This window comes from Ochrobactrum teleogrylli, assembly GCF_006376685.1.
Classification (GTDB): Bacteria; Pseudomonadota; Alphaproteobacteria; order Rhizobiales; family Rhizobiaceae; genus Brucella; species Brucella teleogrylli.
Genome location: NZ_VEWL01000002.1, coordinates 1 through 55254, shown reverse-complemented (window position 1 = coordinate 55254; position 55254 = coordinate 1). Strand labels below are relative to the sequence as shown.

Genomic DNA, 55254 nt, shown 5'->3' with positions numbered 1-55254 from the left:
GCAGCCATTCAGGGAACGGAATAAGCATTTTAATCAAGAAAAAGCCCGGTCGCGAGACCGGGCTTTTTTCGTTTAAGCATTTCCAGCGAAACTGCGAGGCGGTTTCGTGCAGGATAATGCGTGTAAGCAGAATTCTTACCAGCTGCCGACATTCTCGGCGGAAGCCCATGGCTCCTGCGGTGCGAGGCGTTCGCCCTTCTGGATCAGTTCGATGGATATGCCGTCTGGCGACTTGATGAAAGCCATGTGGCCATCGCGCGGTGGGCGGTTGATGGTGATTCCGGCATCCTGTAGCTTCTGACAGGTGGCGTATATATCGTCCACTTCATAGGCGAGATGACCGAAATTGCGCCCGCCCGTATAGGTTTCCTGATCCCAGTTATAGGTCAGTTCGATGGTCGGTGCGCGCTCTGCGTTGGCGCGTTCAGCATCGCCCGGAGCGGCAAGAAAGATCAGCGTGTAGCGCCCTTTTTCGTTTTCGATGCGACGGGTTTCTTCAAGGCCGAATTTATTCACGTAGAAATCGAGTGATTCGTCGATGTCGCGGATTCGAACCATCGTGTGCAAATAGCGCATTTTATTCTCCTGAAGCATTTCCAGCATGTGGCGAAGCGTTTGGGGCTCGCGAAGGGATATAGCAAATAGCAGGCGCTTTTCCACTTTCCTCTTTGGGTTTTGATTTCTGGTAAGGTGCAGTCACGCGCAATGTCGGCAAAAAACATCAATTGGGGAATTGCCCTCGGGCGTCGTTGCCATATGTCCCGAAATGAAGCCGGTTTCGGGGCTTTGCGGCAGGTGCGGTAACCATGGAAGCACAAAGTCTGTGATGATCGTGGGGGAGAACAAAAGTTTAGGCTTGCCGCCTCCGGTTAAGGAAGTGTTATTCTTTGGACAAGAATCAGCTTTGAATCGCAACGGAAGAATAGAGGAGGGGCGAACGCATGGCGGACAAGTCTGTGTCGAATGACCAGTTTCACAGCCAGCACGCCTCGGAAGAGCTGGGCGATATCATTGAAATATCGGGCCATATCAAATGGTTCGACGTGGCCAAGGGCTACGGTTTCATTGTGCCGGATCAGCCGGGCCTGAACGATATCCTGCTTCATGTGACGTCGCTTCGTCGCGATGGCTTCCAGACGGCGCTGGAAGGCGCACGTATCGTCTGCGAAGTTCGCAATGGCGATCGCGGCCTGCAATGTTTCCGTGTTCTCTCGATGGACACATCCACAGCGGTTCATCCGGCGCAGATGCCGCCGCAGCGCACCCATGTGACGGTTACCCCGTCGAGCGGCCTTGAGCGTGTCATCGTCAAGTGGTTCAACCGTACCAAGGGCTTCGGCTTTCTCACCCGCGGTGAGGGCACCGAGGATATTTTCATCCATATGGAAACGCTGCGCCGTTTCGGCATGATGGAACTGCGTCCCGGTCAGGTTGTGCTTATTCGCTTCGGCACGGGCGACAAGGGCCTGATGGCTGCTGAAATTCACCCGGATATCGGCACGGCTATCCCGGTTTCGCACTGATTTCTCATCAAACCGAGCATGTCATCCCACAGTGAAAATCCTTTGGGAGCGGCTATGTGTGGAGACAATCCACATCGCCCTGTGAACTGCCCTTGACGTTCTCGGTCAAAAGGCGGTGAGGGGCGGGTCTTCGTCTCTTGTCCCCATTATGCCGCGTTGATAATCTCCCCGCCCGAATTGCAGGTTTTTGGCGTGGTTGGGAATGGCTCGATTATTTTTTGTTATCGCATTTTTATTTGCAGCTTTTGGCGCGCAGGCACAGGAAAAGCAGCCGATGCGGCTGCCGGTGGATGCCGCGCCGCTGACCTTCATTACGGCCAAGGGCAATAAACTCCCCTTCGCACTGGAAGTGGCGGATTCTGACGATGCGCGTGTGCGCGGGCTGATGTGGCGCACCGATTTTCCCAAGGACCGCGCGATGATCTTCATCTTCGGTGAGATGCGCCGCGTCATGATGTGGATGCAGAACACCCCGCTGCCGCTCGACATGGTTTTCCTTGACGAGAAGGGCCGTGTCACGGCTATCCATGAAAATGCGGTGCCCTATTCGGAAGATATCATTTCATCCGAGGTTCCGGCAGCCTTTGTGGTGGAGCTTCTGGCCGGTACGGTAAAGCGCACGGGCATCAAGAAGGGCGACAGAGCCGTCCATCGCGTGATATGCGGCGCGTGTCGATCCTGAAATCACGCCGAACACTGCCGACGGAACAATCATAAGGAATAAACAGTTGAGTGCCCTCGATATCGAATATTTCGACCATGACGGCTTGCGTCTTGCATATCGTCAGGATGGAGAAGGCGATCCGATCCTGCTGATCCACGGCTTTGCGTCATCGAGCCTTGTCAATTGGGTTTCGCCCGGCTGGTTCCGGACTCTGACCGAGGCAGGCTATCGCGTTATCGCCATCGACGATCGCGGACATGGGTTTTCGGCCAAAAGCCACAACGCGGATGATTATACGCCGACCAAGATGGCAGGCGATGCAGCAGCGCTGCTCGATCATCTGGGCATCGAAAAGGCGCATGTGATGGGCTATTCGATGGGCGCGCGGATCACCGCTTTTCTGGCTATCGAGCATCCCGAGCGGGTTCACAGCGCAATCTTTGGCGGATTGGGCATCGGCATGGTCACCGGCGCTGGCGACTGGGAGCCGATCGGCGAGGCGCTTCTGGCCGAAGATCCGACGACGATCACCCATCCGCGCGGGCAGATGTTCCGCAAATTCGCCGACCAGACCAAGAGCGACCGCATCGCGCTGGCCGCCTGTGTGATCACCTCGAAAGAACTGGTTCCGGCGGAAGCCATTGCGCGCATCATGCAGCCGGTGCTGGTTGCCGTCGGCACGACCGACGACATTGCCGGTAATCCGCAGGAACTGGCGGATCTGTTGCCGAACGGTCAGGCGCTCGATATTCCGGGGCGCGACCACATGCTGGCTGTCGGCGACAAGGTCTACAAGAAGGCGGTTCTGGAGTTTCTCGCGGAAAATCCGCTCTGATCTTCGTTTTGAGGCCTGTGTCAATTTCTGCGGTGTCAAGGCAAAGCATTTTCAGTTATGCTGCGCGCCGAACTCGTATTGCGGCGCGGAGCCATGCCGGAAAATTCGGCTTTCGTCTGGCCTGCGCGGTGCAAAACCGGAGTATATCTATGTCTGTTCGCTCAACTGCTAAAGTGAATGCCAGCCTTGGGCAAGTTGATCCAATCTGGCACTCGGTCCGCGCTGAAGCGGAGGAAGCCGCCAAGTCCGATCCCGTGCTTGGAGCCTTTCTTTACGCGACTATCCTTAATCAGCCGAGCCTTGAAGATGCGGTCATGCACCGCATCGCGGAACGCCTCGGTCATGCCGATTTGAGCGCCGATATTCTGCGCCAGACATTCGATGTGATGCTGGACGCCAATCCGGAATGGTCGCAGACTGTTCGGGTGGATATTCAGGCCGTTTACGACCGTGACCCGGCCTATAGCCGTTTCATGGACCCGATCCTCTACCTGAAAGGCTTTCATGCGATCCAGACCCACCGTCTGGCGCATTGGCTCTATCATCAGGGCCGCCGGGATTTTGCCTTTTATCTCCAGAGCCGATCGTCTTCGATCTTCCAGACCGACATTCACCCGGCAGCGCAATTGGGCAGCGGGCTTTTCCTCGATCACGCGACCGGGCTGGTCGTCGGCGAGACCGCGGTGATCGAAGACAATGTTTCGATCCTGCATGGCGTCACGCTCGGCGGCACCGGCAAGTCGAGCGGTGATCGTCATCCCAAGATTCGCCATGGCGTGTTGATCGGAGCGGGCGCGAAGATTCTCGGCAATATCGAAGTGGGGCATTGCTCGAAGGTCGCGGCGGGTTCTGTCGTCGTCAAGCCTGTGCCGAATAATGTCACGGTTGCCGGTGTTCCTGCCAAGATCATCGGTGATACGGGCTGCGCTGAACCGTCCCGCGTCATGGACCAGTTGCTGGGCGACGGCGTGCTGGGTGACGGCATTTAATCGCGCAAACGCCGAATGCACAGAATCCGGGCCGCTTGCTGGTTTTTCTCCGCGAGCGGCCTATATTTTGTCGAAAGCGGTGGTTAGGCGCTAAAACCCCGAGGGACTACTCCCCCAGGGGTTTACATCACAAAAGCCCGGGTGCAATAAACCGGCTTGAATTCAATATCAGGAGAAGCCGGTTGAAACCCGAAGAACTAAAAAAACTGGACGCCTATTTCAAACGGACCTTCAACAATCAGGGCCTTCAGGTGAAGGCGCGCCCGCGCAAGAACGACTCGGCCGAGCTTTATATTGACGACGAGTTTTTGGGCCTGATCTACAAGGATGAGGACGAAGGCGAACTGTCCTACAATTTCTCGATGGCTATTCTCGACGTCGATCTCTAGGGCGCGGCTTGGGAAAAATCGCGAGATTTTTCGAGAGTTGTCCATGATGATCCGTCACAGCCCGACGATCTGACGCCCTTTCCGCTTTGCGGAGAGGGCGTTTTGTTTAGTCATTCCCCAACAAATGCCCGGTTGCGAACTGTCGCATGGCTTCATCGAGTGTTTTCCACTCGGCCAGCATATCGCGGGGAAAACGATAGAGAATCTGCAGCCCATTTCCGAACTGGATATCGCGCTCGCAGGCGTTGAAGTTTTCTGCCGAAGCATCGCTCATGCAACGGGCGACGAAAGCCGGATTACCGCTTGCGGTATCGGAAAGCACCAGTTCTTCACCAGTATAACCGCTGCCTTCCAGAAACTGGTGGATCGTCAGTCCTCCCGGTAGAGATTCACCCTCCGGCTCAATCAGCGCAGCATAGATCGGCAGATAGCGTCCGCTCATGTCGCGGGACATGGTGCGCTCTTCAATCGACATGAATAGCAATTGGCGCTTCGGCGTGAGCAGATTGAAGATTGCCCGGTCTGCTTCCGTATAGCCGGTCAGTCCGGGCCAGCGCGCGTAGAGATCGAGGCGCGTTGTCAGACCGTCCCGCCGCTGATTGGAAAAGCGGATCATATTGGCTGGCATGGACAGGACATTGTTGCCGATCAGCACTTTATAGAGATGCGTGCTGTCGGAATGGCCGCCGCGCGCAATCGTTGGGCCAAGCAGGCCACCACCAATATTGATCGCAACGGAAAGCACCACAAGCGCGACAACCGCCAGCAGGATGCGGACGAAGAGCCGGTTGCCCTCTTTTGTCGTGGTAGTTTCGATTGCGCTGTCCATTGGCGGGAATGCCATGCTGATGATATTGCAGCGATTATTGGTCTTTTATGGTTAACGGAGGGTGAAGCCGCGCTTGTCCCTCATCCAAAAAAAGCTTAGCTCTTTTCATGAAGACATTCTGATGGAGGAGCCCACATGCCGATATATGCTTATAACGGACACAAGCCGCAATTCGCAGACCGCGCCAGCAACTGGATTGCACCGGATGCGACACTGATCGGCAAGGTCGTCGTGGGCGAAAATGTGGGCTTCTGGTTCGGCGCCGTCCTGCGCGGCGACAATGAAGTGATTGCCATCGGCGACGACACCAATGTGCAGGAACTTTGCGTCATGCATACCGATATCGGCTATCCGCTGACGATTGGCGCGGGCTGCACCATCGGCCATCGGGCGATCCTGCATGGCTGCACCATCGGTGAGAACACCCTGATCGGGATGGGGGCCATTGTGCTCAATGGCGCGAAGATCGGCAAGAACTGCCTTATCGGAGCCGGGGCTCTGGTGACGGAAGGCAAGGAAATTCCGGATAACTCGCTGGTTGTCGGCTCGCCAGCGCGCGTTTTGCGTGAACTGGATGAAGCGGCGGTGGAGAAGCTTAAACTTTCCGCCAAGCATTATGTGGAGAAGGGGCATTCCTTCATGCGCGGCATGGAACCGGCCTGACGGTTCGGTATTAAAAAAGGACGGAGCCAGAGGGAGACTGGCGACCCGTCCCTTGAACTTCATCGATGTCTGATCAGTTCTTGATGCTGCCGACGAGAATGTCGCGGTCATCCTTGATCGAAACCCAACTGCCGCTGTTCGCGGTCGACTGACGCTTCAGGTAGGTGTAGTCGGTCTTGTTCCAGGCCAGAACTCGCTCATCGAGATTGTCGAGAATGAAATCGCCGCGGTCGGTGCGAAGCGTCAGGACGGCATGGCCATCGCCATTCGGCTGGCGAACGACGGTGAACAGAAGCGTGTTGGCAGGAATGCCAAGCGCCATCAGTTCGCGCTGCTTTTCCAGCATGTAGTCGTCGCAGTCGCCGGCGGTTACCGGATATTCCCAATATTCTTCGCGACCCCAGACTTCCATGTCGGTGGCTGGCTTGATTCGCGTGTTCACGCTGTCATTGACGGCAATAATCTGCTGCCACAGCTTCGGCGTCAGCTTGAGAGCATTGGTGTTGCGGCTGACGATCTTGCACTCAGCCGGGTAGCGCTCGCAAAATTCATAATGCCCGATTGGCTGCGAGGTGCGTTCGCCGGTGCTCATCCATGGCGATTTTGATGCCGGGTTCGCTGCTTGCGCCAGTCCGACGCCGAGCAGCAGAAGGATCGCTGCGATGATGGTTTGCTTGGTCATTCTTTTATCTCCCTGTTGGAGATCAAAATGACCGGGACAATTTGAAGGCGCGCAAATTTGAGCGCGAAAATGCGAGTCAAATTCGATTAAAACTGCGCGGAATATTGAAAGTTTTTGTAAAGAAAGCGGCCAATTCGGCCCGAAAACGCGGGTTTTCGCGATATTTTACTGTTTATACCCGCGCGGGCGGTTTGCCAATCCGTAACCTTGACGCGCGTTCATCTTTTCAGCCGTTCAAAGTTTAGCTGAAAAGACTGTCGAGCGCCGTGCTGGTCTGGATTGTGGCGAACTCGATGGCGAAACCGTCTGCGAAATGGCGCACGACCCGTCCGCGGATCGGCCCCAGCAGGACGCCGCTCTTGATCGCCGGTTTGACATCGCATTCGATAGCCGCCCCCGAAAGCGACAAGTCGGCGATGCGGCAGAGCAATTGGGTGCCATCCGGAAAGGTTACATTCTGGTGCGACTTGCGCGGAACGACACGCTCATGGCGGCGATCTTCCGGCAGCGAAAGTTCATGCCGGTTGGCAAGCCATGTCAGCTGCGCCGAAAGCTTGTCCTTTTTGGTCGCGGTATTGGTGAGGAGAAGATGAAAGCCTTCCGCCGAAATCTGGTAGGCCGTACCTTCGATGCGACCGACATGATCGATATAGGCAATGATACGCTCGCCATTACGCGGCGTGGCGATACCGGTCATCAAGGCAGTGCCGGGCGACATGCGCTTCAGGACACAAGGATACTCGTTGCGATTTTCGAGCATATAGCGACCGTTGAGATCAACGTTCACGGCATTGAAATTATCCTGTCGCCCGCTGTTTGCAGGTGATGCCGCCGCGAATCCCCTCATTGAAGCTGGCCCATCTCAGTCTTTCGCCAATAAGCTGTTATTTATATTATACTTAAAGCAGTTCGGCGCAAAAGAGAAACGCGATTTCAAGCTTTGCCGCCATTGATGACGCGCAGATGCGGCGCCTTGCGCATGGGTGGTGTTGCCAATCGGGTTTCCGTCCACTGACGGGTGCGATTCGATGCATTGACCGTAAAGATCGCCGCCTTTACCGCTTCGTCGGCAAGCGCCACATCCGGTGCAATCGGCTCGATGTGATTGAGATGGCCGAGCACCAGAGGGTCGGCACCCGCCCAGGTCACATTGTCCAGAACGGCGATGCTGCCCATCAGGCCCAAGCGACCGTTGCTGGCTTCTAAGGGCGCGAGCAGCATTTCAAAGCTGAGACTGCGGCCCGAAAGGCTGATTCCATCATGCAGGCTAAGTGCGGGGATCTGCATTGCGCTGACATTCTGCGCCAGTTCGCTGAGGGCAGGGCGGTCGCGCTCCGGCCACAGGGATAAAAGGCGCACACCTTTCAACTCGCGACCGAACAGGGTGCAGATTCGTGTACCGCCAAGACGAAAGACAAGTTCGCCATTTTCATCGGCTTCTACGAAAAAAAGATCGGACAAATGCCGTCCAAGCCGACGCGGTTCGATATCGGTCCGCTGCGGCGCTTGAAAGCCGTGCTCCAGATCGTCATTGCGATCAAAGGCCAGTCGCTGCCATTCGCTGAATATCGCGATCGTGCTGCGGTGTTTCATCGTGCGCCGTTCGTTTGATTCTGGGTGAATTGGGACTGTTGATCGATTTCGAAGCGCCGTGGCTCCGTCTCACGACCATTAAAATAGTATTAACGGCGCGGATGCCAGCTTAACCCTTTCTTCATCCACGGCGCTCAGCTGTTAAGGTTAACGGCAAGTAACTGTTGCAATGGCAAGAGCACAGGCGTTTGATGAACACATCAGATGAAGCCGTTGTCTTGATTTGTGTTTTTCTGAGATCCAGTCGTTAATTTTGCGAATCTCGCTGGTTCGCATCAGGGCCGGTGGTTGACCTCCACTGGCCTTTATTTTTAACGATTTCTATCTTATCAAATGCTGGTTTCGCCACGCGAACGGTCCGACCGGGCCGATTTTCGTTTCCGGGCCTCTTTGGCCCCATCGCGGTTTCGCAATCTGGAAAGCAGTGTTCATGGTCCTTCCGCAACCGGAAATGCAGGATAATCGCGGTCGTTCCGGCGGAAGTGAGCCGATCTTCAATATTCCAGGCGTGGTGATCGCGCTGATCGGCATCTGCGTGGCGGTCTATGTTTATGAGAACTACCTGATCAGCGAGCAGCAGAACTATGAGTTCATGCTGAACTTCTCGCTGATCCCGGCGCGGTTCTCGATGGCTGGCGGTTTTTCTGACCCGGCAGGCCTGTTCACTTTGATCAGCTATTCCTTCATGCATGGCGGTATCGAGCATATCGTGGTCAATATGATCTGGCTCGCCGCCTTCGGCTCTCCGCTCGCCGGGCGAATCGGAACCGCGCGCATGATCATTTTCTGGATTTTCACGGCGATCATCGCCGGATTGACCCATTACGCGATTTATCCGGATAGCGTGACGCCGCTGGTTGGAGCATCGGGCGCGATTTCCGGCATGATGGGTGCTTCGGCGCGCTATGGGTTCAGGCGCGTGAATGCTGGACGACGCGCGGAATTTGCCGGTCCTGTGCTGCCGGTCGGCTTAACGCTGACGCTGAAACCGGTCATCACCTTCGTTGGCGTCTGGTTCGTGATCAATATCATCACCGGCATTTACACGACCGGCGGGGCTGATCTGTCGGGCATCGCCTGGGAAGCACATATTGGCGGTTTTATCGCCGGTTTCTTCGGGATTTCGCTGCTGGATCGTCCGCGCAGCTATGACGCGGTTCTAAGGCGTTAGAAGAGTTACCTCCCAGTTTTATGGTACTTGCTAATCGGGCAATCAAAGCGCACCATCATGGAACGCGGCGGGAGGAGCTGCGTTCTGTTTTCAGGTGTTTGAGCGCCTGAAACAGCGAATGCTAAATCTTTGGAGGGACTTGGCATGACAGTAAGATCGATTCTCGAACATAAGGGCAGAGACGTTGTCGTCATCGCACCTGCCGACACGCTTTCCCACGCCGTCGCCATGTTGAACCAACACAAGATCGGCGCTCTGGTGGTTTGCGACGAGGCCGGTCATATCAAAGGCATTCTTTCCGAACGCGACGTGGTCCGGGCGCTGTCCCTCAAGGAAAGCGGCGCGATGGCCATGCCGGTTGCCGAGGTCATGACCGCAAAAGTGCAGGTCTGCCGGGAACATCACACGATCAATCAGGTCATGGAAATCATGACGCGTAGCCGTTTCAGACATATGCCGGTTGAAGAACACGGCAAGCTTGTCGGAATCATCTCCATCGGTGACGTCGTGAAACGGCGAATCGAAGATGTGGAACGCGAAGCCGAAGAAATTCGCACCTATATTGCGACCGCTTGAATCAGTTCGTTCGCAAACTCCATGCGCCGGTCGGGATTGCCGATACGGCGCATGAAAACCGAATCAACGATTGCGCAGATAACGCTCCGCCGCATAAAGCGAAATCGCTGCGGCGTTTGAGACGTTCAGCGATTTGATTTCGCCGGGCATGTCGAGGCGGGCAAGCGCGATCACTGTTTCCCGCGTCTTCTGGCGCAGACCTTTGCCTTCCGCGCCGAGAACCAGTGCGATTCGTCCACCGGCAAGCGTTGCTTCCACTTCCTGCGGGCCTTCCGAATCAAGGCCGATGGTCTGGAAACCCAGAGCGTGTAGCTCTTCAATCGCTTCGGCGAGGTTTCTGACCTCAATATGCGGAATCATTTCCAGGGCGCCGGAGGCAGCCTTGGCCAGAACGCCAGTTTCCTGCGGACTGTGGCGGCTGGTTGTGATCAGCGCACCCGCGCCAAAAGCCACAGCAGAGCGCATGATGGCGCCGACATTATGCGGATCGGTTACCTGATCGAGCACCAGCAAAAGCGGGCTTTCCCGCAATTCAGAGAGTTTCTTGGCGCGCAGCGGCTCGGCTTCGATCATCACGCCCTGATGCACGGCGTCGGAACCAGTTTCCTTGTCGATATCCTTCGGGTCGACAATCTCGACCGGGAAGGGGAGCGAATCGGCTTCTCCGATTTCAAGCCGCGCAAAACCATTGCGCGTCGCGCGCATACGCAGAATCCTGCGGGCAGGGTTTTCAACGGCTGCGCGCACCGTATGCAGCCCGTAAAGGCGCACGGTGCCATCCGCGACGGCGCTGGCTGAAATCGACGGGCGCTGGGGCCTGTGCGGCGCCTTGCCTTCTGCGAGGGCCTTCTGGTCGCGATGCTGGCGGCGCAGGCGCGCATAATGTGTATCTTTAGGGGTAGGGGGCGTGTTTTGATCGGTCATGGCGCGCTTATAACTCTTATAGGAGAGGGAAGATAGCTGTTTGCCCTGTAAATGCTATCAGGCTGTTATGGCTGCCTATTAAGAGGCGAAAGCCCGCATATCCCGATTTTTCCGTATGTCGGAATGCATGGGCGAGCCCGGTCTTCCGGAATGCTTTGGCCAAACTGTGGATAGGTATGCATTCTTTTCGCTTTTACCCTGTTGACAGGGGAAGCGCTTATCGTCATAAGGCCCCCCGTGGAGCGACGGCGCGGCCAACAGCCAACCGACTGCTCCACGAAAATGCCTAGTTACTCGACTCTGCTGATAGTGATATTAGGAGGAATGCCCGAGCGGTTAAAGGGGACGGACTGTAAATCCGTTGGCTAAGCCTACGTTGGTTCAAATCCAACTTCCTCCACCACTGTCGGATCAGAGTTTAGAGTATGCGGGTATAGCTCAATGGTAGAGCAGCAGCCTTCCAAGCTGAATACACGGGTTCGATTCCCGTTACCCGCTCCAGTTTTCAAGAGCGGATAGGCGTGTAAGGAATCATCGACGGGCGGTTCGCCGTTCCGTTTTGGCATAAATGCTGGCCCCGAAGCCGATCGGCTTTTGCGCTGGCGCTTGAGCGGTTCTAGAACGAAGAGAACAACGGCGATGGCTAAGAGCAAATTCGAACGTACGAAGCCCCACGTTAACATCGGCACCATCGGTCACGTTGACCATGGCAAGACCTCGCTGACTGCAGCGATCACGAAGTTCTTCGGTGAATTCAAGGCGTATGACCAGATCGACGCTGCACCGGAAGAACGCGCCCGCGGTATCACGATCTCGACGGCTCACGTTGAGTACGAAACTGCCAACCGTCACTACGCACACGTCGATTGCCCAGGCCACGCTGACTATGTGAAGAACATGATCACCGGCGCTGCACAGATGGACGGCGCGATCCTGGTTGTTTCGGCAGCTGACGGCCCGATGCCGCAGACCCGTGAGCACATCCTGCTCGCTCGTCAGGTTGGCGTTCCGGCAATCGTTGTGTTCCTGAACAAGTGCGACCAGGTTGACGACGCAGAACTGCTCGAACTGGTTGAACTGGAAGTGCGCGAACTTCTCTCGAAGTACGACTTCCCGGGCGACGAAGTTCCGATCATCAAGGGCTCGGCTCTTGCAGCTCTCGAAGATTCCTCGAAGGAACTCGGCGAAGACGCAATCCGCAACCTGATGGACGCTGTCGACAACTACATCCCGACCCCGGAACGTCCGGTTGACCAGCCGTTCCTGATGCCGATCGAAGACGTGTTCTCGATCTCGGGTCGCGGTACGGTTGTGACGGGTCGCGTTGAGCGCGGTATCGTCAAGGTCGGCGAAGAAGTTGAAATCGTCGGCATTAAGGCAACCTCGAAGACGACGGTTACCGGCGTTGAAATGTTCCGCAAGCTGCTCGATCAGGGCCAGGCTGGCGACAACATCGGCGCACTGGTTCGCGGCGTTGGCCGTGACGACGTTGAACGCGGTCAGGTTCTCTGCAAGCCGGGTTCGGTCAAGCCGCACACCAAGTTCAAGGCAGAAGCTTACATTCTGACCAAGGACGAAGGTGGCCGTCATACGCCGTTCTTCACCAACTACCGCCCGCAGTTCTACTTCCGTACGACTGACGTGACCGGTATTGTGACCCTGCCGGAAGGCACGGAAATGGTTATGCCTGGCGACAACGTTACCGTTGACGTTTCGCTGATCGTCCCGATCGCCATGGAAGAGAAGCTCCGCTTCGCTATCCGTGAAGGTGGCCGCACCGTCGGTGCAGGCATCGTCGCTTCGATCATCGAGTAATGAATTATCATTGATCGGCGGTTCGCCGCCGGTCATTATGACGCCCAACGTCACTTAGGGGTATAGCTCAGTTGGTAGAGCGACGGTCTCCAAAACCGTAGGTCGCGGGTTCGAGCCCTGCTGCCCCTGCCATTTTTGAAACGGGTGTATGCGGCTTGACTGCATGCGCCCGTTTTCTATATAAGGAAAAGTCTGGCGGCGTTTGCGCTGCCTTAACTTTTTCAGTTTTGTTCGTGTCGAGCGCTTTATGAGCGGTCCATGACATTGCTGGAAAACGATAATTCCCTGTCGGATATGTTGGCCGGGCGGGGAAGGCCGTAATCACACGATTGAATGGTGTGATAGAGCGGTGTGTGCAAGGGTCGGGTTTCCGACAAGCCTGTATGGTATTCTTTTAACCTTTGGGCTTGTGTTTTGTGGGAATCGATTCTATGTAACGTCAACAGACACGCGGTGCGTGGGGCTGATAATTCAGCTTTGCGCGCCGTATACGCGTGGGTTCCGGCTTCTGATTCGCTGATTGATATGATTGGCAGTTCAAAGTTTGGAGGTCGCGCTCGATCAATGACAGAGCGGCAGATGGCATCCAAAACGAATCCGATCACCTTTCTTCAGCAGGTCCGCGCCGAAACGGCAAAGGTAACCTGGCCGACCCGGCGTGAAACGGTCATCTCCACTATTATGGTGGTGATTATGGCGTTTCTGGCTGCTGCGTTCTTTTTCCTTGCCGACCAGCTTATGGCCTATGGCGTAGAATTTATTCTCGGCCTTGGTCGATAAGTCAGGATTGGGGAGTTTTTAGATGACGGCGCGCTGGTACATCGTTCACGCCTATTCAAATTTCGAAAAGAAGGTAGCTGAGGATATCGAAGCCAAAGCTGCGCAGAAGGGTCTGTCCAATCTGATTGAACAGATCGTTGTGCCGACCGAAAAGATCGTTGAAGTGCGCCGCGGCCGCAAGGTCGATGCCGAGCGCAAGTTTTTCCCGGGTTACGTGCTCGTGCGTGCCACGCTTACCGACGCTGTCTTTTCGCTGATCAAGAATACGCCGCGCGTCACCGGTTTCCTCGGTGACTCCAAACCGGTCCCGGTTTCCCAGAAGGAAGTCGATCAGATTCTGAACCAGGTTCAGGATGGCGTTGATCGTCCGAAGACTTCGGTCTCCTTCGAAATCGGTGAGCAGGTTCGCGTTTCCGATGGTCCGTTTGCATCGTTCAACGGTATCGTTCAGGAAGTCGACGAAGAGCGCGCGCGTCTCAAGGTCGAAGTTTCCATCTTTGGGCGCGCGACGCCTGTGGATCTGGAATACGGTCAGGTCGATAAGCTCTGATCGTTTGCCCATAAGGGCATTTCACTCCGGAGCGAGATCCTGAATTGAGCCTGAGGGCATAAGCGGGATCAAAATTCCAACCGGAGTGGAAGTGGTGGAAGGGAAGGTGGCTTAGCCGGTCGTCGATCTCCGCACCACCGAACTGCCCGCCAGTCCGACATTTGTCTGGTTGGCGTCAGTCGAAAGCCGGGTTTCCCGGCGTCAATCGAGAAGCCGGTTTTCCGGCATTGTAAAAAAGGCAGAAAGTAATGGCTAAGAAAATTGCAGGCCAGCTCAAGCTGCAGGTAGCAGCCGGTGCGGCCAATCCGTCGCCTCCGATCGGCCCGGCTCTGGGTCAGCGCGGCATCAACATCATGGAATTCTGCAAGGCGTTCAACGCTGCCTCGCAGGAAATGGAAAAGGGTTCGCCGATTCCAGTCGTGATTACCTATTACCAGGACAAGTCTTTCACTTTTGTGATGAAGACCCCTCCGGTGACCTACTTCCTCAAGAAGGCCGCTAACCTGAAGTCCGGTTCGAAGACCCCGGGCAAGGCAAGCGCCGGCACGATCTCCCGCGACAAGGTTCGCACGATCGCTGAAGCGAAGATGAAAGATCTGAACGCCGCTGACATTGAAGCAGCGATGCGCATGATCGAAGGTTCTGCCCGTTCGATGGGCCTGGAAGTGGTGGGCTGAGACGATGGCGAAGATTTCCAAGCGCATTAACAAGATCCGCGAAGGCGTCGATCGTAACAAGCTGTACGATCTGTCGGCTGCTATCGGTCTCGTCAAGGAACGTGCTGTCGCAAAGTTCGATGAAACCATCGAAATCGCGATGAACCTCGGCGTTGATCCGCGTCACGCTGACCAGATGGTTCGCGGCGTTGTCAACCTGCCGAACGGCACCGGTCGTACGGTTCGCGTTGCTGTTTTCGCACGTGGCGACAAGGCTGAAGAAGCCAAGAAGGCTGGCGCCGACATCGTCGGTGCGGAAGAATTGTTCGAAATCGTCAATGGCGGCAAGATCGATTTCGATCGCTGCATTGCAACCCCGGACATGATGCCGCTCGTCGGTCGTCTCGGTAAGGTGCTCGGCCCGCGTGGCATGATGCCGAACCCGAAGGTTGGCACCGTCACCACTGACGTTGCTGCTGCTGTTGCTGCTTCCAAGGGCGGCGCAGTCGAATTCCGCGTCGAAAAGGCTGGTATCATCCATGCCGGTATCGGCAAGGTTTCGTTCGACTCGCAGAAGCTCGAAGAAAACATCAAGGCTTTCGCTGACGCCGTCATCAAGGCAAAGCCGTCGGCTGCCAAGGGCGAATACGTCAAGCGCGTTTCGCTTTCCTCGACCATGGGCGTTGGCGTCAAGGTCGATCCGGCAACCGTCAAGGTCGTCGCTTAATCTATCTGGGCTCCGGGTCGCCGGAGCCTAAGCCTTTCCTTCGGGGGAGGTGAAACGGTGGCACGCCGGGGATGCGAAGGCAGACCGAAGTGCAAGAATTCCGGATCGCAAGATCCGGATAGCCGGACGAAAGTCCGGTTATCCTGTCCGAGATTGCAGGCGGATCATCATCTTCGGGTGATAATCCTTAAACATACGGCCTGCATGAGACGTGGAATAACCCTGTTTCGCACGAATGTGCATGCAAGGTTTGAACCGTAGTTGCCTTTGAGTGATGCCTGGTTTCCAGGATAGCTGAAGGGGACAGGATCCTCGAGCGCCGGACCAACTGTGAAGTTCGTTCGGCAAAGGCAACCGGCAGGGCCATGTGGTCCTGCCTACTGGAGAGAGACAGTGGATAGAGCGGAAAAACGCGAATTTGTCTCGTGGCTGAACGGCGCTTTTAAAGAGTCCGGTTCGGTCGTCGTGGCCCACTATACCGGTCTCACCGTTGCGCAGATGAGCGATCTTCGCTCGAAGATGCGTGATGCAGGTGGGTCCGTTAAAGTCGCGAAAAACCGCCTTGCCAAAATCGCTCTTCAGGGCACGGAATCGGAAGGCATTTCTGATCTGTTTACAGGTCAGACGGTTGTTGCTTATGCAAACGACCCGATTGCTGCTCCGAAAGTAGCCGTCGAATTCGCCAAGGCTAACGACAAGCTCGTTATCCTCGGTGGTGCAATGGGTGCAACGACGCTTAACGCCGATGGCGTCAAGTCGCTTGCTTCGCTCCCATCGCTCGACGAACTGCGCGCAAAGCTGGTTGGAATGATCCAGACCCCGGCTCAGCGTCTTGCAGTACTTACCAGCGCACCAGCGGGCCAGATCGCTCGCGTTATTGGCGCGCACGCCCGGAAGAACGAGGCGGCGTAAGGCCGTTTTTCGCTGTCAATTGTTCAAACCTTGAAACTAAGGAAATACCAAAATGGCTGATCTCGCAAAGATCGTTGACGACCTGTCGGCACTGACCGTTCTCGAAGCTGCAGAGCTTTCGAAGCTTCTCGAAGAGAAGTGGGGCGTTTCGGCTGCTGCTCCTGTAGCAGTTGCTGCTGCTGGTGGCGCTGCTCCGGCTGCTGCTGCTGAAGAAAAGACCGAATTCGACGTCGTTCTCGCTGACGGCGGCGCTAACAAGATCAACGTGATCAAGGAAGTGCGCGCAATCACCGGTCTCGGCCTCAAGGAAGCCAAGGACCTGGTCGAAGGCGCTCCGAAGGCTGTCAAGGAAGGCGCTTCGAAGGACGAAGCTGAGAAGATCAAGGCACAGCTCGAAGCTGCTGGCGCCAAGGTCGAACTCAAGTAAGTTCGGACTATTCTGGCGGATGGTTTCCATCCGCCAGTTTCCGCCCGTGAAACGGTGGATCGACTGACTGGAAACCCTTTTTCTGAACGCCAGAACGGCTTTCAGAAAACGGGTTTTAGCCCATTAGAGCGCCACGCGTCGGTACGACGCGTAAAGGCCGCTCTAATTTGAGAGTTTGCGCATGATCCTTTCTTCAAATCTATCCGATTTGAAGGGTTATGCGCTTGAAGGACCGCCGAAAGGCGGCGCACGATAAAGGCCGCAAGGCGTGAGCAAGCCGCAAGGCTATAGAACGAGGAGCGACGATGGCTCAGACCCATTCATTCAATGGTCGCAAGCGCGTACGCAAATTTTTCGGCAAGATCCCAGAGGTCGCCGAGATGCCGAACCTTATCGAGGTTCAGAAGGCATCTTACGACCAGTTCCTAATGGTTGAAGAACCATCCGGTGGGCGTCCTGACGAGGGTTTGCAGGCGGTTTTCAAGTCTGTTTTCCCTATCCAGGATTTCTCCGGCGCTTCCATGCTCGAATTCGTCCGCTACGAATTCGATCCACCGAAGTTCGACGTTGACGAATGCCGTCAGCGCGACCTGACCTATTCCGCGCCGCTCAAGGTGACGCTGCGTCTTATCGTATTCGATATTGACGAAGATACCGGCGCGAAGTCCATCAAGGACATCAAGGAGCAGGACGTGTACATGGGCGATATGCCGCTCATGACGGACAACGGCACCTTCATCGTCAACGGCACGGAGCGCGTGATCGTTTCGCAGATGCACCGTTCGCCGGGCGTCTTCTTCGATCATGACAAGGGCAAGACCCATTCTTCGGGCAAGCTCCTGTTCGCTGCTCGCGTCATTCCTTACCGTGGTTCCTGGCTCGACATCGAGTTCGATTCCAAGGACATCGTCTACGCGCGTATCGACCGTCGCCGCAAGCTGCCGGCAACGACGCTGCTCATGGCGCTCGGCATGGACGGCGAAGAGATTCTGTCGACCTTCTACAAGACCGTCACCTATTCGCGTGATGGCGACAACTGGCGCATTCCGTATTCGGCCGAACGCTTCAAGGGCATGAAGATCATTTCTGATCTCATCGACGCGGATACGGGCGAAGTTGTTCTGGAAGCCGGCAAGAAGCTCACGGCCCGTTCGGCCAAGCAGCTCGCTGAAAAGGGTCTGAAGGCCATCAAGGCCACCGAAGACGACCTGTTCGGCGCTTATCTGGCGGAAGACGTCGTCAATTACGCAACCGGCGAGATCTATCTCGAAGCTGGTGACGAAATCGACGAGAAGGTCCTCAAGACGCTGCTCGACACCGGTGAAACCGAGATCAACATCCTGGACATCGATCATATCAACATCGGCGGTTACATCCGTAACACGCTGGCTGTCGATAAGAACGAAAGCCGTCAGGATGCACTGTTCGACATCTATCGCGTGATGCGTCCGGGCGAACCGCCTACGATGGATTCCGCCGAAGCGATGTTCAACTCGCTGTTCTTCGATGCAGAACGTTACGACCTTTCGGCCGTCGGTCGCGTCAAGATGAACATGCGTCTGGACCTTGATGCGGAAGACACCGTGCGCGTGCTGCGCAAGGAAGACATCCTGGCCGTGGTCAAGATGCTGGTCGAACTGCGTGACGGTCGTGGCGAAATCGACGACATCGACAATCTCGGCAACCGCCGCGTGCGTTCGGTCGGCGAGCTGATGGAAAATCAGTACCGCGTCGGTCTGCTCCGCATGGAGCGCGCGATCAAGGAACGTATGTCCTCGATCGAAATCGACACGGTCATGCCGCAGGATCTCATCAACGCGAAGCCCGCAGCGGCTGCCGTTCGTGAATTCTTCGGTTCGTCGCAGCTGTCGCAGTTCATGGATCAGACCAATCCGCTTTCGGAAATCACCCACAAGCGCCGTCTTTCGGCTCTTGGACCGGGCGGTTTGACCCGTGAGCGCGCTGGCTTCGAAGTCCGCGACGTGCATCCGACCCACTATGGCCGTATCTGCCCGATTGAAACGCCGGAAGGCCCGAATATTGGTCTGATCAACTCGCTTGCAACCTTTGCCCGCGTCAACAAGTACGGCTTCATCGAGAGCCCGTACCGTAAGGTGATCGACGGCAAGGTAACGAACGACGTTGTCTATCTGTCGGCCATGGAAGAAGCCAAGCACTCGGTTGCCCAGGCAAACGTGGAGCTGGACGAGCAGGGCGGTTTTGTTGACGAATTCGTCATCTGCCGTCATGCCGGCGAAGTGATGATGGCCCCACGTGAAAACGTGGACCTGATGGACGTTTCGCCGAAGCAGCTCGTTTCGGTTGCAGCAGCGCTCATTCCGTTCCTTGAAAACGACGACGCCAACCGTGCTCTCATGGGCTCGAACATGCAGCGTCAGGCTGTGCCGCTCGTTCGCGCTGAAGCGCCGTTCGTCGGTACGGGCATGGAACCGATTGTGGCTCGCGACTCTGGTGCAGCAATTGCAGCGCGTCGTGGCGGTATTGTCGATCAGGTCGATGCGACCCGTATCGTTATCCGCGCTACGGAAGATCTCGATCCGTCCAAGTCGGGCGTCGATATCTATCGTCTGCAGAAGTTCCAGCGTTCGAACCAGTCGACCTGTATCAACCAGCGTCCGCTCGTTCGCGTCGGCGATCCGATCGGCAAGGGCGACATCATCGCTGACGGTCCGTCGACCGATCTCGGCGATCTGGCTCTCGGCCGCAACGTGCTCGTCGCGTTCATGCCGTGGAACGGTTACAACTACGAAGATTCGATCCTTCTCTCGGAAAAGATCGTTTCGGACGACGTGTTCACCTCGATCCATATCGAGGAATTCGAAGTTGCCGCCCGTGACACCAAGCTTGGACCTGAGGAAATCACCCGCGATATTCCGAACGTTTCGGAAGAAGCGCTGAAGAACCTCGACGAAGCCGGTATCGTCTACATCGGTGCTGAAGTGCATCCTGGCGACATTCTTGTCGGCAAGATCACGCCGAAGGGCGAAAGCCCGATGACGCCGGAAGAAAAGCTTCTGCGCGCCATCTTCGGTGAAAAGGCGTCCGACGTTCGTGACACCTCCATGCGTATGCCGCCCGGAACCTACGGTACGGTTGTGGAAGTTCGCGTTTTCAATCGCCACGGCGTTGAAAAGGACGAACGCGCCATGGCTATCGAGCGCGAGGAAATCGAGCGTCTCGCCAAGGACCGTGACGACGAACAGGCTATCCTGGACCGTAACGTCTATGGCCGTCTGGCCGACATGATCGATGGCAAGGTTGCCGCTGCCGGCCCGAAGGGCTTCAAGAAGGGCACGACGATCAGCCGCGAGCTCATGACCGAGTATCCGCGTTCGCAGTGGTGGCAGTTTGCCGTTGAAGACGAAAAGCTTCAGGGCGAGTTGGAAGCTCTGCGTGGCCAGTACGACGAATCCAAGAAGCTGCTCGAAGCACGCTTCATGGACAAGGTCGAAAAGGTACAGCGCGGCGACGAGATGCCTCCAGGCGTCATGAAGATGGTCAAGGTCTTTGTCGCTGTTAAGCGCAAGATCCAGCCAGGCGACAAGATGGCTGGCCGTCACGGCAACAAGGGTGTGGTTTCGCGCATTCTGCCAGTCGAGGACATGCCGTTCCTCGAAGATGGTACGCATGCCGACATCGTGTTGAACCCGCTTGGCGTTCCGAGCCGTATGAATGTGGGCCAGATTCTGGAAACCCACCTCGGCTGGGCATGCGCTGGCATGGGCAAGAAGATCGGTGAGCTTCTCGACGTTTACCGCAAGACGGCCAATATTGAGCCGCTGCGCGAGACGCTGGAGCACATCTATCCGGACAACGACCGCAACGAACCGATCCGGTCTTATGACAACGATTCCGTTGTCATGCTGGCCAATCAGGTGAAGCGCGGCGTGTCGATCGCAACGCCGGTTTTCGACGGTGCCGTCGAAGCCGACATCAATGCGATGCTGACGGATGCCGGTCTTGCGACCTCGGGTCAGTCGACGCTTTACGATGGACGTACGGGTGAGCCGTTCGACCGTCAGGTGACCATGGGCTACATCTATATGTTGAAGCTCCACCACCTGGTCGACGACAAGATCCACGCACGTTCGATCGGACCTTACTCGCTCGTTACGCAGCAGCCTCTGGGCGGCAAGGCCCAGTTCGGTGGCCAGCGCTTCGGCGAAATGGAGGTCTGGGCACTGGAAGCATATGGTGCGGCTTACACGCTGCAGGAAATGCTGACGGTCAAGTCGGACGACGTGGCAGGCCGTACCAAGGTCTACGAAGCCATCGTGCGCGGAGACGACACGTTCGAAGCGGGCATTCCAGAGAGCTTCAACGTTCTCGTCAAGGAAATGCGCTCGCTCGGCCTCAATGTCGAACTCGACGACACGCGTGATGCTGAACAGCCGGCCCTGCCGGACGCTGCAGAGTAAAAATATCGAGGCGCGCCATGGTCTTGCCGTGGCGCGCCCGTATACTCGTTTCATCGGAGTGGTTTTCTGAGCCGCTGGAGGGAACGAGACTACGGCAAGCCAGTTCAAAAACTGAGTAGTACCGCGATTTCTTTTCCAGATGGCAGGGATTTTCAGCCTGTCATCGACGACACACAGGGCGGCGGATCGCCCTTAAGGAGAACGGCATGAACCAAGAGGTCATGAATCTTTTCAATCCTCAGGCTCCAGCGCAAACGTTCGATTCCATCAGAATCTCGATCGCCAGCCCTGAGAAGATTCTGTCCTGGTCATACGGCGAGATCAAGAAGCCGGAGACGATCAACTACCGCACGTTCAAGCCAGAACGCGATGGTCTCTTCTGCGCGCGCATCTTCGGCCCGATCAAGGACTATGAATGCTTGTGCGGCAAGTACAAGCGTATGAAATACAAAGGCATCATCTGCGAAAAATGCGGTGTGGAAGTCACGCTCTCTCGCGTTCGTCGCGAGCGTATGGGCCATATCGAACTCGCAGCTCCGGTTGCTCACATCTGGTTTTTGAAGTCGCTGCCGAGCCGTATCGGCACGCTGCTGGACATGACGCTCAAGGATATCGAGCGCGTGCTGTATTTCGAAAATTACATCGTGACCGAACCGGGCCTGACCTCGCTGAAGGAGCATCAGCTTCTTTCGGAAGAGGAATACATGATCGCCGTCGATGAATTCGGCGAAGATCAGTTCACGGCTCTTATCGGAGCAGAAGCTATCTACGAGCTTTTGGCTTCGATGGAACTTGAAAAGATTGCCGCCGATCTGCGCGTCGATCTGGCCGAGACCACCTCGGACCTGAAGCAGAAGAAGCTGATGAAGCGTCTGAAGATCGTCGAAAACTTTCTGGAGTCGGGAAACCGTCCGGAATGGATGATCATGAAGATCGTGCCGGTCATCCCGCCGGATCTGCGTCCGCTCGTGCCGCTGGACGGCGGTCGTTTCGCGACGTCGGATCTGAACGATCTGTACCGCCGCGTCATCAACCGTAACAACCGTCTCAAGCGCCTGATCGAACTGCGCGCACCGGGCATCATCATCCGTAACGAAAAGCGCATGCTGCAGGAAGCTGTGGACGCGCTGTTCGACAACGGTCGTCGTGGCCGCGTGATTACGGGCGCCAACAAGCGTCCGCTGAAGTCGCTGTCCGACATGCTCAAGGGCAAGCAGGGTCGCTTCCGTCAGAACCTGCTCGGCAAGCGCGTCGACTATTCTGGCCGTTCGGTTATCGTGACCGGTCCAGAACTGAAGCTGCACCAGTGCGGTCTGCCGAAGAAGATGGCGCTCGAACTGTTCAAGCCGTTCATCTATGCTCGTCTTGACGCCAAGGGCTATTCGTCCACCGTCAAGCAGGCGAAGAAGCTGGTTGAAAAGGAACGTCCGGAAGTCTGGGATATCCTTGACGAAGTGATCCGTGAGCATCCGGTTCTTTTGAACCGCGCTCCGACGCTGCACCGTCTCGGCATCCAGGCCTTCGAACCCACCCTGATCGAAGGCAAGGCAATCCAGCTGCATCCGCTCGTTTGTACGGCTTTCAACGCCGACTTCGACGGTGACCAGATGGCTGTTCACGTGCCGCTGTCGCTGGAAGCCCAGCTTGAAGCACGCGTGCTGATGATGTCGACCAACAACATCCTGCACCCGGCCAACGGCGCGCCGATCATCGTTCCTTCGCAGGACATGGTTCTCGGCCTCTATTATCTGTCCATCGTGGCAGACAAGGAGCCGGGCGAGGGCATGATGTTTGCCGATATGGGCGAACTTCAGCACGCGCTGGAAACCAAGGTCGTCACGCTGCACACCAAGATCAAGGGTCGTTTCAAAACGGTCGATGCCGAAGGCAAGCCTGTGTCGAAGATTTACGACACGACGCCTGGCCGCATGATCACGGGTGAACTGCTGCCGAAGAACGCCAATGTGCCGTTCGATATCTGCAATCAGGAGATGACCAAGAAGAACATCTCCAAGATGATCGACCACGTCTACCGCCATTGCGGTCAGAAAGAGACGGTTATCTTCTGCGATCGCATCATGCAGCTCGGCTTTGCCCATGCCTGCCGTGCGGGTATCTCGTTCGGTAAGGATGACATGGTCATTCCGGACACCAAGGCGAAGATCGTTGCGGACACCGAAGCGCTCACGACCGAATACGAACAGCAGTACAATGACGGCCTGATCACTCAGGGCGAAAAGTACAACAAGGTCGTCGACGCCTGGGGCAAGGCTACCGACAAGATCACCGAAGAGATGATGGCGCGCCTGAAGGCCGTCGAATTCGATCCGGTGACCGGTCGCCAGAAGCAGATGAACTCGGTCTACATGATGTCGCATTCGGGTGCCCGTGGTTCGGTCAACCAGATGCGTCAGCTTGGCGGTATGCGCGGCCTGATGGCCAAGCCGTCGGGTGAAATCATCGAAACCCCGATCATCTCGAACTTCAAGGAAGGCCTGACCGTTAACGAGTACTTCAACTCGACCCACGGTGCCCGTAAGGGTCTGGCAGACACCGCGTTGAAGACGGCTAACTCGGGCTACCTGACCCGTCGTCTCGTTGACGTTGCACAGGATGCGATCATTTCGGAAGTCGATTGCGGCGCCGAAATCGGTCTCACCATGCAGCCGATCGTCGATGCCGGCCAGATCGTGGCTTCGATTGGTCAGCGCGTTCTGGGCCGTACGGCTCTCGATCCGATCCTGCATCCGGCAACTGGCGAAGTCATCGTCGAAGCTGGCCGCATGATCGAGGAAAAGGACGTCGAGATCATCGAGAAGGCTGGTATCCAGTCGATCCGCATCCGTTCGGCGCTGACCTGCGAAACCCGCAACGGCGTTTGCGCCAAGTGCTACGGTCGCGATCTCGCACGCGGTACTCCGGTCAACCAGGGCGAAGCTGTCGGCGTTATCGCCGCTCAGTCGATTGGCGAGCCGGGCACCCAGCTCACCATGCGTACCTTCCACTTGGGCGGCACGGCACAGGTTGTCGACTCGTCCTACCTGGAAGCTTCGTATGAAGGCACCGTCAAGCTGCGTAACCGCAATGTGGTTCGCAACTCCGATGGCAACCTCGTGGTGATGGGCCGTAACATGGCTGTGCTGATCCTCGACAACACGGGCAAGGAACGTGCGGTCCATCGCGTGACCTACGGTTCGCGTCTGTTCGTTGACGAGGCCGACACGGTCAAGCGCGGTCAGCGTATTGCCGAGTGGGATCCGTACACCCGTCCGATCATGACCGAAGTTGAAGGCTACGTTGAGTTCGAAGATCTCGTCGATGGTCTTTCGGTTTCGGAATCGGCTGACGAGTCGACCGGTATCACGAAGCGCGTCGTTATCGACTGGCGTTCGACCCCGCGCGGTTCGGATCTCAAGCCTGCCATGGTCATCAAGGACAAGGCCGGCAAGATCCTCAAGCTGTCGAAGGGTGGTGATGCCCGCTTCATGCTCTCGGTGGAATCGATCCTTTCGGTCGAACCGGGCGCGCATGTGAAGGCTGGTGACGTTATCGCCCGTCTGCCGATGGAAAGCGCCAAGACCAAGGACATCACCGGTGGTCTGCCGCGCGTTGCCGAACTGTTCGAAGCACGTCGTCCGAAGGACCATGCCGTCATCGCAGAGATCGATGGTACTGTTCGTTTCGGTCGCGACTACAAGAACAAGCGTCGCATCATCATCGAGCCGAACGACGACACGGTCGAGCCGGTCGAGTACCTCATTCCGAAGGGCAAGCCGTTCCATCTTCAGGACGGTGACGTCATCGAAAAGGGTGAGTACATCCTCGACGGCAACCCGGCACCGCATGACATTCTGGCGATCAAGGGCGTCGAAGCTCTGGCTTCGTACCTCGTGAACGAAATCCAGGAAGTCTATCGTTTGCAGGGCGTTTTGATCAACGACAAGCACATCGAAGTGATTGTCCGTCAGATGCTGCAGAAGGTCGAGATCACCGAATCCGGCGATACCGGTTACATCACCGGCGATCACGTGGATCGTATCGAACTCGACGAGATCAACGAACGTCTGGTCGAAGAAGGCAAGAAGCCGGGTTACGGCAATCCTGTCCTCCTCGGCATCACCAAGGCTTCGTTGCAGACTCCGTCCTTCATCTCGGCTGCGTCGTTCCAGGAAACGACCCGCGTGCTTACCGAAGCTGCGGTTGCCGGCAAGATGGACACGCTGCAGGGGCTCAAGGAAAACGTCATCGTCGGCCGTCTTATCCCGGCCGGTACTGGCGGCATGACCAACCAGATCCGTCGTATCGCGACAGCTCGCGACGAGCTGATCATCGACGAGCGCCGCAAGTCTTCCGGTTCGTCGGAAGCCAATGCGATGCTGGTGGACATGACCAACAACGCTGCCGAGTAATCGGTAGATACAAAACTGAAAAGGCCGCCCTTCGAGGCGGCCTTTTTGTTTGTCCCTTTGAGCAGGAGAGGGGGCGCTATGAAAGCAAAAGAAAAAGGCGCATCCGGTTTTCGGAATGCGCCTTGTTCACGGAAGCATTTTCCGCGGAGTGCTTCGCACCCGTACCGGAAACGCTTTCGCTAAATCTTACTCTTCTTCTTCGTCGTCGCCGTCAAATTCGATCAGCGCGACTTCACCGCTCAGAGCGGTTGCCCATGCACTTTTGTGCGGCTCTTCAGCAGGCTCTTCGGTGAGGGTGCCCATCTCAAGAAGTTCGGCTTCATGATAACCTTCCTCAGCGAGAATGCCGAGAACGGTCTGAACCAGATCTTCGTCTTCGTCCGCCTTCAAGAGCAGATGCACTTCGACGGGGGATTCTTCACCCTCGTTCCAGACGTCGGCGATGACCAGGTGGACGGTTGGCGAATCGTCGCCGGCGGATGCAGTGGTGGAAGACATTGAGAATCTCTTAATATTGGGTTGCGTTTCGACTCGGATGTGTTTCAATAACGGCTCACGGGCGCCAACACCATGGTGCCACGTGAAAATGACGGTTTTGATCGCGAAATAAGTGCGATTTCGCGCCGATTACAGCGCAATAACCTGTCCGGCCAAGGCCGAAACGCCGGTTTCCTGCCCTTTGGCGAAGAAACTTGGCCCAACTCCCTTGACGAAACGTCGCTAAAGACGTATCAGCAGCCCATCTGAGCCGATGTGAGACAGGCTTGTTCGGGACGACGCGTCCTGAAGTTCGTCTCAAACAGGGTTCGTTTTACGATCGAAATGCAATTTGCCGTTCGCATGAAGCGTCAGCTTCCTCTGCTTTTGTTCGGGGTGGTCACCGGTTGTCGTGACTTGTCCCGAATTCGTGCATCAGCATGGCGGTGAAACGGCCCATATGGGCGTGGATACGAGATTTTTTATAGAGGAAGGTTGTATGCCAACCGTAAACCAGCTTATCCGCAAGCCGCGCATTGCGCCGGTAAAGCGCAATAAGGTTCCTGCACTGCAGGCAAACCCTCAAAAGCGCGGCGTTTGCACCCGCGTGTACACGACGACCCCGAAGAAGCCGAACTCGGCTCTCCGTAAGGTTGCCAAGGTTCGTCTGACGAACGGCTTCGAAGTTATCGGTTATATCCCTGGTGAAGGGCATAACCTGCAGGAGCACTCGGTCGTCATGATCCGCGGCGGTCGTGTAAAGGACTTGCCAGGTGTGCGTTACCACATCATCCGCGGCGTTCTCGATACCCAGGGTGTCAAGAACCGCAAGCAGCGCCGTTCGAAGTACGGTGCAAAGCGTCCGAAGTAAGATTTTCCGGGGATACCGGCCGCCAGAAGGCGAGCTGAGCCCGATGTAATTGAAAGAAGAGACGAAATGTCCAGACGCCATAAGGCTGAGAAGCGTGAGATTAATCCGGATCCAAAGTTCGGCGATCTCGTTATCACGAAGTTCATGAATGCAGTCATGCTGCATGGCAAGAAGTCGGTTGCTGAAAGCATCGTTTACGGTGCGCTCGATTCAATCGAAGCCAAGGCGAAGTCCGAGCCGGTCGCGCTGTTCCATCAGGCGCTCGACAACGTAGCTCCGCACATCGAAGTCCGTTCGCGCCGCGTTGGTGGTGCAACCTATCAGGTTCCGGTCGATGTGCGTCCAGAACGCCGCCAGGCGCTTGCCATCCGTTGGCTCATTAATGCTGCTCGTGGCCGTAACGAGACGACAATGATTGATCGTCTGTCCGGTGAGCTGCTTGATGCTGCTAACAACCGTGGTTCTGCTGTGAAGAAGCGTGAAGACACGCATCGCATGGCTGAAGCCAACCGCGCCTTCTCGCATTACCGCTGGTAATCGTCGAAACCTATTCAAAGAGCGACTATCATGGCCCGCGAATACAAAATCGAAGACTACCGCAATTTCGGTATCATGGCTCACATCGACGCCGGTAAGACGACGATGACCGAGCGCATCCTGTTCTATACCGGTAAGAACCATAAGATCGGCGAAACCCACGATGGTGCGTCGACCATGGACTGGATGGAGCAGGAACAGGAACGCGGTATCACCATCACGTCCGCTGCTACGACCACGTTCTGGCAGGGCCGGGATGGCAAGAAGCGCCGCTTCAACATCATCGACACTCCGGGCCACGTCGACTTCACGATTGAAGTTGAACGTTCGCTCCGCGTTCTCGACGGCGCGATCGCGCTGCTCGACGCCAACGCTGGCGTTGAGCCTCAGACGGAAACCGTGTGGCGTCAGGCTGAAAAGTACCACGTCCCCCGTATGGTCTTCGTCAACAAGATGGACAAGATCGGTGCTGACTTCTACCGTTGCGTAGAAATGGTTGGCTCGCGTCTTGGCGCTGTTGCACTTCCGGTTCAGCTGCCGATCGGCGCTGAAAACGAGTTCACCGGCGTTATCGACCTGATCGAAATGAAGGCCCTGACCTGGGATGGCACCATCGGCGCAGCTGCCGAAGTTGGCGAAATCCCTGCAGACCTCAAGGACAAGGCTGAAGAATACCGCGAAAAGCTCATCGAGCTGGCCGTGGAAATCGACGAAGCCGCGATGGAAGCATATCTGGAAGGCACCATGCCGACCAATGATGAGCTGCGCGCGCTGATCCGCAAGGGCACGATCGACGTCAAGTTCCATCCGATCCTCTGCGGTACCGCATTCAAGAACCGTGGCGTTCAGCCGCTTCTTGACGCTGTTGTCGAGTTCCTGCCGGCTCCGACCGACGTTCCTGCCATCAAGGGCATTGACGTCAAGACGGAAACCGAAACGACCCGCGAATCTTCGGATGAAGCTCCGCTGTCGATGCTTGCGTTCAAGATCATGAACGACCCGTTCGTCGGTTCGCTCACCTTCGCACGCATCTACTCGGGCAAGCTGACCAAGGGCGTTTCGCTGGAAAACACCGTCAAGGGCAAGCGTGAGCGTATCGGCCGTATGCTGCAGATGCACTCGAACAGCCGTGAAGACATCGAAGAAGCCTTTGCTGGCGACATCGTTGCTCTGGCTGGCCTCAAGGAAACCACCACTGGCGATACGCTCTGCGATCCGCTGAAGCCGGTTATCCTTGAACGCATGGAATTCCCGGATCCGGTTATCGAAATCGCGATCGAGCCGAAGACCAAGGCCGACCAGGAAAAGATGGGCATCGCGCTCAATCGTCTGGCAGCTGAAGATCCTTCGTTCCGCGTAAAGTCGGATGAAGAATCCGGTCAGACCATCATCGCCGGCATGGGCGAACTTCACCTCGACATTCTCGTCGATCGCATGAAGCGCGAATTCAAGGTTGAAGCCAACGTCGGTGCTCCGCAGGTTGCTTACCGTGAATCGATCACCCGTCAGGCTGAAATCGATTACACCCACAAGAAGCAGTCGGGTGGTTCGGGTCAGTTCGCTCGCGTGAAGATCATCTTCGAACCGCATGATGGCGACGATTTCATCTTCGAATCGAAGATCGTCGGCGGATCGGTTCCGAAGGAATACATTCCGGGTGTCCAGAAGGGTATCGAAAGCGTCATGGGTGCGGGTCCGCTCGCCGGCTTCCCGATGCTCGGCGTGAAGGCCACCCTGATCGACGGCGCGTACCATGACGTTGACTCGTCTGTTCTCGCCTTCGAAATCGCGTCCCGTGCAGCGTTCCGTGAAGGTGCGCAGAAGGCTGGCGCTCAACTCCTCGAGCCGATCATGAAGGTCGAGGTTGTTACGCCGGAAGATTACGTTGGTGACGTTATCGGCGATCTGAACTCGCGTCGCGGTCAGATTTCCGGCACCGAAGCCCGCGGCATCGCCACGGTCGTCAATGCAAACGTTCCGCTGGCCAACATGTTTGGCTACGTGAATTCGCTGCGTTCGATGTCCCAGGGCCGTGCACAGTACACGATGCAGTTCGACCATTATGAGCCGGTTCCGACGGCGGTCGCACAGGAAATCCAAAAGAAGTTTGCGTAATCGGAGCGCATGTCTCCCGGAAGTGGATACCGGTTCCGGGAGAAAGACATGCGTAATCTGAAGGTTACGCTCCCAATCAAAAGAATGCCTGAGCAGGCTAAATTTACGGAGAGCTCAAATGGCAAAGAGTAAGTTTGAACGTACGAAGCCCCACGTTAACATCGGCACCATCGGTCACGTTGACCATGGCAAGACCTCGCTGACTGCAGCGATCACGAAGTTCTTCGGTGAATTCAAGGCGTATGACCAGATCGACGCTGCACCGGAAGAACGCGCCCGCGGTATCACGATCTCGACGGCTCACGTTGAGTACGAAACTGCCAACCGTCACTACGCACACGTCGATTGCCCAGGCCACGCTGACTATGTGAAGAACATGATCACCGGCGCTGCACAGATGGACGGCGCGATCCTGGTTGTTTCGGCAGCTGACGGCCCGATGCCGCAGACCCGTGAGCACATCCTGCTCGCTCGTCAGGTTGGCGTTCCGGCAATCGTTGTGTTCCTGAACAAGTGCGACCAGGTTGACGACGCAGAACTGCTCGAACTGGTTGAACTGGAAGTGCGCGAACTTCTCTCGAAGTACGACTTCCCGGGCGACGAAGTTCCGATCATCAAGGGCTCGGCTCTTGCAGCTCTCGAAGATTCCTCGAAGGAACTCGGCGAAGACGCAATCCGCAACCTGATGGACGCTGTCGACAACTACATCCCGACCCCGGAACGTCCGGTTGACCAGCCGTTCCTGATGCCGATCGAAGACGTGTTCTCGATCTCGGGTCGCGGTACGGTTGTGACGGGTCGCGTTGAGCGCGGTATCGTCAAGGTCGGCGAAGAAGTTGAAATCGTCGGCATTAAGGCAACCTCGAAGACGACGGTTACCGGCGTTGAAATGTTCCGCAAGCTGCTCGATCAGGGCCAGGCTGGTGACAACATCGGCGCACTGGTTCGCGGCGTTGGCCGTGACGACGTTGAACGCGGTCAGGTTCTCTGCAAGCCGGGTTCGGTTAAGCCGCACACCAAGTTCAAGGCAGAAGCTTACATTCTGACCAAGGACGAAGGTGGCCGTCATACGCCGTTCTTCACCAACTACCGCCCGCAGTTCTACTTCCGTACGACTGACGTGACCGGTATTGTGACCCTGCCGGAAGGCACGGAAATGGTTATGCCTGGCGACAACGTTACCGTTGACGTTTCGCTGATCGTCCCGATCGCCATGGAAGAGAAGCTCCGCTTCGCTATCCGTGAAGGTGGCCGCACCGTCGGTGCAGGCATCGTCGCTTCGATCATCGAGTAATTAAGGTTTGTGCAGGAGCGTCTCTCCGGAGACGCTCCGCGTAACAAGGAACAGATGAAATGAACGGTCAAAATATCCGCATTCGCCTTAAGGCGTTTGATCATCGGATCCTTGACGCTTCGACGCGGGAAATCGTGTCGACTGCCAAGCGTACCGGTGCAAATGTGCGCGGACCGATCCCGCTTCCAACACGGATCGAGAAGTTCACGGTAAACCGGTCGCCGCACATCGACAAGAAGAGCCGCGAGCAGTTCGAGATGCGCACGCACAAGCGTCTTCTCGATATCGTTGACCCGACCCCGCAGACTGTTGACGCGCTGATGAAGCTCGATCTGTCCGCCGGTGTCGATGTCGAGATCAAGCTTTAATCGGCTTGAGGACGGAAGGAACGAACCCGATGCGTTCAGGTGTTATTGCACAGAAGCTGGGCATGACCCGCGTCTATAACGACGCCGGCGAGCATGTGCCGGTGACGGTTCTCCGCATGGAGAATTGCCACGTGGTAGCTCAGCGTACAGTTGAAAAGAATGGTTACACGGCTGTTCAGCTTGGCGTTGGTATCGCCAAGGTAAAGAACACGTCCAAGGCTATGCGCGGTCATTTCGCGAAGGCCGAGGTCGAGCCCAAGGCGAAGCTTGCGGAATTCCGCGTTTCTCCGGACAACCTCCTCGAAGTCGGCGCGGAAATCACCGCCGAGCACTTCGTCGCCGGCCAGAAGGTCGACGTGACGGGTACTTCGATCGGTAAAGGTTTTGCCGGTGTTATGAAGCGTCACAATTTTGCTGGTCATCGCGCCTCCCACGGTAACTCCATTACCCACCGCGCTCACGGCTCGACCGGTCAGCGTCAGGACCCGGGTAAGGTGTTCAAGGGCAAGAAGATGGCTGGTCATATGGGCCAGACCCGCGTGACCACGCAGAATATTGAAGTTGTCTCGACGGACACTGATCGTGGCCTCATTCTGGTCCGCGGTGCGGTTCCGGGCTCCAAGGGCGCCTGGATCATCGTCCGCGACGCAGTCAAGGTCTCGCTGCCCGAGAACGCGCCGAAGCCGGCCGCTCTGCGTGCAGGTGCCGCCAAGGCTGAAGCCGCCGCGACTGAGGGAGCCGAATAATGGATCTCACGATTACAACTCTTGAAGGCAAGGATGCCGGCAAGGTCAAGCTGAACGAAGATATCTTCGGCCTCGACCCGCGTGACGACATTCTTCAGCGCGTTGTGCGCTGGCAGCTGGCTCGCCGCCAGCAGGGCTCCCATCAGGCTCAGGGCCGTGGCGACGTAAGCCGCACCGGCGCGAAGATGTACAAGCAGAAGGGTACGGGTCGCGCTCGTCACCATTCGGCTCGCGCTCCGCAGTTCCGCGGTGGTGGTCAGGCTCACGGACCAGTTGTCCGTAGCCATGAACACGACCTGCCGAAGAAGGTTCGCGCTCTTGGCCTGCGTCATGCTCTTTCCGCCAAGGCAAAGGCATCCGACCTGATCATCATCGATGATCTGGCGGCTTCCGAAGCCAAGACGAAGCAGCTTGTTTCTCAGTTCGCCAAGCTCGGTCTTGAAAATGCACTGCTCATCGGCGGCGCAGAGATCGACGTGAACTTCCAGCGTGCGGCTTCGAACATCCCGAACATCGACGTTCTGCCAGTGCAGGGCATCAATGTTTACGACATTCTTCGCCGTGGCAAGCTCGTGCTTTCCAAGGCGGCTGTCGAAGCCCTCGAGGAGCGTTTCAAATGACTGATCTTCGCCATTACGACGTGATCGTCAGCCCGGTTATCACTGAGAAGTCTACTCTGGTTTCTGAACACAACCAGGTCGTCTTCAACGTAGCCCGCAAGGCAACGAAGCCGGAAATCAAGGCTGCAGTCGAAGCGCTGTTCGGCGTCAAGGTTACCGCAGTCAACACTGCAGTGCGCAAGGGTAAGGTCAAGCGGTTCCGCGGCATTATCGGGCGCCAGAGCGACGTCAAGAAAGCGATCGTTACTTTGGCTGAAGGCCAGAGCATCGACGTTTCGACCGGTCTCTGAGAGGCCTTGGAGTAAGAAACAATGGCACTCAAGCATTTTAATCCGACCACGCCGAGCCAGCGTCAGCTGGTCATCGTGGATCGCTCGGAACTCTACAAGGGCAAGCCGGTCAAGTCCCTGACCGAAGGTCTGTCCAAGAAGGGTGGCCGTAACAACACCGGTCGTATCACTGTTCGCTTTCAGGGCGGTGGTCACAAGCGTTCATACCGCTTCATCGACTTCAAGCGTCGCAAGCTTGACGTCGTGGGCACCGTCGAACGCCTGGAATACGATCCGAACCGCACCGCGTTCATCGCGCTGATCCGTTACGAAGACGGCGAACTCGCATACATCCTGGCTCCGCAGCGTCTTGCTGTTGGCGACAAGGTGATTGCTGGTAACTCCGTCGACGTTAAGCCGGGCAACGCAATGCCGCTCGCTTCGATGCCAGTTGGCACGATCGTCCACAACGTCGAACTGAAGCCTGGTAAGGGCGGTCAGATCGCACGTTCGGCTGGCACCTACGCCCAGCTCGTCGGTCGCGACCAGGGCATGGCGATCCTGCGCCTCAACTCTGGTGAACAGCGTCTGGTTTCCGGCGCCTGCTTCGCTTCGGTTGGTGCAGTTTCGAACCCGGATCACGGCAATATCAACGACGGCAAGGCCGGTCGTTCGGTATGGCGTGGCAAGCGTCCGCACGTTCGCGGTGTTGCAATGAACCCGGTCGATCATCCGCATGGTGGTGGTGAAGGTCGTACCTCGGGTGGTCGTCACCCTGTTACTCCGTGGGGCAAGCCTACGAAGGGCAAGAAGACGCGCTCGAACAAGGCGACTGACAAGTTCATCATGCGTTCGCGCCATCAGCGCAAGAAGTAAGAGAGGTAGTCTAAAGTGGCTCGTTCAGTTTGGAAAGGTCCGTTTGTCGACGGCTATCTTCTCAACAAGGCTGAGAAGGTACGCGAAGGCGGTCGTAACGAAGTTATCAAGATGTGGAGCCGCCGCTCCACCATCCTGCCGCAGTTTGTCGGTCTGACTTTCGGCGTCTATAACGGCAACAAGCATGTGCCGGTGTCGATTTCGGAAGAAATGGTCGGACACAAGTTCGGTGAATTCGCGCCTACGCGTACCTACTACGGTCACGGCGCGGACAAGAAGGCAAAGAGGAAGTAACGATGGGCAAGGCCAAGGCTCCCCGCCAGCTTAAGGATAACGAGGCGAAAGCCGTCGCCCGTACGCTCCGCGTCAGCCCGCAGAAGCTTAACCTTGTCGCGAGCATGATTCGCGGCAAGAAAGTGAATGCGGCACTTGCCGATCTGACGTTCTCGCGCAAGCGGATCGCCGATACGGTTAAGAAGACGCTAGAGTCGGCGATTGCAAACGCTGAAAATAATCACGACCTCGACGTCGATGCTCTGATCGTCGCCGAAGCCTATGTGGGCAAGTCGATCGTCATGAAGCGCTTCCACGTCCGTGGCCGTGGCCGCGCGAGCCGTATCGAGAAGCCGTTTTCGCATCTCACCATTGTTGTCCGCGAAGTCGCGGAAAAAGGGGAGGCCGCATAATGGGTCAGAAGATTAATCCGATCGGTCTTCGTCTCGGCATCAACCGCACCTGGGATTCGCGTTGGTACGCAAATACCGGTGAGTACGGCAAGCTGCTGCATGAAGATGTGAAGATCCGCGAGTTCCTCACCGAGGAACTCAAGCAGGCTGCGATTTCGAAGATCGTAATTGAGCGTCCGCACAAGAAGTGCCGCGTGACGATCCACTCGGCTCGTCCGGGCATCATCATCGGCAAGAAGGGTGCAGACATCGAAAAGCTCCGCAAGAAGCTTTCCGAGATGACCAATGCCGATACTTCGCTCAACATCGTTGAAGTTCGCAAGCCGGAAATCGACGCTACGCTGATCGCTCAGTCGATCGCTCAGCAGCTCGAACGCCGTGTGGCATTCCGTCGCGCCATGAAGCGTGCTGTTCAGTCGGCAATGCGTCTTGGAGCCGAAGGTATCCGTATCAACTGCTCGGGTCGTCTGGGTGGCGCGGAAATCGCTCGCATGGAATGGTACCGTGAAGGTCGCGTTCCGCTTCATACTCTGCGCGCCGATATTGACTACGGCACAGCAGAAGCGAAGACCGCTTATGGTATCTGCGGCGTGAAGGTCTGGGTCTTCAAGGGCGAGATCCTTGAACACGATCCGATGGCTTCCGAACGTCGTGCGGTCGAGGGTGACAATCAGGGTTCCTCGTCGAACCGCCGCCGCGAAAACGCTTAAAAAGCGGGCCGCGGGCGAGAAATTTGGAGTAGAGAACAATGATGCAGCCTAAGCGCACCAAGTTCCGCAAGCAGTTCAAGGGCCGTATCCACGGCAACTCGAAAGGCGGCACGGATCTGAATTTCGGTGCTTTCGGTCTGAAGGCTCTCGAGCCGGAACGCGTCACCGCACGTCAGATCGAAGCGGCTCGCCGCGCGATCACCCGTCACATGAAACGTGCCGGTCGCGTGTGGATCCGCATCTTCCCTGACCTGCCGGTAACTTCGAAGCCTACCGAAGTCCGTATGGGTAAAGGTAAGGGTTCGGTTGACTTCTGGGCATGCCGTGTGGCACCAGGTCGCGTGATGTTTGAGCTTGACGGCGTACCCGAAGATGTGGCACGCGAAGCCCTCAGACTCGGCGCAGCAAAGTTGCCGATCAAGACGCGCTTTATCCAGCGCATTGCTGAATAAGGAGAGGCAACGATGAAAGCCGCAGACGTTCGGGCGAAAAGCACCGATCAGATGAACGACGAGTTGGCCGCACTGAAGAAAGAACAGTTCAATCTGCGCTTTCAGAAGGCTACCGGCCAGCTCGAAAAGACCGCGCGCGTGAAGCAGGTTCGCCGCGACATCGCGCGTATTAAGACTATTGCCCGCCAGAAGGCGGCCGAAAGCAAGGCATAAGGAAAAAATATCATGCCTAAACGCGTTCTGCAGGGCGTTGTCGTCAGCGATAAGAACGACAAGACTGTTGTGGTTAAGGTTGAGCGTCGCTATTCGCATCCGCTCCTCCAGAAGACCGTGCGTCAGTCGAAGAAGTACAAGGCGCATGACGAAAACAACCAGTTCAAGGTTGGTGATTCCGTTTCCATTCAGGAATCGGCTCCGATCTCGAAGGACAAACGCTGGGTCGTTCTGACGAACGAAGCAGCGGGCTAAATTACAAACACGCAGCTTAGGTAGGGCAGGAGCCCTTAACCAGCTGAAGGAAAAGAAGGCGGCCAGTCATGATTCAGATGCAAACAAACCTCGACGTGGCGGATAACTCCGGCGCACGTCGTGTCATGTGCATCAAGGTGCTGGGCGGCTCGAAGCGGCGTTATGCTTCCGTTGGCGACATCATTGTGGTGTCGATCAAGGAAGCTATTCCGCGCGGCCGCGTCAAGAAGGGTGACGTGATGAAGGCGGTTGTTGTACGCACCGCCAAGGACATCCGTCGTCCGGACGGCAGCGTAATTCGTTTTGATAACAACGCAGCTGTTCTCATCGATAACAAGAAAGAGCCTATCGGCACGCGTATCTTCGGACCGGTTCCGCGCGAACTTCGCGCAAAGAACCACATGAAGATCATCTCGCTGGCTCCGGAAGTTCTGTAAGGAAGCACAACGATGCAAAAGATTCGCAAAGGCGACAGCGTTGTCGTGCTGTCCGGTAAGGACAAGGGCCGTAAGGGCGAGGTTCTTAAGGTTATGCCTAAGGACGAGCAGGCGCTCGTTCGTGGCATTAATATTGTGAAGCGTCATCAGCGCCAGACCCAGACCCAGGAAGCCGGCATTATCTCCAAGGAAGCGCCGATCCACCTGTCCAACCTGGCAATTGCTGATCCCAAGGATGGCAAGCCGACCCGCGTCGGTTTCCGCGTTGAGGACGGCAAGAAGGTTCGTGTCGCAAAACGTTCTGGAGCGCTGATCGATGGCTGAAGCTAAGGCACTTCCACGCTTCAAGAAGCTTTATCAGGATAATATCCGTAAAGCGCTCCTTGAAGAGTTCAAATACGACAACGAGATGCAGATTCCACGCATCACCAAGGTTGTCCTCAATATGGGCGTTGGCGAAGCCACCGGCGATTCGAAGAAGCCTTCGGTTGCCGCTGAAGACCTCAGCCAGATTGCTGGCCAGAAGGCCGTCATCACACGCGCCCGTAACTCGATCGCAACCTTCAAGTTGCGTGAAGGCATGCCGATTGGCACGAAGGTCACCCTTCGCCAGGACCGCATGTATGAATTCCTTGATCGTCTGGTGACGATCGCTCTTCCTCGCGTTCGCGACTTCCGCGGCCTGAACCCGAAGAGCTTCGACGGACGTGGCAACTACGCCATGGGCATCAAGGAGCACATCGTGTTCCCCGAAATCAACTACGATAAGGTTGATCAGATCTGGGGCATGGACATCATCGTTTGCACGACCGCCAAGACGGATGATGAAGCGCGCTCTCTTCTGCGTGCATTCAACTTCCCGTTTCGGCAGTAACGGCAAGCGTAGCGAGGTATAGATAACATGGCCAAGACTAGCGCAGTCGAAAAAAACAAGCGCCGCGAAAAGTTGGTTAAGCGTCATGCTGAAAAGCGTGCACGTCTGAAGGCGATCGTAATGGATCAGGGCCTTCCGCTGGAGGAGCGCTTCCGCGCCACTATCCGGCTTGCCGAACTGCCGCGCAATTCGTCGAAGGTTCGTATTCGCAATCGTTGCGAAGTATCGGGCCGTCCGCGTGGTTATTACCGTAAACTGAAGATGTCGCGTATTGCGCTGCGTCAGTTGGGTTCGCTCGGACAGATTCCGGGCGTCGTCAAGTCGAGCTGGTAAGGAGTAGCATATGTCTGTGTCAGATCCTCTCGGCGATATGCTGACCCGTATCCGCAACGCAGTAGGCCGCAAGAAGACCAAGGTTACGACCCCGGCTTCGAAGCTGCGCGCTCGCGTTCTCGATGTTCTTCAGTCTGAAGGTTACATCCGCGGATACTCGCAGAGCGAATTCGTGAACGGCAAGGCCGAGATCGAAATCGAGCTGAAGTATTATGAAGGTGTTCCGGTTATCCGTGAGATCAGCCGCGTATCGAAGCCTGGCCGTCGCGTTTACGTGTCGGTTAAGTCGATCCCGCAGGTTGCAAACGGCCTCGGCATCTCGATCCTCTCCACGCCGAAGGGCGTAATGGCGGATCATGAAGCCCGTGAACAAAACGTTGGTGGTGAGCTGCTCTGCCGCATCTTCTGATGCGGTTGACAGCGAACAGATAAAAGACAGGTATTAAAATGTCTCGTATCGGTAAAAAACCCGTGCCGGTCCCGGCAGGCGTGACCGCCAGTGTTGATGGGCAGATCGTCAAGGCCAAGGGCGCGAAGGGTGAACTCTCCTTCGTCGTGCACGATGAAGTTCTGGTCAAGATGGAAGACGGCGCTATCAGCGTCGATCCGCGCGACCAGTCGAAGGAAGCTCGTTCGAAGTGGGGCATGTCCCGCACGATGATCTCCAACATTTTTGTTGGCGTGAAGGACGGCTTTGAGAAGAAGCTCGAAATCAGCGGCGTCGGTTACCGCGCTGCCATGCAGGGCAAGAACCTGCAGCTTTCTCTCGGCTTCAGCCATGAAGTGGTCTATGACGTGCCTGCTGGCATCACTGTTGCCGTGCCGAAGCCGACGGAAATCGTCGTCACCGGTATCGACAAGCAGCAGGTCGGTCAGGTCGCGGCTGAGATCCGCGAATATCGCGGCCCCGAGCCTTACAAGGGCAAGGGCGTCAAGTATGCTGGCGAGAAGATCGTCCGCAAAGAAGGCAAGAAGAAGTAAGGGAAGCGCGTCATGGCATCGCCAAAAGAAACTTTGCAGCGTCGCGCTGCTCGCGTGCGCCGTCAGCTCAAGTCTGCCGCCAACGGCCGACCACGCCTCAGCGTACACCGCTCTTCGAAGAACATCTACGCCCAGATCATCGACGACGTCCGCGGCGTTACGCTCGCGGCCGCTTCGACCCTCGATGGCGACCTCAAGGGCAAGCTCAAGACCGGCGCAGACCAGGCAGCAGCGGCTGCCGTTGGCAAGCTGGTTGCTGAGCGCGCCGTTAAGGCTGGCGTTAAGGACGTAGTGTTCGACCGTGGTGCATTTATTTTCCACGGCCGCGTGAAGGCTCTCGCCGAAGCTGCCCGCGAAAGCGGCCTCAGCTTCTAATAGAAGTTTGTGCTTCCGGAAAAGAAAAAAGGAAATCAGGATATGGCACAGAGAGAACGTAACCGCGAAGACCGCGGTCGCGAGGAGCGCGACAGCGAGTTCGTTGACAAGCTCGTTCACATCAATCGCGTAGCCAAGGTCGTCAAGGGCGGCCGTCGCTTCGGTTTTGCTGCTCTCGTCGTCGTTGGCGATCAGAAGGGCCGCGTAGGCTTCGGTCATGGCAAGGCACGTGAAGTGCCGGAAGCTATCCGTAAGGCTACCGAAGCTGCCAAGCGCGACATGATCTTCGTTCCGCTGCGTTCGGGTCGTACTCTGCATCATGACGTCGAAGGCCGTCACGGTGCTGGCAAGGTTCTGCTCCGTGCAGCTCCTGCCGGTAAGGGTATCATCGCCGGTGGTCCGATGCGTGCAGTGTTCGAAACGCTCGGCGTTCAGGACGTTGTCGCCAAGTCGCTCGGTTCGTCGAACCCATACAACATGGTTCGCGCGACGTTTGATGCTCTCAAGCATCAGATGCATCCGAAGGATATCGCGGCACAGCGCGGCATCAAGTACTCGACCCTTCAGGCTCGCCGCCATGATGTGGTTGGTTCGGAAGAATAGCCGATAGTTTGTGTTAGTCCGGGGTCTGACAGTTTCTGCAAGAATTTGCATTCGACACTGAAACAGGCCACCGGATACGCCATAGACAAAGGATTTGAGTGATGGCTGAGAAGAAGGGTAAGACGGTTACGGTCGAACAGATCGGAAGCCCTATCCGTCGTCCAGCCGAACAGCGTGCAACGCTGATCGGCCTCGGACTTAACAAAATGCACCGCCGCCGCACGCTGGAGGATACTCCTTCGGTTCGTGGTATGATCGCCAAGGTTCAGCATCTCGTCCGCATCGTGGACGAGGCCTGATAACGCAGGGGATAGAGACATGAAACTCAACGATCTGCGTGACAAGCCAGGTTCCGTCAAGGCGCGCAAGCGCGTTGGCCGTGGTATCGGCTCGGGCACAGGCAAAACCGCTGGCCGCGGCGTCAAGGGTCAGAAGTCCCGTTCGGGCGTCTCGATCAATGGCTTCGAAGGCGGCCAGATGCCAATCTACCGTCGTCTGCCGAAGCGCGGCTTCACCAACATCTTTGCAAAGAGCTTCAACGTTGTGTCGCTCGGCCGTGTTCAGGCCGCTATCGACGCCGGCAAGCTGGACGCCAAGGCTGTTGTGAACCTCGAAGCGCTGAAGGCTGCTGGTGTGATTCGTCGCGCCAAGGACGGCGTTCGCATTCTTTCGGATGGCGAACTGAAGGCAAAGGTAACCTTTGAGGTTGCTGGCGCTTCCAAGTCGGCAGTCGAGAAGATCGAAAAGGCTGGCGGTAGCATTAAGCTTCCTGAAGCGGCAGCTGCCGAATAAGGCTTCTGCATCAAAATTATAAGCGGCGGCCCAGAGCAATTCCGGGAAAGATGCAGTGCATTTTTCCATTTGGAACTGCGATAAAAACTGGGCCGCCGCTTGCACATTTATGCCAATGCGCATATCTGGGTTGGGTCTTCTTGTCCGGAAGGACGCGGGTTGATTAAACGCGTGTCGATGGGAGTAGGGGACCGGAGACTTTTCACCGGAGAAATTTAATGGCATCGGCTGCTGAACAGCTAGTTTCCAATCTCAATTTCTCGGCTTTCTCGAAAGCTGATGAACTCAAGAAGCGCATCTGGTTCACACTGGGCGCTTTGCTCGTATATCGGTTCGGCACCTATATTCCGCTTCCGGGAATCAATCCTGACGCTCTTGCGCAGGCTTTCCAGCAGCATAGTCAGGGTGTACTCGGACTTTTCAACATGTTCGCCGGTGGCGCTGTTGGTCGTATGGCCATTTTCGCGCTCGGCATCATGCCTTACATCTCGGCCTCCATCATCGTGCAGCTCATGACGTCGGTTGTTCCGTCGCTTGAAGCGCTGAAGAAGGAAGGCGAGGCGGGTCGCAAGATCATCAATCAGTATACGCGTTACGGCACCGTGCTTCTGGCGCTTGTGCAGGCCTATGCCATTTCGGTGGGCTTGCAGTCGGGTAACGGCATTGTCATGAATCCGGGGCCGTTCTTCATCGTTTCATCGGTGATTACGCTCGTTGGTGGCACCATGTTCCTGATGTGGCTCGGTGAGCAGATCACGGCACGCGGTATCGGCAACGGTATCTCGCTCATCATCTTCTCCGGTATCGTCGCGAACCTTCCGCATGCCATTTCCGGCACGCTGGAACTGGGCCGTACCGGCGCTCTGTCGACGGGCCTCATTCTGGGCGTCATCGTGCTCGCAATCGCCTTGATTGCGGTCATCGTGTTCGTCGAGCGCGCTCAGCGCCGTCTTCTGATCCAGTATCCGAAGCGTCAGGTTGGCAACCGTATGTTCCAGGGCGACACGTCGCATCTGCCGCTGAAGCTCAATACTGCAGGCGTCATTCCGCCGATCTTCGCATCGTCGCTGCTGCTTCTGCCTGCGACCGTTGCTGGCTTTGCCAACACGACGGAAATGCCTGCCTGGGCTACCACGGTTCTCAACGCATTGGGCCATGGACAGCCGCTTTACATGCTGTTCTACGCTGGCTTGATGGCGTTCTTCTGCTTCTTCTACACGGCCATCGTGTTCAATCCCAAGGACACGGCTGACCAGCTCAAGAAGCATTCCGGCTTTATCCCGGGCATTCGCCCCGGTGAGCGGACTGCCGAATATATAGACTATGTGTTGACCCGCATCACGGTTGTCGGCGCCATCTATATTATGCTTGTCTGTCTTCTGCCGGAATTCCTGATTTCCGCGACCGGCGTGCCGTTCTATCTTGGCGGTACATCGCTGCTGATCGTCGTGAGCGTTACGCTCGATACGGTTGCGCAAGTTCAGGGACATCTTATCGCCCATCAGTATGAAGGGCTGATCAAGAAGTCCAAACTCAGAGGTGGGAAACGCAATAAATGAGACTGATACTTCTTGGGCCGCCCGGAGCAGGTAAGGGGACGCAGGCTGGACTTCTTACCAAGAAGCATGGAATTCCGCAGCTTTCGACTGGCGATATGCTGCGTTCGGCAGTCGCTCAGCAGAGCGAAGTCGGAAAGCGCGCCAAGGCAGTCATGGATGCCGGTCAGCTGGTTTCCGACGAGATCGTCAACCAGATCGTGTCGGAGCGCATCGACGCTCCGGATTGCGCGAACGGTTTCATTCTCGACGGCTACCCGCGTACGGTTCCGCAAGCTGAAGCTCTCGGCGGAATGCTCGCAAACAAAGGCCTGAAGCTCGATGCAGTCATCGAGTTGAAGGTTGATGAGAATGCCCTGGTCAAGCGGATGGAGAGCCGCGTGGCCGAAACGATCGCCAAGGGCGGTCAGGTGCGTTCGGACGACAATCCGGAAGCTTTCCGCAAGCGTCTTGTCGAATATCGCGAGAAGACCGCGCCGCTTTCGACCTACTATGCCGGGACCGGCGAATTGCGGGTCCTTAACGGTATGGCTCCGGTTGAAGAAGTTACCGCCGAAATCGAGAGAATTCTCGTTCCGGCATAAAGGCTTGGACGAACGCATCGGCCCAAAAATCGGGATCGTTTTTTGGAAAGCGCGATGCGCAGATTCAAACACGGGCAGAAAAGCGGTTAGCGTTTTCTGCCCGTTTATTGCTTCCAGAAGTCGATTCGATTGTCTGTAAGGCCGGTTTAACGGCTTTACGAACGTTTAAGAGTTGACTTTTTCGGGCGATTCCGTCAAAGACTGCGCCACTTCATTTGGTTTTGAATGGCAGGTAGCGGCGGAAATCGAAAAGAGGCCGATACCGGTCATTTTATGCTGTCTGGGGGATTAGTCTTTCAGGCGGAAGTGATTAACATTAAGGAGAACAGACGTGGCACGTATCGCTGGCGTCAACATCCCGACGAACAAGCGCGTTGTTATTGCGCTTCAGTACATCCACGGGATTGGACCGAAATTTGCTCGGGAAATCGTAACGAAGGTTGGCATTGCCGACGAACGTCGCGTTAACCAGCTGACGGATGCTGAAGTCCTTCAGATCCGCGAAGCAATCGATGCTGACTACCAGGTCGAAGGTGACCTGCGTCGTGAAGTTTCGATGAACATCAAGCGCCTGATGGACCTGGGTTGCTACCGCGGCCTGCGTCATCGTCGTTCGCTGCCGGTTCGCGGCCAGCGCACGCATACCAACGCACGCACCCGTAAGGGTCCGGCGAAGGCTATCGCAGGCAAGAAGAAGTAATTTCGACGGAACGTTTCGTTCCGTCGGGCCTTTCCGGTGCGCCGGTTGGGTTTGATACTGGTCCTTTCGTGAGGACCGGTGTAGCCGCTGGAATTACGGCGGTGTAGAGATCGATTGAAAGGACTATCATGGCCAAGGAAGCCACGCGCGTTCGCCGTCGCGAGCGTAAAAACATCTCGTCGGGCGTTGCCCACGTAAATTCGACGTTCAACAACACCATGATCACCATCACGGACGCTCAGGGCAATGCGATTGCCTGGTCTTCCGCAGGTGCTCAAGGTTTCAAGGGTTCGCGTAAGTCGACCCCGTTCGCCGCACAGATCGCTGCCGAAGATTGCGCCAAGAAGGCTCAGGAACACGGCATGCGCTCCCTCGAAGTCGAGGTTTGCGGACCGGGTTCTGGCCGTGAATCCGCGCTGCGCGCCCTTCAGGCTGCCGGCTTTGTGATCACGTCGATCCGCGATGTTACGCCGATCCCGCACAACGGTTGCCGTCCGCGCAAGAAGCGCCGGGTCTAATCCTCGTTCACATGCCGCACGAACCCTGGAGAAATCCAGGGTTCCTCTGCGGTTTCTACACTTGATCGCTACGATAGGATGGTAGCGACGATTGATAGAGGGATACTTACATGATCCAGAAGAACTGGCAGGAACTGATCAAGCCGAACAAGGTGGAATTTATCACCCACGGCTCCCGCACGCATGCAACCGTCGTTGCTGAACCGCTAGAACGCGGTTTCGGTCTGACGCTCGGCAATGCTCTGCGTCGCGTGCTTCTGTCGTCGCTGCGCGGCGCTGCCGTGACCGCCGTACAGATCGACGGCGTTCTGCATGAATTCTCTTCTATTCCGGGCGTCCGCGAAGACGTTACGGATATCGTTCTGAACGTCAAGGAAATCGCCATCCGTATGGAAGGCGAGGGCCCGAAGCGCATGGTCGTCCGCAAGGAAGGCCCAGGCGTCGTTACGGCTGGCGACATTCAGACTGTCGGCGATGTCGAGATCCTCAACCCGGATCACGTCATCTGCACGCTGGACGAAGGCGCTGAAATCCGCATGGAATTCACTGTCAACACCGGCAAGGGCTATGTGCCTGCCGACCGCAACCGTGCGGAAGATGCTCCGATTGGGCTTATCCCGGTCGACAGCCTGTATTCCCCGGTTCGCAAGGTGTCGTACAAGATCGAGAACACCCGTGAAGGTCAGGTTCTCGATTATGACAAGCTGACGCTGAACATCGAGACCAACGGTTCGGTCACGGGTGAAGACGCAGTGGCTTATGCTGCTCGTATTCTCCAGGACCAGCTGGCGATCTTCGTCAACTTCGAAGAGCCTCAGAAGGAAGCTCCGCAGGAACAGGTTGCGGAACTCGCTTTCAACCCGGCTCTGCTCAAGAAGGTGGACGAGCTCGAGCTGTCTGTCCGTTCGGCAAACTGCCTGAAGAACGACAACATCGTCTACATCGGCGATCTGATCCAGAAGACGGAAGCCGAGATGCTGCGGACTCCGAATTTCGGCCGCAAGTCGCTCAACGAGATCAAGGAAGTTCTCGCGTCGATGGGTCTCCATCTTGGTATGGAAATCCCGTCCTGGCCGCCGGAAAATATCGAAGATCTCGCAAAGCGCTACGAAGACCAATACTAAGCATTTCCAGCGAAAGTGCGAAGCGGTTTCGCGCGGGATAATGCTTGAATTAAAGACCAGCATTTCCAGCGAAAGTGCGAAGCGGTTTCGCGTCGGACAATGCGTTAATCGAAAATAAGACCGGCATATCCCGGTACGTTACGAATTAAAGGAGAAGGCCATGCGCCACGGTAATGGACAGCGTAAGCTGAACCGCACTGCCTCGCATCGCAAGGCAATGTTCGCCAACATGGCGGCTTCGCTCATCGAGCACGAACAGATTGTGACCACGCTTCCGAAAGCCAAGGAAATCCGTCCAATCGTTGAAAAGCTTGTCACGCTCGGCAAGCGCGGCGATCTGCATGCACGCCGTCAGGCTATCTCGGCTATCCGCGACGTTAAGGTCGTGGCTAAGCTGTTCGATACGCTGGCTACGCGCTATGCAACCCGCAACGGCGGCTACATCCGCATCATGAAGGCTGGCTTCCGCGCTGGCGACAACGCGCCTCTGGCCGTTGTTGAATTCGTGGAACGCGATGTCGATGCAAAGGGCAAGGCTGACCGCGCCCGCGTCGAAGCTCAAGCTGCTGCTGAAGCCGACGCAGCGTAATTCACGCTGATAAAGATTTAAAAAGGGCCGCCTTGTGCGGCCCTTTTTATTTGCGCTGCTGCTTGCGTATGCGGCCACACATTGATGTGACGGAAAATTGCACCGGCTTTTTGCATGTGGTCACAATGTGGCCCTTTATCCTTGGCCTCACTTCATTACATATGGACAACGAGTCCCGTATTCCTCCATTGGGAGTTGAACGGGAAGGCTGGGAAAGCGCGGAGTTTGTGCATGAATTGGCGACGTTTCGGAATCACGGGCATCATTCTGGCATCGATTGGCATGGCAGGATTGCCAGCCATAGCGCAGGATGCGCCAGCACCGGCAAAGCAGATACCGCTCAGCCGGGCTGATATGCAGCTTTCCTTCGCCCCTTTGGTCAAGGAAACCACACCCGCCGTTGTCAATGTCTACGCTGCGCGACAGGTGCAGGCTCAGGCGCAGTCGCCATTTGCGGGCGATCCCTTCTTTGAGCAGTTCTTCGGCAGGCAGTTTCGCGACACCAAGCCCCGCATCCAGCAGTCGCTCGGCTCCGGCGTTATTGTCGATGCGTCGGGCATCGTCGTGACCAATAATCACGTCATCAAGGACGCGGACGAAATCAAGGTCGCGCTGTCCGATGGCCGGGAATTCGAAAGCAAGCTTCTGCTGCGCGATGAGACCACGGATCTGGCCGTCTTGAAAATCGAATCCAAGGAGAAATTCCCGGTCCTGTCGTTGGGTAATTCTGACGAAGTGGAAGTGGGCGACCTTGTGCTTGCTGTTGGCAACCCGTTTGGCGTCGGCCAGACCGTGACGAGTGGCATCGTCTCGGCGCAATCGCGCACGCAGGTCGGTATTTCCGACTTCGATTTCTTTATTCAGACAGATGCTGCGATCAATCCCGGCAATTCCGGCGGTGCTCTGGTGGATATGCGCGGGCGGCTGATCGGGATCAATACGGCGATCTATTCGCGTTCCGGTGGTTCTGTCGGCATTGGCTTCGCCATTCCGTCCAATATGGTGCGCGCTGTGATTCAGGCCGCGCAAAGCGGCAGCACCAGCTTCGAACGCCCTTATATCGGTGCGACCTTTCAGGGCGTGACGGCGGATATAGCCGAAGGCCTCGGCATGGAGAAGCCTTATGGCGCCCTGATTACGGCGGTTGCCAAAGGCGGACCGGCTGAAGCCGCAGGCTTGAAGGTTGGCGATGTGGTGCTTTCCGTGCAGGGTACGCGCATCGATAATCAGGATGTGCTCGGCTATCGTCTTTCGACTGCCGGGATCGACAGCACGGTTTCCATTGCGATCCTGCGTGGTGGCGAAAATCTGACCCTGCCGGTCAAGCTGACCAAAGCACCCGAGGTGAAGCAAACCGCGCCTCTGGTTATTGAGGGTGATAACCCATTTGCCGGTGCCGCTGTGCAGGAGCTGACGCCGTCCACTGCCGCAAAATTGCGCCTCAAGCGCGATGCAAACGGCGTGGCGGTGATGGATGTTTATTCGGGCTCGCCAGCCGCCAGGCTTGGCTTACGCCCCGGCGATATCATTCGCAACCTGAATGGCAATGTGATCCGCAGCGTAACAGATCTTTCTTCGGTCCTGAATGCGGGCCGCGGTCTGGCATGGCGTATGGAAATCGAACGCAACGGCACGCTCCTGCGCCAGTTCGTTCGATAAACCGGCTACAGAAAGTTGCATGCCGCTTCAGGTAAGCTTATGCCTTCGTGTCTGATCCAAAAGTCGCCATGCCGGGCTGCAAATGGCAATTTCTGCGCTTACCTAGGCTCACGTACCCTAATGTACGCTGCGCTCCGGTTCTCGAAATCACCATTTTCGCCACGGCCTGCCGCTTTTTGATTCAGACACTGAAGCGGCATTTATTTTTCGACAGAGTCATCGAATGAGCGATCTTTTTTCATCGGCGTCAGACCCGAATGCGGACCGTAATCGTCCGCTGGCCGACCGTCTGCGTCCGAAGCATCTGTCTGAGGTCACCGGTCAGGAACATCTGACCGGGCCGGAAGGCGTGTTGACGCGCATGATCGCATCCGGTTCGCTCGGTTCGATGATTTTCTGGGGCCCGCCAGGAACGGGTAAAACCACCGTTGCCCGACTGCTGGCTGGCGAAACCGATCTTGCGTTCGAGCAGATTTCTGCAATCTTTTCCGGTGTTGCCGATCTCAAGAAAGTTTTTGAGACGGCCCGCGCGCGGCGCATGTCCGGGCGGCAGACCTTGCTGTTTGTCGACGAAATTCATCGCTTCAATCGTGCGCAGCAAGATTCCTTCCTGCCGGTGATGGAAGACGGCACCGTCATCCTGATTGGCGCGACCACCGAAAATCCATCATTCGAACTCAATGCCGCTCTTTTGTCGCGCGCGCGGGTGTTGACCTTTCATCCGCACGACGCGGAGAGTATTGCAACGCTTCTGATCCGCGCCGAAGAGCAGGAAGGCCGTCTGCTGCCGCTGGATGAGGAGGCGAGGGCGAGCCTTATCCGTATGGCCGACGGGGATGGCCGTGCTGCATTGACGCTGGCTGAGGAAATCTGGCGTGCCGCAAGGCCAGACGAGGTCTTTACGGTAGAAAAACTTCAGGACGTGGTGCAGCGTCGTGCGCCGGTCTACGACAAGAGCCAGGACGGGCATTACAATCTGATCTCGGCGCTGCATAAATCGGTGCGCGGGTCTGATCCTGACGCGGCGCTTTATTATCTGTCGCGCATGTTCGATGCAGGGGAAGACCCGCTTTATCTCGGGCGGCGCCTGGTGCGTATGGCGGTTGAAGATATCGGGCTGGCCGATCCGCAGGCGCTCGTCATCTGCAACGCGGCCAAGGATGCCTACGACTATCTGGGTTCGCCGGAAGGTGAACTGGCGCTGGCGCAGGCCTGCGTTTATCTGGCAACCGCACCAAAGTCGAATGCCGTTTACTTGGCTTATAAAGCTGCGATGCGCGCAGCCAAGGAACATGGCTCTCTGGTGCCGCCAAAGCATATTTTGAATGCTCCTACCAAGCTGATGAAGAACGAGGGCTATGGCGACGGTTACGCCTATGACCACGATCAGCCCGATGCTTTTTCGGGGCAGGACTATTTCCCGGAAAGCCTCGGACGGCAGAAGTTTTACGACCCGCCGGAGCGCGGCTTTGAGCGCGATATTCGCAAACGGCTCGACTACTGGGCGCGGCTGCGCCAGGAGCGTCAGGGCAGGAACCGATAAGAACCTGCCCGCTTGTCGCTCAATGCATCAGTGCGGGATAGGTGAAGAATAGGGCATGGGTCAGATTGAGCAGAAAATGCACCGCGATTGCTGAGATCAGCCGGCCTGACTTGTAATAGGCCATGCCGTAAAAAATCCCGGCAACGGTTGCCAGCGCGACATAACTCAAGCCGCCCTGATAGTGCAGCATGCCGAACAGGACCGCGCTGATTGCGATTGCAAAGGCCGGGTGCCAGCACCGATAGTACGAATAGGCAAGCAGGCGTCCCTGTATCATGCCGCGAAACAACACTTCTTCCGCAAAGGCGACGAAGACGAGATTGTTGACGGCCCAGATCCCCAAATAGGGCATGATCTTGGGGTCGAACTTCATATAGCCGATCGCCAAGGCGAGAGGAATCACGGTTATAAGGCAACCACTCAACATCATTCCGATGAAGTTGAGTGTTCTGGCCGTTCCCGCCGCGCAGTCCGGTTAATAGGACGTTTACTTTTACATTTTATCAATCTTTATAATTTGACGAGGTTTCCCATGATGCGCGTTTTGTGTCTCGTAGCGCTCGTGATCCTTGGAGGCTGTGCGACCGCCCCGCGGCAGGTCAGCAATGTATGCGCAGTCTTCGATCAGCGTGACGGTTGGTTTAACAATTGGCAGAGTGCCGCCACGCGCGTTTCGCGTGAATTCGGCGTGCCGGTTCCGGTTTTGATGGCGACGATCTATACGGAATCGGGCTTCCAGCCCTATGCACGACCGCCGCGCACGAAGATTCTCTGGATCATTCCATGGAAGCGCGCATCCAGCGCTTATGGCTATTCGCAAGCGCTCGACGGGACCTGGGATCGCTACAAGCGGGAGACTGGGCGCTGGACCGCTTCGCGCACCAATTTTGCCGACGCTATCCATTTCATCGGCTGGTATCACTATCAAAGCTATCAGAAGAACGGCATCAACCGCGCGGATGCGTATAGCCTCTATCTGGCTTATTACAGCGGCCATGGCGGCTATGCGCGCGGCGTCTGGCGTGGCAACGCGACGGCTCTCAAAGGCGCGAAGCGGGCGCAGGCCATGGCCAATCGTTATGCGGCCCAGTTGCGTTCCTGTGGCGGGATTAGCTAAAAGGTGAGGACGGGGGATTCAAATACGAAATTTGGAACACCGTCCGGCCTTAATCGCAACTATCATGCGCGCGGAATCGCAAATTGAGGATGACCTTTGCATGTTGAAAAAAATCGGTATCGCCCTGATTGGAGCCACCTTGCTGGCGGGCTGCACCACTGACCCTTATACGGGCGAACAGAAGATGTCGAACACGGCGGGCGGCGCGGCTATCGGTGCTGCCGTTGGTGCTTTGGGTGGCCTCATGGTTGGCGGTTCCAGCCGTGCACAGCGCAACGCCGTGCTGATCGGCGCAGGCATTGGCGCGCTCGGTGGCGGCGCTATCGGCAACTATATGGATCGCCAGGAAAATGAGCTGCGCGCGCAGCTTCAGGGCACCGGTGTATCTGTGACGCGTAATGGCGATCAGATCATCCTGAACATGCCGTCGAGCATCACCTTCGACACCGATCAGGATCAGGTAAAGAGCCAGTTCTATCCGACGCTGAACTCGGTGGCCATCGTGCTGCGCAAGTTCAACCAGACCCTCGTCGACGTCCTTGGTCACACCGACTCGACGGGTAGCGCCGCCCATAATCAGGATCTGTCGCAGCGTCGTGCCGGATCGGTAGCCAGCTATCTCGGTTCGCAGGGCATCGACCCGCGCCGCTTTGCGATCATCGGTTATGGCGCAAGCCAGCCGGTCGCGACCAATGCGACGCCAGAAGGCCGTGCTCAGAACCGCCGCGTAGAAATCCAGATTTCGCCACTGCGGGGCGCAAGCTAACCCTTCGGCAGACAGAATCGGGCCGCTGTGGGCCCATCTAACGAACGCAGTTCTTCGCGAGAGGGGCTGCGTTTTTCTATGTTCGGGCCGAATCGTTGCTCCGCCGAAAGTGGCGGAGCTGCTTAAAGCGTGGATAGGCTTTTTATTTTACGGCCCGCTAATTATAGAGAACAATAATGGAACAAAATAATAATATTGTTTTATTTCAGTCGGCTAGCCTTATTGCCAAATGAGAACAAAACAGATACAAATAGATATTGGCGATGAGCCTGCCGGGCTTCTAGCGAGACAAGAGGATGGTGTAAGATGTCTCAGAATTCATTGCGACTTGTTGAGGATAATTCAGTGGACAAGACTAAGGCACTTGATGCGGCGCTGTCACAGATCGAAAGAGCGTTCGGCAAAGGCTCGATCATGCGCCTGGGTCAGAACGACAAAGTGGTCGAGATCGAAACCGTATCGACCGGCTCGCTCTCTCTGGACATCGCGCTTGGTGTAGGCGGCTTGCCCAAGGGCCGTATCGTCGAAATTTACGGGCCGGAAAGCTCCGGCAAGACCACGCTCGCGCTACACACCATTGCTGAAGCGCAGAAGAAGGGCGGCATCTGCGCATTCGTTGACGCTGAACATGCGCTCGACCCTGTCTATGCGCGTAAGCTCGGCGTGGACTTGGAAAATCTGCTGATCTCGCAGCCGGACACCGGTGAGCAGGCGCTCGAAATCACCGACACGCTCGTGCGTTCCGGCGCCATCGACGTTCTGGTCGTGGACTCCGTTGCAGCGCTGACGCCGCGTGCGGAAATCGAAGGTGAGATGGGCGATTCGCTCCCCGGTCTCCAGGCCCGTCTGATGAGCCAGGCACTGCGCAAGCTCACCGCTTCGATCTCGCGTTCGAATTGCATGGTCATCTTCATCAACCAGATCCGTATGAAGATCGGTGTCATGTTCGGTTCGCCTGAAACGACTACCGGCGGTAATGCACTGAAGTTCTACGCTTCGGTTCGTCTCGATATCCGTCGCATCGGTTCCATCAAGGAGCGCGATGAGGTTGTCGGCAACCAGACCCGCGTGAAGGTTGTGAAGAACAAGCTTGCTCCTCCCTTCAAGCAGGTTGAGTTCGACATCATGTATGGCGCCGGTGTTTCCAAGACGGGCGAACTGGTCGATCTTGGCGTGAAAGCCGGTGTGGTCGAAAAGTCCGGCGCTTGGTTCTCCTATAATTCGCAGCGTCTCGGTCAGGGCCGTGAAAACGCGAAGCTTTACCTCAAGGAGAATCCTGAAGTTGCGCGCGAAATCGAAACGACGCTTCGCCAGAATGCCGGTTTGATCGCGGAACAGTTCCTTGAAGATGGCGGCCCGGAAGAAGATAGCGGGTCCGACGCTGCGGAGATGTAATCTCTGCTGGTGGTTCGGTTCGAACCTCAAGTTCCGCTTGAAAGTTGGAGGCCCTGTGCTGTTGCGCAGGGCTTCACTTTTTCAGTCGCAGCTTGATGGGGATTCAACCGCACCGGCAAAAGCTGGTTTCAGGTGCTGAATTTGCCTTTATGGCGCACGCTGCTTATCTGGACAGAAAAGCAGCACATCGTTAAAAGCGGTCAACCGAAGAACTCCACTTCACGTCTTTGTAGCGCGGGGAGGGAGTAATGCCTGCGGTTTCCGTTATTTATTGCGGTTTGCAGGTGCAAAAGACAATCGATGCTGCCTTTTAACAGGCTGCATCAATGCAGGGCAGGAAAAGCCCAAGGGTGAATTATGGCTGGCGTCAACGAGATTAGGTCCACATTCCTCGATTACTTCCGCAAGAACGGACATGAAATCGTTCCGTCGAGTCCGCTCGTACCGCGCAATGACCCGACGCTGATGTTCACCAATGCGGGCATGGTGCAGTTCAAGAACGTTTTTACCGGGCTGGAACATCGCGCCTATAATCGCGCAACCACCTCGCAGAAATGCGTGCGCGCCGGTGGCAAGCATAACGATCTCGACAATGTGGGCTACACTGCGCGCCACCACACTTTCTTTGAAATGCTGGGCAATTTCTCGTTCGGCGATTATTTCAAGGAAGACGCCATCAGCTTTGCCTGGAACCTGATCACCAAGGAATTCGGTCTGCCGAAGGACAAGCTCCTCGTCACCGTCTATCATACGGATGAGGATGCGGCGAATTATTGGAAGAAGATCGCCGGTCTGAGCGATGACCGTATCATCCGTATTGCCACCAGCGACAATTTCTGGGCGATGGGCGATACCGGCCCGTGTGGTCCGTGCTCGGAAATCTTCTTTGATCACGGCGATCATATCTGGGGTGGACCTCCCGGATCGCCAGACGAAGACGGCGACCGTTTCATCGAAATTTGGAATCTCGTTTTCATGCAGTTCGAGCAGGTGACACCGGATCAGCGCATTGATTTGCCGCGTCCGTCGATCGATACCGGCATGGGGCTGGAGCGCGTTGCAGCCGTGCTGCAAGGCGTGCATGACAATTACGATATCGATCTGTTCAAGGCGCTGATCCGCGCATCGGAAGAAGCAACCGGCGTCAAGGCTGAGGGCGATTTCCGCGCCAGCCATCGCGTGATCGCCGACCATCTGCGCGCTTCGAGCTTCCTGATTGCCGATGGCGTTTTGCCGTCGAATGAAGGTCGCGGCTACGTGCTGCGCCGCATCATGCGGCGCGCCATGCGTCATGCCCAGCTTCTGGGTGCGAAGGAACCGTTGATGTGGCGTCTACTGCCTGCGCTCATTCGGGAAATGGGGCAGGCCTATCCGGAACTGATCCGCGCCGAAGCGCTTATTTCCGAAACATTGAAGCTGGAAGAAACCCGTTTCCGCAAGACACTGGAACGCGGTCTCGGCCTCTTGTCCGACGCCTCCGAAAAGCTGGTCGAAGGCGACCGCCTCGACGGTGAAACGGCTTTCAAGCTTTACGACACTTATGGCTTTCCGCTCGATCTGACACAGGATGCACTGCGCCAGCGGGGTATCACCGTTGATACGGACGGCTTCAGCACCGCAATGGAACGCCAGAAGGCCGAAGCTCGCGCCAATTGGGCAGGCTCCGGCGAAGCTGCAACCGAAACGATCTGGTTCGGTATCAAGGACAAGGTCGGCGCGACTGAGTTCCTGGGTTATGAAACTGAAAGCGCTGAAGGCGTTATCGCCGCTCTGGTGCGCGACGGCGCGGAAGTGCAGTCGGCGTCCGAAGGCGAGACCGTATCCGTCGTAGTCAACCAGACGCCGTTTTACGGTGAATCAGGCGGCCAGCAGGGCGATACCGGAACGATTTCCGGCGAAGGTTTTGTCATCACCATCAAGGACACGCAGAAAAAGGGCGAAGGCGTCTTCGTTCATATCGGCGAAGTGACCAAGGGCACTGCGAAAACCGGCGAAGCCGTCGAATTGAAGGTCAATTCGGATCGTCGCACGCGCATTCGCTCCAATCACTCGGCAACCCATCTTCTGCATGAAGCGCTGCGCGAAACGCTGGGCAGCCATGTGGCGCAGAAGGGTTCGCTCGTTGCGCCTGATCGCCTGCGCTTTGACTTCTCGCATCCGAAGCCGATTGCGGCTGAGGAGCTGGCCAAGGTTGAAAACATGGCCAATGAGATCATTCTCCAGAACGCGCCGGTTTCCACCCGCCTGATGGCTGTGGACGATGCAATTGCTGAAGGCGCGATGGCGCTGTTCGGTGAAAAATATGGCGATGAAGTGCGCGTCGTGTCGATGGGCACGGCCAAGCATGGTCCGAAGGCTGGCAAGTCCTATTCGGTCGAGCTTTGCGGCGGCACGCATGTGCGCCAGACGGGCGATATCGGTCTGGTTCGTATCGTTTCGGAAGGTGCGGTCGCAGCTGGTGTTCGTCGTATGGAAGCGCTGACGGGCGAGGCTGCGCGCCTTTATCTCGAAGAGCAGGACGAACGCGTGAAAGCAATCGCCAGCGCGCTGAAGACCACGCCTGCCGAAGCGCTTGAACGCGTCAACGCCCTGATGGACGAGCGCAAGAAGCTTGAGCGCGAATTGTCGGATGCACGCAAGAAGCTCGCGCTCGGCGGCGGTTCATCGGAGGGCGGCAGCGCGGTTGAAGCTGTGAATGGCGTCAACTTCCTCGGCAAGGTCGTGACTGGTGTATCGCCGCGCGATCTGAAGCCATTGGCCGACGAAGGCAAGAAGCAGGTTGGTTCCGGCGTGGTGCTGTTCATCGGCGTCGGGGAAGATGGCAAGGCCAGCGCAGTTGCTGCCGTGACGGAAGATCTGGTCGGTCGTTTCAGTGCCGTGGATCTGGTGCGCGCTGCTTCGGCAGCACTTGGCGGCGCCGGTGGCGGCGGCCGCCCGGACATGGCGCAGGCCGGCGGGCCAGAGGGCGACAAGGCGGATGCTGCGATTGCAGCAGTCAAGGCGCTGATCGCCTGATTTAATAGCAATAAGGCCGGGGAAACCCGGCCTCAGGCCGCTGACAAACCCGCCGATATTTTTCGGCGGGTTTTGTTTTTGGGAGGGGGCGCGTTTTGTGACTGCATTAACAAGGAGTTGCAAGCGGCTGCAGCCGCTCATACGCTGGCTGCCTTTGGGGTCTTTGTCAGGACTATGGCGATCTTCTTGATGTTCTGTGCGGCGGCTTGCAGCAGGCATTGGCAGGCGACGCGGACAAGGCCTCGAAAGCG

At 56.7% G+C, this 55254-nt stretch carries 63 protein-coding genes and 3 tRNA genes (1 of these 66 only partly in view); 58 read left to right on the top strand and 8 right to left on the bottom strand.

The annotated features are described in order from the left end of the window. On the top strand, positions 1-24 hold the 3' portion of the coding sequence (locus FIC94_RS04385; protein ID WP_140024065.1) for a Tim44 domain-containing protein. Its footprint begins 1035 nt before the window's first position; 24 of the gene's 1059 nt are visible here — the last part of the coding sequence; the start codon falls outside the window, past its left edge; it ends in the stop codon at positions 22-24. A gap of 111 nt (positions 25-135) precedes the next feature. On the opposite strand, the gene gloA is transcribed toward FIC94_RS04385, so the two are convergent. Next, on the bottom strand, positions 136-576 hold the full coding sequence (gene gloA, locus FIC94_RS04380; RefSeq protein ID WP_140024064.1) for a lactoylglutathione lyase: 441 nt from the start codon (positions 574-576) through the stop codon (positions 136-138). A 365-nt stretch (positions 577-941) separates the two neighbouring features. Here gloA and FIC94_RS04375 point away from each other — a divergent pair, with 365 nt between their 5' ends. The 5 genes from FIC94_RS04375 to FIC94_RS04355 all read left to right on the top strand — a co-directional run bounded on the left by FIC94_RS04375 (position 942) and on the right by FIC94_RS04355 (position 4400). After that, positions 942-1523, top strand: coding sequence for a cold-shock protein (locus FIC94_RS04375; RefSeq protein WP_109369248.1), 582 nt, complete (start codon positions 942-944; stop codon positions 1521-1523). A gap of 202 nt (positions 1524-1725) precedes the next feature. Next, entirely contained in the window at positions 1726-2205 is a 480-nt protein-coding gene (locus FIC94_RS04370; RefSeq protein ID WP_140024063.1) for a DUF192 domain-containing protein, read from the top strand. Between the two features lie 46 nt (positions 2206-2251). Continuing rightward, on the top strand, positions 2252-3022 hold the full coding sequence (locus tag FIC94_RS04365; protein WP_109369246.1) for an alpha/beta fold hydrolase: 771 nt from the start codon (positions 2252-2254) through the stop codon (positions 3020-3022). Between the two features lie 149 nt (positions 3023-3171). Continuing rightward, positions 3172-4011: a serine O-acetyltransferase gene (gene cysE, locus FIC94_RS04360; RefSeq protein WP_140024061.1), complete on the top strand. Its 840-nt coding sequence runs from the start codon at positions 3172-3174 to the stop codon at positions 4009-4011. A 182-nt stretch (positions 4012-4193) separates the two neighbouring features. Beyond that, positions 4194-4400, top strand: a complete 207-nt coding sequence (locus tag FIC94_RS04355; RefSeq protein WP_078339271.1) for a DUF3126 family protein — start codon at positions 4194-4196, stop codon at positions 4398-4400. Between the two features lie 106 nt (positions 4401-4506). Here the strand turns inward: FIC94_RS04355 and FIC94_RS04350 are convergent, their stop codons facing one another. Next, positions 4507-5229, bottom strand: coding sequence for a hypothetical protein (locus FIC94_RS04350; RefSeq protein ID WP_140024059.1), 723 nt, complete (start codon positions 5227-5229; stop codon positions 4507-4509). Positions 5230-5364: 135 nt separating this feature from the next. On the opposite strand from FIC94_RS04350, the gene FIC94_RS04345 reads away from it, so the two are divergent. Next, a complete protein-coding gene (locus tag FIC94_RS04345; RefSeq protein WP_140024058.1) occupies positions 5365-5892 on the top strand; it encodes a gamma carbonic anhydrase family protein in 528 nt (175 codons plus the stop codon). A 73-nt stretch (positions 5893-5965) separates the two neighbouring features. Here FIC94_RS04345 and FIC94_RS04340 read toward each other — a convergent pair whose 3' ends face one another. The 3 genes from FIC94_RS04340 to FIC94_RS04330 form a co-directional block, all read right to left on the bottom strand. After that, the gene (locus tag FIC94_RS04340) at positions 5966-6574 is read right to left on the bottom strand and encodes a transglutaminase-like cysteine peptidase (RefSeq protein WP_109369243.1); all 609 of its coding nucleotides are present in this window, start codon (positions 6572-6574) and stop codon (positions 5966-5968) included. A 241-nt stretch (positions 6575-6815) separates the two neighbouring features. Further along, complete coding sequence (locus tag FIC94_RS04335) at positions 6816-7421, bottom strand: PilZ domain-containing protein (RefSeq protein ID WP_140024056.1); 606 nt, start codon at positions 7419-7421, stop codon at positions 6816-6818. Positions 7422-7507: 86 nt separating this feature from the next. Further along, a complete protein-coding gene (locus tag FIC94_RS04330) occupies positions 7508-8167 on the bottom strand; it encodes a PAS domain-containing protein (RefSeq protein ID WP_109369241.1) in 660 nt (219 codons plus the stop codon). 430 nt (positions 8168-8597) lie between these two features. On the opposite strand from FIC94_RS04330, the gene FIC94_RS04325 reads away from it, so the two are divergent. Both FIC94_RS04325 and FIC94_RS04320 read left to right on the top strand, forming a co-directional pair. Further along, a complete protein-coding gene (locus FIC94_RS04325) occupies positions 8598-9338 on the top strand; it encodes a rhomboid family intramembrane serine protease (protein WP_109369240.1) in 741 nt (246 codons plus the stop codon). Between the two features lie 144 nt (positions 9339-9482). Next, positions 9483-9914, top strand: a complete 432-nt coding sequence (locus tag FIC94_RS04320) for a CBS domain-containing protein (RefSeq protein ID WP_109369239.1) — start codon at positions 9483-9485, stop codon at positions 9912-9914. Positions 9915-9977: 63 nt separating this feature from the next. On the opposite strand, the gene rlmB is transcribed toward FIC94_RS04320, so the two are convergent. Then, positions 9978-10838: a 23S rRNA (guanosine(2251)-2'-O)-methyltransferase RlmB gene (gene rlmB / locus FIC94_RS04315; RefSeq protein WP_140024055.1), complete on the bottom strand. Its 861-nt coding sequence runs from the start codon at positions 10836-10838 to the stop codon at positions 9978-9980. Between the two features lie 318 nt (positions 10839-11156). Between rlmB and FIC94_RS04310 the strand changes: the two genes are divergently transcribed. The 12 genes from FIC94_RS04310 to rpoC all read left to right on the top strand — a co-directional run bounded on the left by FIC94_RS04310 (position 11157) and on the right by rpoC (position 25553). Next, positions 11157-11241: transfer RNA gene (locus FIC94_RS04310), tRNA-Tyr, on the top strand. Between the two features lie 24 nt (positions 11242-11265). Beyond that, a tRNA-Gly gene (locus tag FIC94_RS04305) sits at positions 11266-11339 on the top strand. Positions 11340-11477: 138 nt separating this feature from the next. After that, on the top strand, positions 11478-12653 hold the full coding sequence (gene tuf / locus FIC94_RS04295; RefSeq protein ID WP_109369229.1) for an elongation factor Tu: 1176 nt from the start codon (positions 11478-11480) through the stop codon (positions 12651-12653). A 56-nt stretch (positions 12654-12709) separates the two neighbouring features. Beyond that, a tRNA-Trp gene (locus FIC94_RS04290) sits at positions 12710-12785 on the top strand. Positions 12786-13232: 447 nt separating this feature from the next. Further along, positions 13233-13433 carry a preprotein translocase subunit SecE gene (secE, locus tag FIC94_RS04285; RefSeq protein WP_109370252.1) on the top strand — a complete coding sequence of 67 codons (201 nt, stop codon included), beginning with the start codon at positions 13233-13235 and terminating at the stop codon, positions 13431-13433. A 22-nt stretch (positions 13434-13455) separates the two neighbouring features. Then, positions 13456-13983 carry a transcription termination/antitermination protein NusG gene (nusG, locus tag FIC94_RS04280; protein ID WP_109369237.1) on the top strand — a complete coding sequence of 176 codons (528 nt, stop codon included), beginning with the start codon at positions 13456-13458 and terminating at the stop codon, positions 13981-13983. A 248-nt stretch (positions 13984-14231) separates the two neighbouring features. Then, positions 14232-14660, top strand: a complete 429-nt coding sequence (rplK, locus tag FIC94_RS04275) for a 50S ribosomal protein L11 (protein WP_010659903.1) — start codon at positions 14232-14234, stop codon at positions 14658-14660. 4 nt (positions 14661-14664) lie between these two features. After that, positions 14665-15366, top strand: a complete 702-nt coding sequence (gene rplA, locus FIC94_RS04270; RefSeq protein ID WP_109369236.1) for a 50S ribosomal protein L1 — start codon at positions 14665-14667, stop codon at positions 15364-15366. Positions 15367-15759: 393 nt separating this feature from the next. After that, a complete protein-coding gene (gene rplJ / locus FIC94_RS04265) occupies positions 15760-16278 on the top strand; it encodes a 50S ribosomal protein L10 (RefSeq protein ID WP_010659905.1) in 519 nt (172 codons plus the stop codon). Positions 16279-16330: 52 nt separating this feature from the next. Next, positions 16331-16705 carry a 50S ribosomal protein L7/L12 gene (gene rplL / locus FIC94_RS04260; RefSeq protein WP_010659906.1) on the top strand — a complete coding sequence of 125 codons (375 nt, stop codon included), beginning with the start codon at positions 16331-16333 and terminating at the stop codon, positions 16703-16705. 305 nt (positions 16706-17010) lie between these two features. Beyond that, positions 17011-21144 carry a DNA-directed RNA polymerase subunit beta gene (gene rpoB / locus FIC94_RS04250; RefSeq protein WP_109369234.1) on the top strand — a complete coding sequence of 1378 codons (4134 nt, stop codon included), beginning with the start codon at positions 17011-17013 and terminating at the stop codon, positions 21142-21144. A 206-nt stretch (positions 21145-21350) separates the two neighbouring features. After that, positions 21351-25553: a DNA-directed RNA polymerase subunit beta' gene (gene rpoC / locus FIC94_RS04245; RefSeq protein ID WP_109369233.1), complete on the top strand. Its 4203-nt coding sequence runs from the start codon at positions 21351-21353 to the stop codon at positions 25551-25553. A gap of 186 nt (positions 25554-25739) precedes the next feature. On the opposite strand, the gene FIC94_RS04240 is transcribed toward rpoC, so the two are convergent. Then, positions 25740-26051: a hypothetical protein gene (locus FIC94_RS04240; protein ID WP_140024053.1), complete on the bottom strand. Its 312-nt coding sequence runs from the start codon at positions 26049-26051 to the stop codon at positions 25740-25742. Between the two features lie 478 nt (positions 26052-26529). On the opposite strand from FIC94_RS04240, the gene rpsL reads away from it, so the two are divergent. The 33 genes from rpsL to FIC94_RS04075 all read left to right on the top strand — a co-directional run bounded on the left by rpsL (position 26530) and on the right by FIC94_RS04075 (position 48710). Next, positions 26530-26901, top strand: coding sequence for a 30S ribosomal protein S12 (rpsL, locus tag FIC94_RS04235; protein ID WP_006471111.1), 372 nt, complete (start codon positions 26530-26532; stop codon positions 26899-26901). A gap of 66 nt (positions 26902-26967) precedes the next feature. After that, complete coding sequence (gene rpsG, locus FIC94_RS04230) at positions 26968-27438, top strand: 30S ribosomal protein S7 (RefSeq protein ID WP_109369231.1); 471 nt, start codon at positions 26968-26970, stop codon at positions 27436-27438. Positions 27439-27468: 30 nt separating this feature from the next. After that, entirely contained in the window at positions 27469-29553 is a 2085-nt protein-coding gene (gene fusA, locus FIC94_RS04225) for an elongation factor G (protein ID WP_109369230.1), read from the top strand. 118 nt (positions 29554-29671) lie between these two features. Then, entirely contained in the window at positions 29672-30847 is a 1176-nt protein-coding gene (gene tuf, locus FIC94_RS04220; protein WP_109369229.1) for an elongation factor Tu, read from the top strand. A gap of 59 nt (positions 30848-30906) precedes the next feature. After that, on the top strand, positions 30907-31215 hold the full coding sequence (gene rpsJ, locus FIC94_RS04215; RefSeq protein ID WP_002964363.1) for a 30S ribosomal protein S10: 309 nt from the start codon (positions 30907-30909) through the stop codon (positions 31213-31215). Positions 31216-31244: 29 nt separating this feature from the next. Continuing rightward, positions 31245-31961 (top strand): 50S ribosomal protein L3, encoded by a 717-nt coding sequence (rplC, locus tag FIC94_RS04210; protein WP_109369228.1) that lies wholly within the window; start codon positions 31245-31247, stop codon positions 31959-31961. Next, a complete protein-coding gene (gene rplD, locus FIC94_RS04205) occupies positions 31961-32581 on the top strand; it encodes a 50S ribosomal protein L4 (RefSeq protein ID WP_078340772.1) in 621 nt (206 codons plus the stop codon). The genes rplC and rplD overlap by 1 nt, the downstream gene beginning before the upstream one ends. Continuing rightward, positions 32578-32871, top strand: coding sequence for a 50S ribosomal protein L23 (locus FIC94_RS04200; protein ID WP_078340773.1), 294 nt, complete (start codon positions 32578-32580; stop codon positions 32869-32871). Before rplD ends, FIC94_RS04200 begins: the two co-directional genes overlap by 4 nt. 21 nt (positions 32872-32892) lie before the next feature. Next, positions 32893-33726: a 50S ribosomal protein L2 gene (rplB, locus tag FIC94_RS04195; RefSeq protein WP_109369227.1), complete on the top strand. Its 834-nt coding sequence runs from the start codon at positions 32893-32895 to the stop codon at positions 33724-33726. 15 nt (positions 33727-33741) lie between these two features. Continuing rightward, positions 33742-34020 (top strand): 30S ribosomal protein S19, encoded by a 279-nt coding sequence (rpsS, locus tag FIC94_RS04190; protein WP_109369226.1) that lies wholly within the window; start codon positions 33742-33744, stop codon positions 34018-34020. A 2-nt stretch (positions 34021-34022) separates the two neighbouring features. After that, positions 34023-34412: a 50S ribosomal protein L22 gene (gene rplV, locus FIC94_RS04185; RefSeq protein WP_109369225.1), complete on the top strand. Its 390-nt coding sequence runs from the start codon at positions 34023-34025 to the stop codon at positions 34410-34412. Beyond that, entirely contained in the window at positions 34412-35122 is a 711-nt protein-coding gene (rpsC, locus tag FIC94_RS04180) for a 30S ribosomal protein S3 (RefSeq protein WP_006467024.1), read from the top strand. Before rplV ends, rpsC begins: the two co-directional genes overlap by 1 nt. Before the next feature lie 38 nt (positions 35123-35160). Continuing rightward, the gene (gene rplP / locus FIC94_RS04175; protein WP_109369224.1) at positions 35161-35574 is read left to right on the top strand and encodes a 50S ribosomal protein L16; all 414 of its coding nucleotides are present in this window, start codon (positions 35161-35163) and stop codon (positions 35572-35574) included. A 12-nt stretch (positions 35575-35586) separates the two neighbouring features. Next, on the top strand, positions 35587-35787 hold the full coding sequence (gene rpmC / locus FIC94_RS04170) for a 50S ribosomal protein L29 (RefSeq protein WP_078340776.1): 201 nt from the start codon (positions 35587-35589) through the stop codon (positions 35785-35787). 12 nt (positions 35788-35799) lie between these two features. Beyond that, a complete protein-coding gene (rpsQ, locus tag FIC94_RS04165) occupies positions 35800-36042 on the top strand; it encodes a 30S ribosomal protein S17 (protein ID WP_109369223.1) in 243 nt (80 codons plus the stop codon). Positions 36043-36110: 68 nt separating this feature from the next. Next, a complete protein-coding gene (gene rplN / locus FIC94_RS04160; protein WP_004683923.1) occupies positions 36111-36479 on the top strand; it encodes a 50S ribosomal protein L14 in 369 nt (122 codons plus the stop codon). Positions 36480-36491: 12 nt separating this feature from the next. Continuing rightward, on the top strand, positions 36492-36803 hold the full coding sequence (rplX, locus tag FIC94_RS04155) for a 50S ribosomal protein L24 (RefSeq protein WP_006467020.1): 312 nt from the start codon (positions 36492-36494) through the stop codon (positions 36801-36803). Next, complete coding sequence (gene rplE, locus FIC94_RS04150; RefSeq protein ID WP_109369222.1) at positions 36796-37353, top strand: 50S ribosomal protein L5; 558 nt, start codon at positions 36796-36798, stop codon at positions 37351-37353. Before rplX ends, rplE begins: the two co-directional genes overlap by 8 nt. A gap of 27 nt (positions 37354-37380) precedes the next feature. Beyond that, on the top strand, positions 37381-37686 hold the full coding sequence (rpsN, locus tag FIC94_RS04145) for a 30S ribosomal protein S14 (protein WP_109369221.1): 306 nt from the start codon (positions 37381-37383) through the stop codon (positions 37684-37686). Between the two features lie 10 nt (positions 37687-37696). Beyond that, complete coding sequence (gene rpsH / locus FIC94_RS04140; RefSeq protein ID WP_078340781.1) at positions 37697-38095, top strand: 30S ribosomal protein S8; 399 nt, start codon at positions 37697-37699, stop codon at positions 38093-38095. A 38-nt stretch (positions 38096-38133) separates the two neighbouring features. Then, on the top strand, positions 38134-38667 hold the full coding sequence (rplF, locus tag FIC94_RS04135; RefSeq protein WP_109369220.1) for a 50S ribosomal protein L6: 534 nt from the start codon (positions 38134-38136) through the stop codon (positions 38665-38667). A gap of 12 nt (positions 38668-38679) precedes the next feature. Beyond that, positions 38680-39042 (top strand): 50S ribosomal protein L18, encoded by a 363-nt coding sequence (gene rplR / locus FIC94_RS04130; protein ID WP_078340783.1) that lies wholly within the window; start codon positions 38680-38682, stop codon positions 39040-39042. Positions 39043-39084: 42 nt separating this feature from the next. After that, entirely contained in the window at positions 39085-39645 is a 561-nt protein-coding gene (gene rpsE / locus FIC94_RS04125; RefSeq protein ID WP_006467009.1) for a 30S ribosomal protein S5, read from the top strand. 101 nt (positions 39646-39746) lie between these two features. After that, complete coding sequence (gene rpmD, locus FIC94_RS04120; protein ID WP_078340784.1) at positions 39747-39944, top strand: 50S ribosomal protein L30; 198 nt, start codon at positions 39747-39749, stop codon at positions 39942-39944. Positions 39945-39963: 19 nt separating this feature from the next. Beyond that, a complete protein-coding gene (rplO, locus tag FIC94_RS04115) occupies positions 39964-40437 on the top strand; it encodes a 50S ribosomal protein L15 (RefSeq protein ID WP_140024052.1) in 474 nt (157 codons plus the stop codon). 218 nt (positions 40438-40655) lie between these two features. Continuing rightward, positions 40656-41996 (top strand): preprotein translocase subunit SecY, encoded by a 1341-nt coding sequence (secY, locus tag FIC94_RS04110; RefSeq protein WP_109369218.1) that lies wholly within the window; start codon positions 40656-40658, stop codon positions 41994-41996. Continuing rightward, positions 41993-42577 (top strand): adenylate kinase, encoded by a 585-nt coding sequence (locus FIC94_RS04105; protein ID WP_078340787.1) that lies wholly within the window; start codon positions 41993-41995, stop codon positions 42575-42577. The genes secY and FIC94_RS04105 overlap by 4 nt, the downstream gene beginning before the upstream one ends. Before the next feature lie 331 nt (positions 42578-42908). Beyond that, positions 42909-43277 carry a 30S ribosomal protein S13 gene (rpsM, locus tag FIC94_RS04100; protein ID WP_109369216.1) on the top strand — a complete coding sequence of 123 codons (369 nt, stop codon included), beginning with the start codon at positions 42909-42911 and terminating at the stop codon, positions 43275-43277. A 128-nt stretch (positions 43278-43405) separates the two neighbouring features. Next, entirely contained in the window at positions 43406-43795 is a 390-nt protein-coding gene (rpsK, locus tag FIC94_RS04095) for a 30S ribosomal protein S11 (protein WP_002964339.1), read from the top strand. Positions 43796-43905: 110 nt separating this feature from the next. After that, positions 43906-44919: a DNA-directed RNA polymerase subunit alpha gene (locus tag FIC94_RS04090; RefSeq protein WP_109369215.1), complete on the top strand. Its 1014-nt coding sequence runs from the start codon at positions 43906-43908 to the stop codon at positions 44917-44919. Positions 44920-45079: 160 nt separating this feature from the next. Beyond that, positions 45080-45508 (top strand): 50S ribosomal protein L17, encoded by a 429-nt coding sequence (rplQ, locus tag FIC94_RS04085; protein WP_109369214.1) that lies wholly within the window; start codon positions 45080-45082, stop codon positions 45506-45508. 231 nt (positions 45509-45739) lie between these two features. Continuing rightward, the gene (locus tag FIC94_RS04080; RefSeq protein WP_121536274.1) at positions 45740-47167 is read left to right on the top strand and encodes a DegQ family serine endoprotease; all 1428 of its coding nucleotides are present in this window, start codon (positions 45740-45742) and stop codon (positions 47165-47167) included. Positions 47168-47390: 223 nt separating this feature from the next. Further along, positions 47391-48710, top strand: a complete 1320-nt coding sequence (locus FIC94_RS04075) for a replication-associated recombination protein A (RefSeq protein WP_140024050.1) — start codon at positions 47391-47393, stop codon at positions 48708-48710. A gap of 19 nt (positions 48711-48729) precedes the next feature. Here FIC94_RS04075 and FIC94_RS04070 read toward each other — a convergent pair whose 3' ends face one another. Then, positions 48730-49083, bottom strand: coding sequence for a CPBP family intramembrane glutamic endopeptidase (locus FIC94_RS04070; RefSeq protein WP_180917905.1), 354 nt, complete (start codon positions 49081-49083; stop codon positions 48730-48732). A 159-nt stretch (positions 49084-49242) separates the two neighbouring features. Between FIC94_RS04070 and FIC94_RS04065 the strand changes: the two genes are divergently transcribed. The 4 genes from FIC94_RS04065 (at position 49243) to alaS (ending at position 55003) form a co-directional block, all read left to right on the top strand. Further along, on the top strand, positions 49243-49827 hold the full coding sequence (locus FIC94_RS04065; RefSeq protein ID WP_140024047.1) for a transglycosylase SLT domain-containing protein: 585 nt from the start codon (positions 49243-49245) through the stop codon (positions 49825-49827). Positions 49828-49927: 100 nt separating this feature from the next. Further along, positions 49928-50593 (top strand): YiaD family glycine zipper/OmpA-like lipoprotein, encoded by a 666-nt coding sequence (locus tag FIC94_RS04060; RefSeq protein ID WP_140024046.1) that lies wholly within the window; start codon positions 49928-49930, stop codon positions 50591-50593. A 306-nt stretch (positions 50594-50899) separates the two neighbouring features. Continuing rightward, positions 50900-51988, top strand: coding sequence for a recombinase RecA (gene recA / locus FIC94_RS04055; protein WP_109369210.1), 1089 nt, complete (start codon positions 50900-50902; stop codon positions 51986-51988). 357 nt (positions 51989-52345) lie between these two features. Further along, complete coding sequence (gene alaS / locus FIC94_RS04050; protein WP_140024044.1) at positions 52346-55003, top strand: alanine--tRNA ligase; 2658 nt, start codon at positions 52346-52348, stop codon at positions 55001-55003. Positions 55004-55254 lie beyond the last annotated feature (251 nt).

Bases quoted from the DNA above. Each gene is read 5' to 3' on its own strand.
- FIC94_RS04370 (WP_140024063.1), top strand. From the start codon at position 1,726: ATGGCTCGATTATTTTTTGTTATCGCATTTTTATTTGCAGCTTTTGGC.
- rplB (WP_109369227.1), top strand. From the start codon at position 32,893: ATGGCACTCAAGCATTTTAATCCGACCACGCCGAGCCAGCGTCAGCTG.
- rplQ (WP_109369214.1), top strand. From the start codon at position 45,080: ATGCGCCACGGTAATGGACAGCGTAAGCTGAACCGCACTGCCTCGCAT.
- FIC94_RS04240 (WP_140024053.1), bottom strand. From the start codon at position 26,051: ATGTCTTCCACCACTGCATCCGCCGGCGACGATTCGCCAACCGTCCAC.
- rpsQ (WP_109369223.1), top strand. From the start codon at position 35,800: ATGCCTAAACGCGTTCTGCAGGGCGTTGTCGTCAGCGATAAGAACGAC.
- rplR (WP_078340783.1), top strand. From the start codon at position 38,680: ATGGCATCGCCAAAAGAAACTTTGCAGCGTCGCGCTGCTCGCGTGCGC.
- FIC94_RS04350 (WP_140024059.1), bottom strand. From the start codon at position 5,229: ATGGACAGCGCAATCGAAACTACCACGACAAAAGAGGGCAACCGGCTC.
- rplA (WP_109369236.1), top strand. From the start codon at position 14,665: ATGGCGAAGATTTCCAAGCGCATTAACAAGATCCGCGAAGGCGTCGAT.
- rpoC (WP_109369233.1), top strand. From the start codon at position 21,351: ATGAACCAAGAGGTCATGAATCTTTTCAATCCTCAGGCTCCAGCGCAA.
- rplL (WP_010659906.1), top strand. From the start codon at position 16,331: ATGGCTGATCTCGCAAAGATCGTTGACGACCTGTCGGCACTGACCGTT.
- tuf (WP_109369229.1), top strand. From the start codon at position 11,478: ATGGCTAAGAGCAAATTCGAACGTACGAAGCCCCACGTTAACATCGGC.
- rplP (WP_109369224.1), top strand. From the start codon at position 35,161: ATGATGCAGCCTAAGCGCACCAAGTTCCGCAAGCAGTTCAAGGGCCGT.
- rplO (WP_140024052.1), top strand. From the start codon at position 39,964: ATGAAACTCAACGATCTGCGTGACAAGCCAGGTTCCGTCAAGGCGCGC.
- fusA (WP_109369230.1), top strand. From the start codon at position 27,469: ATGGCCCGCGAATACAAAATCGAAGACTACCGCAATTTCGGTATCATG.
- rpsG (WP_109369231.1), top strand. From the start codon at position 26,968: ATGTCCAGACGCCATAAGGCTGAGAAGCGTGAGATTAATCCGGATCCA.
- rpsH (WP_078340781.1), top strand. From the start codon at position 37,697: ATGTCTGTGTCAGATCCTCTCGGCGATATGCTGACCCGTATCCGCAAC.
- rpsE (WP_006467009.1), top strand. From the start codon at position 39,085: ATGGCACAGAGAGAACGTAACCGCGAAGACCGCGGTCGCGAGGAGCGC.
- rpsK (WP_002964339.1), top strand. From the start codon at position 43,406: ATGGCCAAGGAAGCCACGCGCGTTCGCCGTCGCGAGCGTAAAAACATC.
- FIC94_RS04330 (WP_109369241.1), bottom strand. From the start codon at position 8,167: ATGAAACACCGCAGCACGATCGCGATATTCAGCGAATGGCAGCGACTG.
- FIC94_RS04075 (WP_140024050.1), top strand. From the start codon at position 47,391: ATGAGCGATCTTTTTTCATCGGCGTCAGACCCGAATGCGGACCGTAAT.
- rplK (WP_010659903.1), top strand. From the start codon at position 14,232: ATGGCTAAGAAAATTGCAGGCCAGCTCAAGCTGCAGGTAGCAGCCGGT.
- FIC94_RS04105 (WP_078340787.1), top strand. From the start codon at position 41,993: ATGAGACTGATACTTCTTGGGCCGCCCGGAGCAGGTAAGGGGACGCAG.
- rplC (WP_109369228.1), top strand. From the start codon at position 31,245: ATGCGTTCAGGTGTTATTGCACAGAAGCTGGGCATGACCCGCGTCTAT.
- FIC94_RS04320 (WP_109369239.1), top strand. From the start codon at position 9,483: ATGACAGTAAGATCGATTCTCGAACATAAGGGCAGAGACGTTGTCGTC.
- rplF (WP_109369220.1), top strand. From the start codon at position 38,134: ATGTCTCGTATCGGTAAAAAACCCGTGCCGGTCCCGGCAGGCGTGACC.
- rplD (WP_078340772.1), top strand. From the start codon at position 31,961: ATGGATCTCACGATTACAACTCTTGAAGGCAAGGATGCCGGCAAGGTC.
- FIC94_RS04345 (WP_140024058.1), top strand. From the start codon at position 5,365: ATGCCGATATATGCTTATAACGGACACAAGCCGCAATTCGCAGACCGC.
- rpmD (WP_078340784.1), top strand. From the start codon at position 39,747: ATGGCTGAGAAGAAGGGTAAGACGGTTACGGTCGAACAGATCGGAAGC.
- secE (WP_109370252.1), top strand. From the start codon at position 13,233: ATGGCATCCAAAACGAATCCGATCACCTTTCTTCAGCAGGTCCGCGCC.
- FIC94_RS04090 (WP_109369215.1), top strand. From the start codon at position 43,906: ATGATCCAGAAGAACTGGCAGGAACTGATCAAGCCGAACAAGGTGGAA.
- rpmC (WP_078340776.1), top strand. From the start codon at position 35,587: ATGAAAGCCGCAGACGTTCGGGCGAAAAGCACCGATCAGATGAACGAC.
- rpoB (WP_109369234.1), top strand. From the start codon at position 17,011: ATGGCTCAGACCCATTCATTCAATGGTCGCAAGCGCGTACGCAAATTT.
- recA (WP_109369210.1), top strand. From the start codon at position 50,900: ATGTCTCAGAATTCATTGCGACTTGTTGAGGATAATTCAGTGGACAAG.
- nusG (WP_109369237.1), top strand. From the start codon at position 13,456: ATGACGGCGCGCTGGTACATCGTTCACGCCTATTCAAATTTCGAAAAG.
- rplX (WP_006467020.1), top strand. From the start codon at position 36,492: ATGCAAAAGATTCGCAAAGGCGACAGCGTTGTCGTGCTGTCCGGTAAG.
- rpsL (WP_006471111.1), top strand. From the start codon at position 26,530: ATGCCAACCGTAAACCAGCTTATCCGCAAGCCGCGCATTGCGCCGGTA.
- rlmB (WP_140024055.1), bottom strand. From the start codon at position 10,838: ATGACCGATCAAAACACGCCCCCTACCCCTAAAGATACACATTATGCG.
- FIC94_RS04325 (WP_109369240.1), top strand. From the start codon at position 8,598: ATGGTCCTTCCGCAACCGGAAATGCAGGATAATCGCGGTCGTTCCGGC.
- secY (WP_109369218.1), top strand. From the start codon at position 40,656: ATGGCATCGGCTGCTGAACAGCTAGTTTCCAATCTCAATTTCTCGGCT.
- rplV (WP_109369225.1), top strand. From the start codon at position 34,023: ATGGGCAAGGCCAAGGCTCCCCGCCAGCTTAAGGATAACGAGGCGAAA.
- alaS (WP_140024044.1), top strand. From the start codon at position 52,346: ATGGCTGGCGTCAACGAGATTAGGTCCACATTCCTCGATTACTTCCGC.
- tuf (WP_109369229.1), top strand. From the start codon at position 29,672: ATGGCAAAGAGTAAGTTTGAACGTACGAAGCCCCACGTTAACATCGGC.
- rpsC (WP_006467024.1), top strand. From the start codon at position 34,412: ATGGGTCAGAAGATTAATCCGATCGGTCTTCGTCTCGGCATCAACCGC.
- rplN (WP_004683923.1), top strand. From the start codon at position 36,111: ATGATTCAGATGCAAACAAACCTCGACGTGGCGGATAACTCCGGCGCA.
- FIC94_RS04080 (WP_121536274.1), top strand. From the start codon at position 45,740: ATGAATTGGCGACGTTTCGGAATCACGGGCATCATTCTGGCATCGATT.
- FIC94_RS04335 (WP_140024056.1), bottom strand. From the start codon at position 7,421: ATGAGGGGATTCGCGGCGGCATCACCTGCAAACAGCGGGCGACAGGAT.
- FIC94_RS04200 (WP_078340773.1), top strand. From the start codon at position 32,578: ATGACTGATCTTCGCCATTACGACGTGATCGTCAGCCCGGTTATCACT.
- rplE (WP_109369222.1), top strand. From the start codon at position 36,796: ATGGCTGAAGCTAAGGCACTTCCACGCTTCAAGAAGCTTTATCAGGAT.
- FIC94_RS04060 (WP_140024046.1), top strand. From the start codon at position 49,928: ATGTTGAAAAAAATCGGTATCGCCCTGATTGGAGCCACCTTGCTGGCG.
- FIC94_RS04375 (WP_109369248.1), top strand. From the start codon at position 942: ATGGCGGACAAGTCTGTGTCGAATGACCAGTTTCACAGCCAGCACGCC.
- gloA (WP_140024064.1), bottom strand. From the start codon at position 576: ATGCGCTATTTGCACACGATGGTTCGAATCCGCGACATCGACGAATCA.
- rpsN (WP_109369221.1), top strand. From the start codon at position 37,381: ATGGCCAAGACTAGCGCAGTCGAAAAAAACAAGCGCCGCGAAAAGTTG.
- FIC94_RS04065 (WP_140024047.1), top strand. From the start codon at position 49,243: ATGATGCGCGTTTTGTGTCTCGTAGCGCTCGTGATCCTTGGAGGCTGT.
- FIC94_RS04070 (WP_180917905.1), bottom strand. From the start codon at position 49,083: ATGAAGTTCGACCCCAAGATCATGCCCTATTTGGGGATCTGGGCCGTC.
- FIC94_RS04340 (WP_109369243.1), bottom strand. From the start codon at position 6,574: ATGACCAAGCAAACCATCATCGCAGCGATCCTTCTGCTGCTCGGCGTC.
- rpsJ (WP_002964363.1), top strand. From the start codon at position 30,907: ATGAACGGTCAAAATATCCGCATTCGCCTTAAGGCGTTTGATCATCGG.
- cysE (WP_140024061.1), top strand. From the start codon at position 3,172: ATGTCTGTTCGCTCAACTGCTAAAGTGAATGCCAGCCTTGGGCAAGTT.